This window comes from Kribbella steppae, assembly GCF_004342025.1.
Classification (GTDB): domain Bacteria; phylum Actinomycetota; class Actinomycetes; order Propionibacteriales; family Kribbellaceae; genus Kribbella; species Kribbella steppae.
Genome location: NZ_SLWN01000005.1, coordinates 510,335 through 567,292 on the forward strand (window position 1 = coordinate 510,335; position 56,958 = coordinate 567,292).

The 56,958-nt window shown below is 68.4% G+C and carries 54 protein-coding genes and 2 pseudogenes (2 of these 56 only partly in view); 20 read left to right on the forward strand and 36 right to left on the reverse strand.

Annotation, left to right across the window (positions count from 1 at the left end; translation table 11 throughout):
- A protein-coding gene (locus EV652_RS17315; RefSeq protein WP_132210153.1) for a VOC family protein crosses the window boundary here: on the forward strand, positions 1-133 show its 3' end. Its footprint begins 212 nt before the window's first position; 133 of the gene's 345 nt are visible here — the last part of the coding sequence; the start codon falls outside the window, past its left edge; the stop codon is at positions 131-133.
- Positions 134-260: 127 nt separating this feature from the next.
- Here the strand turns inward: EV652_RS17315 and EV652_RS17320 are convergent, their stop codons facing one another.
- The 17 genes from EV652_RS17320 to EV652_RS17400 form a co-directional block, all read right to left on the reverse strand.
- The gene (locus EV652_RS17320) at positions 261-1,457 is read right to left on the reverse strand and encodes a Gfo/Idh/MocA family protein (RefSeq protein WP_132210154.1); all 1,197 of its coding nucleotides are present in this window, start codon (positions 1,455-1,457) and stop codon (positions 261-263) included.
- 294 nt (positions 1,458-1,751) lie between these two features.
- Positions 1,752-2,648, reverse strand: a complete 897-nt coding sequence (locus EV652_RS17325) for an RNA polymerase sigma-70 factor (RefSeq protein WP_132210155.1) — start codon at positions 2,646-2,648, stop codon at positions 1,752-1,754.
- 14 nt (positions 2,649-2,662) lie between these two features.
- Positions 2,663-3,865, reverse strand: coding sequence for an NAD(P)/FAD-dependent oxidoreductase (locus tag EV652_RS17330; protein WP_132210156.1), 1,203 nt, complete (start codon positions 3,863-3,865; stop codon positions 2,663-2,665).
- Between the two features lie 161 nt (positions 3,866-4,026).
- Positions 4,027-4,704: a glycerophosphodiester phosphodiesterase gene (locus tag EV652_RS17335; RefSeq protein ID WP_132210157.1), complete on the reverse strand. Its 678-nt coding sequence runs from the start codon at positions 4,702-4,704 to the stop codon at positions 4,027-4,029.
- Positions 4,701-6,059, reverse strand: coding sequence for an ABC transporter substrate-binding protein (locus EV652_RS17340; RefSeq protein ID WP_132210158.1), 1,359 nt, complete (start codon positions 6,057-6,059; stop codon positions 4,701-4,703). Before EV652_RS17340 ends, EV652_RS17335 begins: the two co-directional genes overlap by 4 nt.
- Positions 6,056-6,829, reverse strand: coding sequence for a carbohydrate ABC transporter permease (locus tag EV652_RS17345; RefSeq protein ID WP_199238227.1), 774 nt, complete (start codon positions 6,827-6,829; stop codon positions 6,056-6,058). Before EV652_RS17345 ends, EV652_RS17340 begins: the two co-directional genes overlap by 4 nt.
- 35 nt (positions 6,830-6,864) lie before the next feature.
- Positions 6,865-7,818 (reverse strand): carbohydrate ABC transporter permease, encoded by a 954-nt coding sequence (locus tag EV652_RS17350; protein ID WP_242001824.1) that lies wholly within the window; start codon positions 7,816-7,818, stop codon positions 6,865-6,867.
- Complete coding sequence (locus tag EV652_RS17355) at positions 7,815-8,627, reverse strand: inositol monophosphatase family protein (protein WP_132210160.1); 813 nt, start codon at positions 8,625-8,627, stop codon at positions 7,815-7,817. The genes EV652_RS17350 and EV652_RS17355 overlap by 4 nt, the downstream gene beginning before the upstream one ends.
- Before the next feature lie 83 nt (positions 8,628-8,710).
- On the reverse strand, positions 8,711-9,406 hold the full coding sequence (locus EV652_RS17360) for an MgtC/SapB family protein (protein ID WP_132210161.1): 696 nt from the start codon (positions 9,404-9,406) through the stop codon (positions 8,711-8,713).
- A 2-nt stretch (positions 9,407-9,408) separates the two neighbouring features.
- Positions 9,409-10,428 carry a 2-hydroxyacid dehydrogenase gene (locus tag EV652_RS17365; RefSeq protein WP_132210162.1) on the reverse strand — a complete coding sequence of 340 codons (1,020 nt, stop codon included), beginning with the start codon at positions 10,426-10,428 and terminating at the stop codon, positions 9,409-9,411.
- Positions 10,425-11,888, reverse strand: coding sequence for an FGGY family carbohydrate kinase (locus tag EV652_RS17370; RefSeq protein ID WP_132210163.1), 1,464 nt, complete (start codon positions 11,886-11,888; stop codon positions 10,425-10,427). The genes EV652_RS17365 and EV652_RS17370 overlap by 4 nt, the downstream gene beginning before the upstream one ends.
- Positions 11,889-11,963: 75 nt before the next feature.
- The gene (locus EV652_RS17375; RefSeq protein ID WP_132210164.1) at positions 11,964-12,764 is read right to left on the reverse strand and encodes a DeoR/GlpR family DNA-binding transcription regulator; all 801 of its coding nucleotides are present in this window, start codon (positions 12,762-12,764) and stop codon (positions 11,964-11,966) included.
- Positions 12,761-13,378 (reverse strand): histidine phosphatase family protein, encoded by a 618-nt coding sequence (locus tag EV652_RS17380; RefSeq protein WP_132210165.1) that lies wholly within the window; start codon positions 13,376-13,378, stop codon positions 12,761-12,763. The genes EV652_RS17375 and EV652_RS17380 overlap by 4 nt, the downstream gene beginning before the upstream one ends.
- Complete coding sequence (locus EV652_RS17385; RefSeq protein WP_132210166.1) at positions 13,375-14,712, reverse strand: FGGY-family carbohydrate kinase; 1,338 nt, start codon at positions 14,710-14,712, stop codon at positions 13,375-13,377. Before EV652_RS17385 ends, EV652_RS17380 begins: the two co-directional genes overlap by 4 nt.
- Positions 14,713-14,892: 180 nt before the next feature.
- On the reverse strand, positions 14,893-15,126 hold the full coding sequence (locus EV652_RS44625; RefSeq protein ID WP_199238228.1) for a hypothetical protein: 234 nt from the start codon (positions 15,124-15,126) through the stop codon (positions 14,893-14,895).
- Positions 15,127-15,380: 254 nt separating this feature from the next.
- Positions 15,381-18,098, reverse strand: a complete 2,718-nt coding sequence (locus EV652_RS17395) for a patatin-like phospholipase domain-containing protein (protein ID WP_132210167.1) — start codon at positions 18,096-18,098, stop codon at positions 15,381-15,383.
- A 25-nt stretch (positions 18,099-18,123) separates the two neighbouring features.
- Positions 18,124-18,348, reverse strand: a complete 225-nt coding sequence (locus EV652_RS17400; RefSeq protein WP_132210168.1) for a hypothetical protein — start codon at positions 18,346-18,348, stop codon at positions 18,124-18,126.
- 131 nt (positions 18,349-18,479) lie between these two features.
- Between EV652_RS17400 and EV652_RS17405 the strand changes: the two genes are divergently transcribed.
- Positions 18,480-19,913: a family 43 glycosylhydrolase gene (locus tag EV652_RS17405; protein WP_132210169.1), complete on the forward strand. Its 1,434-nt coding sequence runs from the start codon at positions 18,480-18,482 to the stop codon at positions 19,911-19,913.
- 89 nt (positions 19,914-20,002) lie between these two features.
- On the opposite strand, the gene EV652_RS17410 is transcribed toward EV652_RS17405, so the two are convergent.
- From EV652_RS17410 to EV652_RS17425, 4 genes are read right to left on the reverse strand one after another with little or no spacing between them, the layout of a single operon-like run.
- The gene (locus EV652_RS17410; protein WP_132210170.1) at positions 20,003-23,740 is read right to left on the reverse strand and encodes a hypothetical protein; all 3,738 of its coding nucleotides are present in this window, start codon (positions 23,738-23,740) and stop codon (positions 20,003-20,005) included.
- 2 nt (positions 23,741-23,742) lie between these two features.
- Positions 23,743-24,570: a carbohydrate ABC transporter permease gene (locus EV652_RS17415; RefSeq protein WP_132210171.1), complete on the reverse strand. Its 828-nt coding sequence runs from the start codon at positions 24,568-24,570 to the stop codon at positions 23,743-23,745.
- Positions 24,567-25,499, reverse strand: coding sequence for a carbohydrate ABC transporter permease (locus EV652_RS17420; RefSeq protein ID WP_132210172.1), 933 nt, complete (start codon positions 25,497-25,499; stop codon positions 24,567-24,569). The genes EV652_RS17415 and EV652_RS17420 overlap by 4 nt, the downstream gene beginning before the upstream one ends.
- A complete protein-coding gene (locus EV652_RS17425) occupies positions 25,496-26,782 on the reverse strand; it encodes an ABC transporter substrate-binding protein (RefSeq protein WP_132210173.1) in 1,287 nt (428 codons plus the stop codon). The genes EV652_RS17420 and EV652_RS17425 overlap by 4 nt, the downstream gene beginning before the upstream one ends.
- Before the next feature lie 318 nt (positions 26,783-27,100).
- Between EV652_RS17425 and EV652_RS17430 the strand changes: the two genes are divergently transcribed.
- Together EV652_RS17430 and EV652_RS17435 are read left to right on the forward strand one after the other, a co-directional pair.
- Entirely contained in the window at positions 27,101-27,802 is a 702-nt protein-coding gene (locus tag EV652_RS17430; protein WP_132210174.1) for a hypothetical protein, read from the forward strand.
- Between the two features lie 156 nt (positions 27,803-27,958).
- The gene (locus EV652_RS17435) at positions 27,959-28,663 is read left to right on the forward strand and encodes a hypothetical protein (RefSeq protein ID WP_132210175.1); all 705 of its coding nucleotides are present in this window, start codon (positions 27,959-27,961) and stop codon (positions 28,661-28,663) included.
- A gap of 469 nt (positions 28,664-29,132) precedes the next feature.
- Here EV652_RS17435 and EV652_RS17440 read toward each other — a convergent pair whose 3' ends face one another.
- On the reverse strand, positions 29,133-30,644 hold the full coding sequence (locus EV652_RS17440) for a serine/threonine-protein kinase (RefSeq protein ID WP_242001825.1): 1,512 nt from the start codon (positions 30,642-30,644) through the stop codon (positions 29,133-29,135).
- A 76-nt stretch (positions 30,645-30,720) separates the two neighbouring features.
- Here EV652_RS17440 and EV652_RS17445 point away from each other — a divergent pair, with 76 nt between their 5' ends.
- The 5 genes and pseudogenes from EV652_RS17445 (at position 30,721) to EV652_RS17460 (ending at position 35,417) form a co-directional block, all read left to right on the forward strand.
- A complete protein-coding gene (locus EV652_RS17445; protein WP_242001826.1) occupies positions 30,721-31,299 on the forward strand; it encodes an RNA polymerase sigma factor in 579 nt (192 codons plus the stop codon).
- 160 nt (positions 31,300-31,459) lie between these two features.
- Complete coding sequence (gene dhaK, locus EV652_RS17450; RefSeq protein WP_132210176.1) at positions 31,460-32,464, forward strand: dihydroxyacetone kinase subunit DhaK; 1,005 nt, start codon at positions 31,460-31,462, stop codon at positions 32,462-32,464.
- A 2-nt stretch (positions 32,465-32,466) separates the two neighbouring features.
- Positions 32,467-33,090, forward strand: coding sequence for a dihydroxyacetone kinase subunit DhaL (gene dhaL / locus EV652_RS17455; protein ID WP_132210253.1), 624 nt, complete (start codon positions 32,467-32,469; stop codon positions 33,088-33,090).
- A pseudogene (dhaM, locus tag EV652_RS46160) lies at positions 33,087-33,497 on the forward strand (dihydroxyacetone kinase phosphoryl donor subunit DhaM); the annotation flags it as partial. The gene dhaL and the pseudogene dhaM, both read left to right, overlap by 4 nt.
- A 6-nt stretch (positions 33,498-33,503) precedes the next feature.
- On the forward strand, positions 33,504-35,417 hold the full coding sequence (locus tag EV652_RS17460; RefSeq protein WP_369410016.1) for an HPr family phosphocarrier protein: 1,914 nt from the start codon (positions 33,504-33,506) through the stop codon (positions 35,415-35,417).
- Here EV652_RS17460 and EV652_RS17465 read toward each other — a convergent pair.
- Both EV652_RS17465 and EV652_RS17470 read right to left on the reverse strand, forming a co-directional pair.
- Positions 35,399-36,052: a cupin domain-containing protein gene (locus EV652_RS17465; RefSeq protein ID WP_132210178.1), complete on the reverse strand. Its 654-nt coding sequence runs from the start codon at positions 36,050-36,052 to the stop codon at positions 35,399-35,401. The genes EV652_RS17460 and EV652_RS17465 overlap by 19 nt on opposite strands.
- On the reverse strand, positions 36,049-36,597 hold the full coding sequence (locus tag EV652_RS17470) for a GNAT family N-acetyltransferase (protein WP_242001827.1): 549 nt from the start codon (positions 36,595-36,597) through the stop codon (positions 36,049-36,051). Before EV652_RS17470 ends, EV652_RS17465 begins: the two co-directional genes overlap by 4 nt.
- A gap of 70 nt (positions 36,598-36,667) precedes the next feature.
- Between EV652_RS17470 and EV652_RS45310 the strand changes: the two are divergent.
- Positions 36,668-36,958: pseudogene (locus EV652_RS45310) on the forward strand (RNA polymerase sigma factor); the annotation flags it as partial.
- A gap of 222 nt (positions 36,959-37,180) precedes the next feature.
- Here the strand turns inward: EV652_RS45310 and EV652_RS17480 are convergent.
- Complete coding sequence (locus EV652_RS17480) at positions 37,181-37,672, reverse strand: DUF1707 SHOCT-like domain-containing protein (RefSeq protein WP_132210180.1); 492 nt, start codon at positions 37,670-37,672, stop codon at positions 37,181-37,183.
- 98 nt (positions 37,673-37,770) lie between these two features.
- Here EV652_RS17480 and EV652_RS17485 point away from each other — a divergent pair, with 98 nt between their 5' ends.
- Genes EV652_RS17485 through EV652_RS17500 form a run of 4 tightly spaced genes read left to right on the forward strand, consistent with a single transcriptional unit; the run spans position 37,771 to position 40,202 of the window.
- Positions 37,771-38,079 carry a hypothetical protein gene (locus EV652_RS17485; protein ID WP_132210181.1) on the forward strand — a complete coding sequence of 103 codons (309 nt, stop codon included), beginning with the start codon at positions 37,771-37,773 and terminating at the stop codon, positions 38,077-38,079.
- Between the two features lie 7 nt (positions 38,080-38,086).
- Positions 38,087-39,595, forward strand: coding sequence for a C2 family cysteine protease (locus EV652_RS17490; protein ID WP_132210182.1), 1,509 nt, complete (start codon positions 38,087-38,089; stop codon positions 39,593-39,595).
- A gap of 2 nt (positions 39,596-39,597) precedes the next feature.
- Positions 39,598-39,843, forward strand: coding sequence for a DUF6406 domain-containing protein (locus EV652_RS17495; protein ID WP_132210183.1), 246 nt, complete (start codon positions 39,598-39,600; stop codon positions 39,841-39,843).
- Positions 39,840-40,202: a hypothetical protein gene (locus tag EV652_RS17500; RefSeq protein WP_132210184.1), complete on the forward strand. Its 363-nt coding sequence runs from the start codon at positions 39,840-39,842 to the stop codon at positions 40,200-40,202. Before EV652_RS17495 ends, EV652_RS17500 begins: the two co-directional genes overlap by 4 nt.
- Here EV652_RS17500 and purL read toward each other — a convergent pair.
- Genes purL through purS form a run of 4 tightly spaced genes read right to left on the reverse strand, consistent with a single transcriptional unit; the run spans position 40,199 to position 45,471 of the window.
- Positions 40,199-42,460, reverse strand: a complete 2,262-nt coding sequence (gene purL / locus EV652_RS17505; RefSeq protein WP_132210185.1) for a phosphoribosylformylglycinamidine synthase subunit PurL — start codon at positions 42,458-42,460, stop codon at positions 40,199-40,201. The genes EV652_RS17500 and purL overlap by 4 nt on opposite strands.
- Position 42,461: 1 nt before the next feature.
- Positions 42,462-44,552, reverse strand: coding sequence for a DUF2339 domain-containing protein (locus EV652_RS17510; RefSeq protein WP_132210186.1), 2,091 nt, complete (start codon positions 44,550-44,552; stop codon positions 42,462-42,464).
- On the reverse strand, positions 44,552-45,223 hold the full coding sequence (purQ, locus tag EV652_RS17515; protein WP_132210187.1) for a phosphoribosylformylglycinamidine synthase subunit PurQ: 672 nt from the start codon (positions 45,221-45,223) through the stop codon (positions 44,552-44,554). Before purQ ends, EV652_RS17510 begins: the two co-directional genes overlap by 1 nt.
- On the reverse strand, positions 45,220-45,471 hold the full coding sequence (purS, locus tag EV652_RS17520; protein ID WP_132210188.1) for a phosphoribosylformylglycinamidine synthase subunit PurS: 252 nt from the start codon (positions 45,469-45,471) through the stop codon (positions 45,220-45,222). The genes purQ and purS overlap by 4 nt, the downstream gene beginning before the upstream one ends.
- A gap of 124 nt (positions 45,472-45,595) precedes the next feature.
- Between purS and EV652_RS17525 the strand changes: the two genes are divergently transcribed.
- From EV652_RS17525 to EV652_RS17545, 5 genes are all read left to right on the forward strand, one after another.
- The gene (locus EV652_RS17525; RefSeq protein ID WP_132210189.1) at positions 45,596-46,117 is read left to right on the forward strand and encodes a PadR family transcriptional regulator; all 522 of its coding nucleotides are present in this window, start codon (positions 45,596-45,598) and stop codon (positions 46,115-46,117) included.
- Entirely contained in the window at positions 46,114-46,797 is a 684-nt protein-coding gene (locus EV652_RS17530; protein WP_132210190.1) for an ABC transporter ATP-binding protein, read from the forward strand. The genes EV652_RS17525 and EV652_RS17530 overlap by 4 nt, the downstream gene beginning before the upstream one ends.
- Positions 46,797-48,122 carry a hypothetical protein gene (locus EV652_RS17535; protein WP_132210191.1) on the forward strand — a complete coding sequence of 442 codons (1,326 nt, stop codon included), beginning with the start codon at positions 46,797-46,799 and terminating at the stop codon, positions 48,120-48,122. The genes EV652_RS17530 and EV652_RS17535 overlap by 1 nt, the downstream gene beginning before the upstream one ends.
- The gene (locus EV652_RS17540) at positions 48,122-48,742 is read left to right on the forward strand and encodes a CDP-alcohol phosphatidyltransferase family protein (protein ID WP_132210192.1); all 621 of its coding nucleotides are present in this window, start codon (positions 48,122-48,124) and stop codon (positions 48,740-48,742) included. Before EV652_RS17535 ends, EV652_RS17540 begins: the two co-directional genes overlap by 1 nt.
- Before the next feature lie 73 nt (positions 48,743-48,815).
- Positions 48,816-49,340, forward strand: coding sequence for a hypothetical protein (locus EV652_RS17545; RefSeq protein WP_242001828.1), 525 nt, complete (start codon positions 48,816-48,818; stop codon positions 49,338-49,340).
- Between the two features lie 96 nt (positions 49,341-49,436).
- Here the strand turns inward: EV652_RS17545 and EV652_RS17550 are convergent, their stop codons facing one another.
- Positions 49,437-50,303 carry a phosphoribosylaminoimidazolesuccinocarboxamide synthase gene (locus EV652_RS17550; protein WP_132210193.1) on the reverse strand — a complete coding sequence of 289 codons (867 nt, stop codon included), beginning with the start codon at positions 50,301-50,303 and terminating at the stop codon, positions 49,437-49,439.
- A gap of 31 nt (positions 50,304-50,334) precedes the next feature.
- The gene (locus EV652_RS17555; RefSeq protein ID WP_132210194.1) at positions 50,335-51,414 is read right to left on the reverse strand and encodes an FAD-dependent monooxygenase; all 1,080 of its coding nucleotides are present in this window, start codon (positions 51,412-51,414) and stop codon (positions 50,335-50,337) included.
- A gap of 53 nt (positions 51,415-51,467) precedes the next feature.
- On the opposite strand from EV652_RS17555, the gene EV652_RS17560 reads away from it, so the two are divergent.
- Positions 51,468-52,043, forward strand: a complete 576-nt coding sequence (locus EV652_RS17560) for a TetR/AcrR family transcriptional regulator (protein ID WP_132210195.1) — start codon at positions 51,468-51,470, stop codon at positions 52,041-52,043.
- Here EV652_RS17560 and EV652_RS17565 read toward each other — a convergent pair.
- The 5 genes from EV652_RS17565 to EV652_RS17585 all read right to left on the reverse strand — a co-directional run.
- Complete coding sequence (locus EV652_RS17565; protein ID WP_132210196.1) at positions 52,040-52,462, reverse strand: hypothetical protein; 423 nt, start codon at positions 52,460-52,462, stop codon at positions 52,040-52,042. The genes EV652_RS17560 and EV652_RS17565 overlap by 4 nt on opposite strands.
- A gap of 218 nt (positions 52,463-52,680) precedes the next feature.
- A complete protein-coding gene (locus EV652_RS17570) occupies positions 52,681-53,340 on the reverse strand; it encodes a hypothetical protein (protein ID WP_132210197.1) in 660 nt (219 codons plus the stop codon).
- Positions 53,341-53,358: 18 nt separating this feature from the next.
- Positions 53,359-55,413, reverse strand: a complete 2,055-nt coding sequence (locus EV652_RS17575; protein ID WP_132210198.1) for an ArnT family glycosyltransferase — start codon at positions 55,411-55,413, stop codon at positions 53,359-53,361.
- 1 nt (position 55,414) lies between these two features.
- The gene (locus EV652_RS17580) at positions 55,415-56,647 is read right to left on the reverse strand and encodes a bifunctional glycosyltransferase family 2/GtrA family protein (protein WP_132210199.1); all 1,233 of its coding nucleotides are present in this window, start codon (positions 56,645-56,647) and stop codon (positions 55,415-55,417) included.
- 69 nt (positions 56,648-56,716) lie between these two features.
- A protein-coding gene (locus tag EV652_RS17585; protein ID WP_132210200.1) for a hypothetical protein crosses the window boundary here: on the reverse strand, positions 56,717-56,958 show its 3' portion. Its footprint extends 151 nt past the window's final position; only the last 242 of its 393 coding nucleotides appear in the window; the start codon falls outside the window, past its right edge — the gene reads right to left on this strand; its stop codon occupies positions 56,717-56,719.

A 56,958-nucleotide genomic window follows, 5' to 3' on the forward strand; every position in this document is an offset into this window, starting at 1 on the left:
AACCCTCGGCGCCATCGCCGACCGCGGCCTGGAGCCCGCCGTCCGCGAGACCTACGACAACGGCGTCCGCCACGCCACCTACTACGACCCCGACGGCAACGAAATCTCCTACGGCGGCCCCCCGGTCGAGTAACGGTTCAGCCCGTCGGGGTTGGTCGGGCCACCGTCCCACGTCGCGTCGGCCCACCACTGCCACAGTCCGTCCCACCCACCACGGCACGCACTCACCCGCGGGCGGCAGCCCGCAACTGCCGTCGGGCTCAGGCGGGAGCGTCTCCGTGGTCGGGGATCTCCAGCTGGACGCCGCCTTGCAGGGCGGACTGGTGGGCGTAGATACCCGGGAGCGTGTAGCGGGCGGCGACCCAGGCGTTGACGGGTGGGAGGGTCTTGTCGGCGACGGCGCGGACGAAGTCGTCGGCGAGGAAGTGGTGCGAGCCCTCGTGTCCGTTGTGCAGGCCGTCGAACTCGGCGGGAAGGCGGCTGCGGTCGTGGACCGGGGAGAGGCCGGAGCGGAACGCGTCGCGGAGTGCCGGGTCGACGTTTGCGAGGTCGGCGTCGTCCATCGAGCTGCTCGGCTTGGTCTCCATCAGCTGGCTGATGTCCTCCACGCCTTCCTTGGTCTGCCAGACCGTGGTCGTGGCGAGCTGCTCGAAGCTGCCCTCGGTCCCGAACACGCGCAGCCGGGACTCACGGATGTGCGACGGGTAGCCGACGCGGCGCATCTCATTCGTCCGCATCACCCCGCCGTCGGCCAGCTTGAACAGCGCGGTCGCGTTGCTGAAGTCGTTGTCGAACTGGCTGATCTCCTTGTCGAAGACGCCGTCGCCGCGGTCGTCCTGGACGCCGATGCAGGACACATGCGTGGCATGCTGACCGGTCACCGAGAGAACGTTGCCGACGGCATGCGTCGGGTAGAGCATGGGCGGGAACGAGGCGGTCTTCTTCCACTCCTCACCGCCGCTGTACTGATACGCCGCGTAGAACCCGAGGTCCATGTCGTGGACGTAGTCGCCCTCGGCGTAGAACACCCGGCCGAACTCTCCGTTGGCCAGCTTCTGCCGGCAGTACACCGACGACGGATAGTAGTGGCTGGTCTCACCCATCATGTAGGTCAGGCCGGTCTCCTTGACCAGCTCGATGATCCGGGCGATCTGGTCCGCCTCGATCGCCATCGGGACGGTCGAGTACACGTGCTTGCCGGCCTCCAGCGCGCGGATCGCCATCTCACCGTGCAGCCAGCGCTGCGTGAAGATCGCCACCGCGTCCACATCGGACGCAAGCATCTCCTCGAACGACTGGTACGTGAGGGTGATCCCCTGCTTGGCCGCCATCTCCGCGGTCCGCTCCGGTACGACGTCGGTCAGCCGCACGTCGGACACGTCCGGGTGCGCGGACCACAGCCGCAGGAACGAAGGGGCGAACTGGCCGGCTCCGACCACACCGATGCTGATTCCCATGGAGCAAGGCAATCACACATTTATGTTCCATGGAAGAACAAATTCAGACGTTGGAACGTGTGACTAGTGCCACTGCGGTCGAAGGGAGGGAGAAGGGCGGCGTGGTTGGCGGAGCGCCAGGCCATCACGGATGGGGTGGGCGGCGGGCGGCCCGCGGGGCGGCGGTGGGCAGGGCAGTTGTGATGGCCTGGAGGTCCGCTACCTCACCGGCTGGAGGAGTGCGGTTGTGTCGGTCCTGGTGCCGCGCGTTGGCCAGGTGGGCGATCGCGACGGGCCGAGAGCCTGGTGCTCGGCTCAGTGGAGGGTGAGCGGGGTTTCGGACTCGAGGCGGGAGAGCTTCTCCGGGTTGCGGACGTAGTAGATGCCGGTGACGCGGTTGTCCTCGATCCGCAGCGCGACTACGCCGTCGAGCTCTCCGTCGAAGCTGAACAGCAGCGCCGGGCTTCCGTTGATCACCGTCGGTTCGGTGGTGAGCGTGCCGCCGATCTTCTGCATGCTTCCGACGAACATGCGGATCACCTTCTCCACACCGATGATCGGCTGCAGCGCGGTCAGTTTGAGTCCGCCGCCGTCGCTGACCGCGACCACGTCGGGCGCGAGCACGTCCATCAGACCCTGCAGATCGCTGGCCTCGACCGCGCGCTGGAAAGCCTCCAGCACCGCCTGTCCTTCGCTCCGGGAGACCACCGTGCGGGGGCGGCGGGCATCGACGTGCTGCCGGGCGCGGTGTGCGATCTGGCGCACGGCCGCCGGACTCTTGTCGACGGCCGCCGCGATCTCGTCGTAGCCGAGCTCGAACGCCTCGCGCAGCACGAAGACGGCGCGCTCGGTCGGCGAGAGCGTCTCGAGGACGAGCATCATCGCCATCGACACACTCTCGGCCAGCTCGACGTCCTCGGCCGCGTCCGGTGTGGTGAGCAGCGGCTCGGGCAGCCAGGGACCGACATACGCCTCCTTGCGCCGCTGCAGGGTGCGCAGGCGGTTGAGTGACTGGCGGGTGGTGATCCGGATCAGGTAGGCGCGCTGATCGCGCACCTGATCCAGATCGACCTTGACCCACCGCAGCCAGGTCTCCTGCAGCACGTCCTCCGCGTCGGCCGCCGATCCGAGGATCTCGTAGGCGACGGTGAAGAGCAGGTTCCGGTGGGCGACGAAGGCCTCGGTCGCCGGGTCCCCGGCGTGGTCGCTCATCTCGGCATTTCTCCTCAGGCCATCCGGCCGGCGTCCGCCGACGTCGTGCCGGCCTTGGCGCCCAGCACCTGCCGGCGTCGTCGATCTTTGAACCATAGATCGAGCTGGCCGGGGTGGCGGGCCTCCTGCCGCAACTGCCAGACGGTGCTCCAGCAGACACCCTCCTTGAGCATCGCCATGGACCGGCCGCCCTCGTAGTACGCCCTGGACACGGTGTCGTCCTTCCGGGCGACCTGGACGATTCCGGCGTGGCGGCCCAAGCTGATGCACTCGCCGAAGAATCCGACGCTGAAGTTCTTCGGCTGCTTGCCGGCGATCCGGCTCAGCACGGTCTCGCCGGCCTGCGGGCCTAGCTGCATCGCGGACTGGCAACTCATCCGCACCGGCAAGTCCGATGGCGACACGGAGTCACCGGTCGCGATGATGCGTGCGTCGTCGACGCTCGTGAGCGTTTCGTCGGTGAGCAGCCGCCCCAAGGCATCAGTGCTCAGCCCGCTCCGGGCGGCCAGGTCCGGCACGCCGAATCCGGCGGTCCAGATGGTCACGTCGCTGGGGAACTCGCGGCCGTCGGCGAGCTGGACCGCATCACCTGTCACGCCCGTCACCGTCGCGCCGGGGCCTTCGAGTACGGTCACTCCGAGCTTGGCGAACCGCTTGGCCACCGCGCGCCGAGCCCGCGGATGCAGGTACGGCCCGAGGACCTCTCCGCACACCAGCGTCACCTTCCGGCCCTGCTCCGCCAGCTCGGAAGCCGTCTCGAGGCCGGTCGGCCCGGCTCCCACCACTGTCAGCGCGGCCGATGCGTGCGCGGCGTCGATGACCGGCTGCAGCCGTTGTGTTTGTTCCAGGGTGGAGATCCGGTAGGCGTGCTCCGCGGCGCCGGGCACGTTGGGTACGCCGCTGCCGCTGCCGACGGCGTAGATCAGGTAGTCGTAGTCGAGGCTGCCGCCGCTCGCCAAGGTCACGCGACGCTCGGCCGCGTCGATCCGGGTCACGGTGTCGACCACCAGCCCGACGCCGCCGGCCAGAATCGTCTGGTAGTCCACCACCGCGTCGTCCGACCCGGTGACGAGCTGGTGCAGGCGGATCCGCTCGACAAAGTGCGGACGAGGGTTGATCAGCGTCACGTTCACGCCGTCGCGCCGGGTCAGGCGGTTGGCCGCCATCACGCCGGCGTATCCGCCGCCGACCACGATGACGTCGGTGTTCTCAGTCATGGCAACTCCTTCGGTTCAAGGTGCAGCCTTAAAGACACCGGCGATTCGGCGGTTGTGACTGCTGTGATCCCCGGACCGCCAGGCCATCACGGATGGGGTGGGCGGCGGGCGGCCCGCGGGGCAGGCGGCGGGCGGGGCATTTGTGATGGCCTGGAGGTCCGCTACCTCACTGGCTGGAGGAGGTGCGGGTTGTCTGTGGTGATGCCGTCTACGTTCAGAGCCACAGCCCGATCCAGGGTGGCCGGGTCCGGGACTGGCCACGCTGTGACGTCCAGGCCGGCTGCGTGGAGTTCTCGGACGCCCTCGGCGGTCAGGCCGGCGATGCCGCAGAGGGCCGTGCCTGCTTCGGCGGCACGGGTGAGGGCGAGTACGTCGGCGATCGCGGGTGTCCGGCCGAAGATCAGGCCGGTGTTCGCCGACGGCATGGCACGCCGCACGGCGAGGAGGATGTCGGCGTGGGACGACGTGATCATCGTCCGGGCGGCCAGCTCCGGATCGGCCTGGAGGGACTCGACCAGCAGCGGTACGGCGCGCGGCGCCTTCACCTCGGCCTGGAAGCGCACGTCGATCGCGGCCACCGTCTCGGCCCAGGTCGGGACGAACTCGCCGAGCCCGGCGTCCAGCGACCGCAGCTCGTCGTACGACAGCGACGCGACCTCCCCCGAGCCGGACGTGGTCCGGTCGACGGTCGCGTCGTGCAGTACGACGAGCTGGTCGTCGGCGGTGACGCGGAGATCCAGCTCGATCTCGTCGCAGCCGTCGTCGACCGCGCGGCGGAACGACCGCAGCGTGTTCTCCGGTTCGGTCCCGAGTGCGCCTCGGTGGCCGGTGATGATCACAGGACTTTCTCCTCGTAGAGTCGCTGGACTTCGTCGCCGATCACCTCGAGCCGGCGCGCGACCGACCCGAACACATTCTTCGGTGCCGCGTTGTCGGCGTAGATCTGCTGCAGACCGGTGTAGATGTTGACATTCGCGTTCCGGCCGTAGAGCCGGATCGGGTCCTGCTGCCGCGCGTTGGCGAGCTGGGCGATCGCGACACCGTAGTTCGGCTTCTCCGCGATCAGCTTCTTCAGCGCGGGATCCTCCCGGGCCGCGTTCACCACCGGCAGGTAGCCGGTCTCGGTGGTCCACCAGGCCGAGTTCTCCGGCTGGGCGAGGAAGGCCAGGAACGCGGCCGCGGCCTGCTTCCGTTCGGTGGAGATGTTGCGCAGCATCCCGATCCCGCCGCCACCGGTGGCGATCCCGGCCGCGACCTCCGACGGGATGTACCCGGCACCGACGTCGAACTTCGCCTTCCCGGTGATGCTCTTCAGGCCGCCGGTGGACTCCTGCACGACCGCCACCAGCCCGTTGGCGAAGTCGGTGCTCGGGCTGCTGGCCATGTAGGCCAGCCCTTTGTCGTGGACCATCTCCCGCTGCCACTCACCCGCGGCGACCGCGCCGTCCTGGTCGATGGTGACGTCCAGGCCCTTGGAGTACGCGCCGCCGAACTGCCACACGTTCCCCTGGAACTGCCAGTCGCCGTCGATCTTCGCGAACGCGATCGTCCGCAGCGACCGTCCGCCCGACTGCACCTTGGCGAGCTCCGGCCCCCAGGACCGCAGTTCACTCCAGGTCCGCGGCGCCCGATCCGGCAGTCCGGCCTTCGCGAAGGCTTCACGGTTGTAGTAGAGGATCGGCGTACTCCGGGCGAACGGAACACACCAGCTCTGCCCCTTCACGACGTACTCGCCGAAGAGCTTCTCCTGGAAGACGGTCGGGCCGAATCCGTCGGTGAAGTAGCCGTTCAGTGGTTCGAGCGCGTCGTTGAGGAAGAACCGTTCCCAGGTGACGTCGGACAGGATGGCGAGGTCCGGCGCCTGCTTGGCGACGAGGGCGGCCGCGACCTTCTGGGCCACGTCGTCGTAGCTGCCCTGGAACTGCACCTCGACGTAGACGTCCTCCTGGGAATCGTTGAACTTGGCAACGAGCTTGTCGACGGCCTTGCCGTTCACGCCGCCGTACGACGACCAGAACACCACCCGGACGCGGTTCGCATACTCCTTGGGCACGGACCCGGCGGGCTGTGAGTACTCCGCGTCGACCGAGCGGTAGCCGCAGCCGGCCAGCGTCGCTCCGGCCGCCAGTCCGAGGAACAGCCTGCGCCTCAGCGACCGGGGCGGTGGGGTGGGGAAGGAACTGTGCATGGTCATCCCTTCAACGCTCCCTGGGTAATACCGCCGACGATGTAGCGCTGGGCGATCAGGAAGATCAGCAGCATCGGCGCGAGGACGAGCAGCGTGCCGGCCATGATCGTGCCCCAGTTCGCCAGCCCCTCCTCGTCCTTGAGGATCAGCAGACCGACCGGCAGTGTCCGCATCGACGCGGAGTTCGTCACGATCAGCGGCCAGACGAAGTTGTTCCACTCCTCCACCGCGGTGATCACCACGACCGTGATCAGCATCGGCCGCGACATCGGGAGTACGACGCGCCACAGCGTGCGCAGATGTCCGGCGCCGTCGACGGCCGCGGCATCCGTCACCTCGGTCGGCAGGGTGAGGAAGTGCTGCCGCATCAGGAAGGTTGCGAACGCCGAGCCGATGCCCGGGATGATCAAGCCCGCGTAGGTGTTGATCCAGCCGAGTGTTGCCACGGTCAAGTAGTTCGGCAACAGCGTCACGTGGCCGGGCACCATCATCGCGCCGAGCACCAGGAAGAACAGCACCTTCTTGAACGGGAACCGCAGATAGGCGAACGCGTACGCCGTCAGCACCGCGTTGATCACCTTCAACAGCGTCCCCGCCACGGTGATGACAGTGGAGTTCAGGAAGAACCGGTCGAACGGCGCGGCCTTCCAGGCCAGGCTGAAGTTCTCCCAGGTCAGGTCCGGCCACCACGCGGGCGGCCACTGGTAGATCTGGGTCGGCTGCTTGAACGCCGTCGACACCAGCCAGTACAGCGGCCCGAGGAAGACGGCCGCCACTCCGATCAGTACGACCTACTGGATCGCACGCACCTTCATCGGTAGTGCACCCGCCTCTCCATCACTCGGGCCTGCACCGTGGTGACGACCAGCAGGATGACGAACATGATGATCGACAAGGTCGCCGCCCGGCCCGCGTTGAACGCCTGGAAACCCTCGTTGTAGATCGACCAGCTCAGCGTCGTGGTGGCATCACCAGGGCCACCACCGGTCATCACCGCGATCACGTCGAAGGCTTGGAACGTGCCGATCACCGTGGTGATCAGCAGGAAGAAGGTGATCGGGGCCAGCAACGGCAGCTTGATCGCTCGGAACCTGGTCCACGTGCTCGCACCATCGATCGCTGCTGCCTCGTCGAGATCCTTCGGCAGCCCTTGCAGGCCGGCCAGGTAGATCAGTGCGGCAAAGCCGATGTTCTTCCACAGGTAGACGATGATCAGGCCGGGCAGCGCCCAGTCCGAGTTGTTCATCCAGTCCGGCGGTTCGGCGCCGAACGGATCGATCAGCGCCCGCATCAGGCCGTAGCCGGGGTCGAAGATGAACAGCCAGATGGTGGCGACCGCGGCACCGGACAGGATGTGCGGTGCGAACGCGATCGTCCGGACCGCACCACGCCCCTTCAGCGGCAGGTTGAACAGGAACGCGAGCGCCAGCCCGACGACCAGGCTGCCGGCCACGATGAAGCCGGTGAACACGACGGTGATCCACAGGGTCTTGTGGAACGCCGGGTCGGACAGCGTCCGGCCGTAGTTGGCCAGGCCGACGAAGGTCGGGCGAGCCGCGATCATGTTCCAGTCGGTCAGGCTGAGGAACGCGTTGTAGATGATCGGCCAGTACGCGAAGACGGCGATCACCAGCAGATTGGGTGCCACCAGCAACGCGAACAGCCCGTACTCACGGCGTCGCCTGCGGCGTTGCTGATTGCCGGAGTCTTCGGCTGTCCGACGTTCGTCCGGATGGGTCCGGACCGGCAGGTCCAGTGCGGTCACACCGGCCTCCTCGGGTTTGATGGGGCGAGTAGTTCGACAAGAGCGGCGGCCAGGGACGGCGCAGCCGCCAGGACGCCGTTCGGCAGTGCGGTGCCGGGTCCACTGATGGTCTGTGCCCCGGCCTCGCGGGCGATCAGGGCCCCGGCGGCGATGTCCCAGGGCTGGATCACATGCTCGTAATACGCGTCCGCCGTACCGTCGGCGACCGAGCACAGGTCGAGGGCGGCCGAGCCGCCGCGACGAAGATCCCGTACGGCGGGCAGCACGCGGCGGAGGTGGTCCGCCTGTTCGGTGCGACGCTCGGGTAGGTAGGAGAAACCGGTGCTCACCAAGGCCGCGGCGAGCTCCACTTCACGCGGCAGACCGAGCACGACATCGTCGCGCCAGGCGCCTTCACCGCGGATCGCCGACCAGGTGATCCCGGTGCGAGGCTGGTGCACCACGCCGACCAGTGCACCAGCTTCATCCTCGACCGCGATGGAGACACACCAGTCGAGCCGCCCGTAGAGGTAGTTCACGGTCCCGTCGAGCGGGTCGATCACCCAGGTGAACCCGGTGGTCGACGGCCGGGCCGCGCCCTCCTCGCCGAGCAGACCGTCACCGGGGCGAGCCTCGGTGAGACCATCGGCGATCAGCTTCTCCGATGCCCGGTCGGCCGCGCTGACCGGGTCACTGGACGAGGTCTTGGTCTCGACATCGGCGGCGTCGATGGATAGACCTGGTTGGCGTGCCAGCAACTCCTCGCCGGCCGCGACGGCCAGCCGGTGGGCCAGGTCGCGCAGTTCGGCGGAGGGCGGAGTGTTAAGCACGGCGTGAAATTATCACCGTTTCATGGTGACGTATAGAGAATCTATGTGATTTTCTCACTGACTTCACAACGATCCGGTCAACCTCAGTCGTCGTCATCGTTGCGCAGCCGGACACCGGTGACGCCGTCCAGTTCGTCGAGGGCGAGCACCAGGTTCTGCAGTGGCGGGCGGCCGCGGAACCGCATCGACGCCCGGACCTGGGGATGACCGCCGTCGCGAAGTACGTCGGTCCCGAGCACCGACGCCTCGAATCCCATCGACGTCGCGGTCGCCAGGATCGAGCGCAGCACACCGGAACCGTCGCGGTACCGCACGGTCAGGATCCGGCGCCGGTCCGGCGACGGCAGGAACCGTGCCAGCCGGCCGAAGGGGCCGACAGCAACCAGATGCAGGACGGTCGCGGCCGTGGCGAGCAGCGGCATTCCCGCGCCACAGGCCATTCCGATCGCTGCCGTCATCCAGATCGTCGCCGCGGTGGTCAGGCCGCGCACCACGTCGCGGCGCATGAAGATCACCCCGGCGCCGAGGAAGCCGACGCCGGAGACGATCTGGGCCGCGATCCTGGAGGGGTCGAGGTTGACGTCCGTACCCAGGACGGCGTTGAAGCCGAACCCGGACACGAGGGTGAAGAGGGCGGCGCCGGTGCCGACCAGGGTATGGGTCCGCATCCCCGCGCTCTTCTGCTGCAACTGGCGTTCGATGCCGATGATCATCGACAACACGAACGCGATCAGGAGCAGGAGGAGCTCGGTCCACGTGCTGGGGGTCAGAATTTGCATGGTCAGGCGGAGACCAGTCCCACCGGGTCCTTCCCGGCCAGGTAGGCGGCGACCGCCTCGGCGGCGATCGAGCCGGCCCGATGCGCGGTCTGCCGGGTCGCACCGGCCAGGTGCGGCGTCATCACGACATTAGGGGCCGTCAGCAACCGCGCTCCGGCGGGCACCGGCTCGGCCGGGAACACATCGAAGGCGGCCGCACCGAGCTGACCGGACTCGAGAGCGTCGACGGTCGCGTCGTAGTCGAGCAGACCGCCGCGGGCGGTGTTCACCAGTACGGCGCCTCGTGGCATCAGCGCAATCTGGTCGGCGCCGATCATCCCGCGGGTCTGGTCGGTCAGCCGAGCATGCAGGCTGACCACGTCGGACCGCCGCAACAGATCGTCCAGCTCGACCAGTTCAATGCCTTCAGGAGCTATGTCGATGAAGGGGTCGGCGACCAGGACGTGCGCACCGAACGCGAGCATCACTCGCGCGACGCGTTGCCCGATCGCGCCGTACCCGACCAGGCCGACCGTCGACCCGTCGAGCTCCAGGCCGCATTCGTCGTACGCGTAGAGGTCGCTCCGCCACTCGCCCTGCTCCAGCGTGCGTTGCAGGCGCGGAAGGTTGCGCAGCGCCCCCATCATCAGGGCGACCGCATGTTCGGCCGCGGCGACCGCGTTGCGGCCAGGAGTGGAGGCGACGACGATGCCGCGGTTGATTGCCGCGGGCACGTTCACGTTGACCGGCCCACCGCGGCAGACGACCAGGAGCCGCAGGTCCGGTGCGGCGGCGAGGACGCGTTCGGTGAACGGCCCCATCTGGGTGATCGCGATCTCGACCCCGGACAGCGCCTCGATCAACTGGTCCTCGGCGTCGCTCGCCTCGTCCACTTCGGCCACCCGCCCGTACGGCGTCAGCGGCCACGGCAGCGTGACTTCGCGGAAGTCGAAGCTGACATCGTCGAGGGAGGACAAGGCGCCGGCGAGCAGTTCGTTCCTGACGAAGTGGTCGCCGGCGAGCAATGTCTTGACGGTTCTCATCGAGCTCCTGATGTGAAGGTAGGTGCTGGGTCGGACCAGCGTGGGCGGGCCGACTCGATCCGGCGCAGATAATGGGCGTAGCCCTCGGCGTAGAAGGCGGCGCGGGCCGGATCGGGATCGACCTGCCTGGTCTCCGCGATCCACTCAGGCCCGGCGCTGTCCGGATCGACCGCGCGCCGCGCGCAGATCACGGCACCGCGCGCGGCGACCTGCTCCGCCTCGGCCGTGTGCAGCGGCGCGTTCAGCACGTCCGCGAGGATCTGCGTCCACTCCGTACTGCGCGCACCACCGCCGCAGACCGTCACGCGTCCGCTCCAACCGGCCGCGTCCAGGCAGTGGCGAGCGGCGTACGCGATGCCTTCACAGGTCGCGCGGACCAGGTCGGCGGTGGTGGTCGACAGCGAGATCCCGTCGATCGTTCCGCGAGCGCGGGTGTCGACGAACGGTGCGCGCTCGCCGGCTTCGGACAGATAAGGAAGAACGGTCACGCCTTGTGCGCCGACCGGGCTTTCGGCCAGCAACTCGGGCAACTTGTCCGTTCCGACGCCGACCAATGCGAGTACCCGGTCGAGCGCGGCCGTGCCGACCATCGCGGGCATGGCCCGAAGCCAGACGCCCGGTGTCCACGTGCCGAGGAACAACCCCGCCGGCTCGCCGTCCACGGGCAGCTCGCGGGTCACCACTTGGCAGGCGAGCGTCGTACCGACGGTGAGTAGGGCGTCGCCGCGCTCAACCACACCGGCTCCGGCGGCTGCGGCTGGCAGGTCGTACGGTCCGGCGGAAACCCTGGTGCCGCGGGCCATTCCGGTCGAGTCGTCGCGCAGCTCGCCGACGGGTCCGGCGGGCTCCACCGGCGCCAGCAGGTGCTGCAGCTCCGTGAGACCGGTTGCCTTCAACGCTTCGTCGTCGTACTGATTGGTCCGCGGATCGAGGAATGGCGCGGACGCATCCGACACGTCCGTCGCGCGGACGCCGGTGAGCTGCTGCATCACGACGTCCTTGCAGTACGCCGCCGTCCCCGCGCGAGCGATGACGTCAGGCTCCTCCGCGAGTACGGCGGCCAGCAGCGGACCGGAGGCACCGGGGAACATCCGGTTGCCGGATCGCCGGAAGACGCGTTCGGCGACCCCGTCGGCGGTCCAGCGGTCGAGGATCGCGCTGCTGCGCGCGTCCAGCCAGGAGATCGCCGGGCGGGACGCCGTACCGTCCGGGTCGACCAGCCAGAGGCCGTCGCCCTGGGCGGTGATCGCCAGGACGCCGGGGCGGTCCCCCACCGTGTCGGCCAGCTCGCCGACCACCTCGTTGACTGAGGCAACGATCTCGGCGGTCTCGTGCTCGAACCGCCCGATCGCGGGCCTGGCAAGTCTGGTCGGCCGGGATGCCTCGGCCACCGGCCGGCCGTCGTCGTCGAACGCGACGGCCTTGGTGACGGTGGTGCCGACATCGACTCCGACGTCCATAACCCCCTCCTCTACTGCTCCAGCTCAGCTGTCCCTTGGTTCATCGGACCAAGGGAAAGGTCTGGGCTGGAGCGTTCATAGTTTTGCGACCTCCACGGTGGCGCCGTGGTCGCGAAGCGGCTGGATGAGGTCCTTCGGGGTCTTCTCGTCCACGACGACGACGTCGAAGTCGGTCAGCGGGGCGAGCCGGTGCAGGGCGGTGCGCTGCAGCTTGGCGTGGTCTACCAGCAGCACCTTGGTCTTCGCGGACCGCAGCATCGCGCGTTTCACCAGCACGATCTCCTCCTCCTGGTGGAAGGCGTGCGTCGGTGACACCGCGGAGACGGAGCAGAACAGCAGGTCGGTGTGCAGCGCCTCGACCGCCTCAGCGCACGGCATCCCGCCGAACGAGTCGTGCGTCGCGGAGTAGATCCCGCCGAGGGCGAGCAGGGTGACGTCGCGCAGCGCGGCCAGCTTGGTGATCGCGGGCAGGAAGTTCGTTGCCACCGTCAAAGGTGTGATGTCCTCGAACAGGTCGACCAGGGCCAGCGCGCTGGTCGAGTCGTCGAGCATCACCGACATCCCGGGCTCGATCATCGCGCGGGCGTGCCGGGCCAGCGCGGCCTTCTCGGTCTGCGCGGTGTTCAGCCGGTACGCGACGTTGCTCTCGAACACGCTGGTCGGCTGCGCGCTGACCCCGCCGCGGTACTTGCGCACCACGCCCTGCCGCTCGAGCTCGTCGAGGTCGCGGTGCACCGTCATCACGCTCACCCCGAACGCCTCGACCAGATCGTTGGCCGAGACCGAGCCGTGCTCGACCACGTAGGCCGCGATCTCGGCCTGCCGGCGGGCGGGACGACTCAGTTCGGTGGTGTCACCGTCGACGTCGGATGTCATGCCAGGGTCTCCATTCGGACTGCGGGAACGTTGTACGCCTCGAGACCCACTGTGCCGTCCTGCCAGCGGAAACGCACCAACGCCGCGGGACCGAGAGCAGGTAGCAGTCTCCTGTAGTCGTTGAGCCGCAGTCCGAGCACCCGGCAGGTCAGCAGCCGGATGAGGGTGTTGTGAGCGACGACGAGCACCTTCTGACCCTGATGCGCACGCCCGATTTCCTGAAAGACCTCGTGAACACGATCGGCTGCCTCGGCCGGATCCTCACCGCCCGGGAAGTGGTCGCGGACCGGGTCCAGCTCGAAGGCCTTGGCCACCGCCGGCGGGAGTTCGCCGAGCATCTTCCCCTCGGCCGAGCCGAAGTCGACCTCGCGCAACCTGGCGTCGAGGGTCGGCGTCAGGCCGAGTGCTTCGGCGGTCGGTGTGATGGTCTGGCGGGCCCGCAGCATCGGTGACGCCCACAGCGCGTCCGGCGCGTAGTCGGTGGCCCACAGCTTGAGCTGCTGCGCCTGCTGTACGCCGACCTCGTCGATCGGGAGGTCGGTCGAACCGGTGTAGCGGTTGCCGTGGTGCCATTCGGTCCGGCCGTGCCGGGCCAACACGATCGTGGTCCTCATCCGCGGTACCCCCGGCGATCCAGTTCGGCGACGAACTCGCCGTACAGCTCCTCGAGCCGTTGTGGCCCTGGCTCGAGGATGCGGTCTGTCTTGACCATCCGGCGCGCGGTCTCGGTGAGTGACCCTCCCGACGACGCGGCCAGGATGGCCATTCCGTACGCCGGGTCCGGAGTGGCCGGGAGCTCGACGGGTACGCCGAGGACGTCGGCGCGGAGCTGGTTCCAGTAGCCGCTGCGGACGGCGCCGCCGGTGAGGGAGACGGATCGGAGCGGGTCGGCGCCGAGGCTGACCAGGTGCTCGAAGGCGAGTCGCTCGATGAAGGCCACACCTTGTAGTACCGCGACGTACGTCGCCAAGTCACCGGCCGGGTTGCCGAGGGTGAAACGCCCGGCTTGGGGAGCGACGAAGGGGAAGCGTTCGCCGGTCTTGGTGAGCGGGTAGACGACGGCGTCGATCGGGCCGGCTGCTTTGTCCAGGGCGTCGAGATCCGCATTGGGGAGCAGTTCGGTGAGTACGCCGGCACCGGTGCTGGATGCGCCACCCGGGAGCCAGCCGCCGTCGGGGTGGCGGTGGCTGTAGACGGCGCCGGTGGGGTCGTCGAGCAGGTCTTTGCTGACGCCTTTGAGGACGAGCGTCGTACCGAGGACGGAGTTCCAGGAGCCGGGGGCGAGGGCGCCGGCGGCGATCTGGGCGGCGCAGCCGTCGGTCATGCCGGCGTAGACGGGGACGCCGGCCGGGGTGCGGCCGAGCTCGGTGCCGGGGAGGACGACGTCGGGAAAGATGCTTGCCGGTAGGCCGAGTTTGTCGAAGGCGGCTTGCGGCCAGGCGTCGGCGACGAGGTCGTAGCCCGTCTTGAGGGCGTGGCTGGTGTCGCTGGCGACTGGATGGCCGACGAGGTGAGCCGCGACGAAGTCCGCGCTGTGGACGATCCGGTGACTTTCCGTCGCGTTCAACCAGAGGAGCTTCGGGAGGGCCCAGGTCGGCTGCATCGCGGTCGCCCAGCGATCCGGGTCGGCGTCCACGATGCGGTCACGTTGGTCGGCTGCACGGGCGTCGTCGTACATGAGCGCCGGGGTGACGGGGCGGCCCTGCTCGTCGGTCAGCAGGAAAGTGCCGGAGGTCGAGCAGATCGCGATCCCGTCGATTTCAGCGCCGGCAACGTCAGCCAGGACGGCATCGACGGCGTCGAGCCAGCTCTGCGGATCCTGCTCATGGCGCGGACCGTCGCGATGGCTGACCAGCGGCCGGGCCGCACGGGCAAGGACGGTGCCGTCGGCATCGGCGAGTACGGCGCGCACACTTTGCGTGCCGAGGTCAACGCCGATCCAGCCCACGTCACACCCTCCCGATCCAGTGTTATCTACGCTGATAACATAACATCAGAAGACGATAAGAACACGCCAGTCCGCGTCCGAACCCGGACATGACACGGCTCCCACAGCTGGGAAGCCTGCGGGAGCCGGGCGGTCCGGCCGGTTGCGCCTGTACCGGCGGGACGGTCAAGTGTTTGCTGGTCAGGAGTGCATCAGAACCAAGGACGGGTCGATGGCGGCGAACTCGACGCGGCCCGCGTCGACAGCTCCGTAGGCGCCAATGGGCCCCAGAGCCGGGCGACCGCTGCGGTTGACCCAGAACCCCCAGCCCGCCGGCGCATCCGGCCAGTCGGGGTCGGGCTCCCAGCCTGGCGGCGGACGCCAGGTGTCACTGGGCGGCTCGGGCCAGTCAGGTGGCGAATTGAATCGATGCACGGGCGGTCCTTCCCAGATTCCCCAGCAGAATCTGCCCCAGCAATCCGCGGTCCGCGAACTGTCTGACAGATCAACGACCTAGTGCGTCGAATGTCACGGCAAAGGTTTCGTAAAGTTTTTCCGGCGCACGGCCACCAATCACACCACCGGGCCAGGGAGTAGGCAACCATCCGCTCACCAGGCGGACTGCACGTGCATCCGCACCGTCATCTAGGGGCCTTGACGGTGCCTTTTGGTTGCCTGGGCACCTGCATCTAGTTGCCTCGGCACCCCACTCCGTCACCGGATTGCTTGCCTGCGGCCCCTGACGGAGGGTTACAGTCCTCCAGCCGGTCCCGGACCCGATGGTGCTCGGTGAGCGACTCGGCCAGCGCATACCCGAGGGAGCGGTACGCCTCGAAGTCCCACTCGTCGTAGAACTGGTCACCGGTGGTACGCGGCGGGAAGTCGGGGTGACCGGCGGCGTACTGCTCGATGTCCCAGCCGAGGTGACCGGCCAGCACCGCCTTCACGAAGAAGATCTCGGTCTTGTACGGCTTCTCCTGGCCGTCCTTCAACGGATGGGTCGCGATGCCGTAGGCCCACGCCCGATCGGCCCGCGGCTTGGACCCGCGGATCATCGGCGACGGGTCGATGTCGATCTGGATCCCGTGGTCCATCCGGGCGGTCGCGATCGCCTCGGCCAGCGCGGTGAACCGGTCCTCGGCGTCGTTCGACGCGTCGATCACGATCACCTGGGCCGGCTCCCGGCGGAGCGCCTCGACCAGGCCGAGGTTGTCGTAGTGTCCACCGTCGGTGACATAGATCCGCCGGTCGTACATCGACGGCTGACCGATCCCCTCCAGCAGCAGCCGGTACGGCCCGGGCTTGTCGATCACGCTGCCGACGTACCGCCGTACCTTCGGGACGACCCCACGGACGTCGGGGAACGCGGGCTCGGGCCGGTTGTTCCAGTACGGGTTCGGCAGCCACACCCCGAGCCGCGCGTTCAGTACGGCGAGCAGCAGCCGGACCGGCCGGGTCCGCGCGTTCACCCGGCCGGTGAGCGGGCTGACAGCGGCACCGCTGATCGCCATCGCGGCCGGCACGGTCACCTCGCGCTTGAGCATGTCGGCCTCACGCTCGTAGTCGTCGGTCGTCCGCCGGCCGCCGTCCGGCAGCGAGCGGTCGCCCACGATCCCGATCTGCTCGGCGTCGAAGACGAACGGCACGCAGTCGCGCTGGCTCGGCACGAAGTCCGCGTCGGACACGTTCGCGACACCCGCGATGACGAGTTGCGGTCCGCCGTCGACCGGCTTCGCCCATTCGGAGTACCGCAGCCGCAGGTGGTAGTCGAGGGCGACCGCGGCACCGTTGTCCTTGCGCGTCACCAGGAACGCGCGCGACAGCCGCTCGCGGTAGAACGAGTGCAGCGACGTCCGGTTCGCGTCGGTGAGCACCTTGATCGCGACCGCGATCGCGGCCAGCACCAGCGCGACGTTCCAGTCGTCCTGGTACGCAGGGTCGATCGCGTACCCGCCGGTCCAGCGCAGCAGCGCGATGACCGCCGCGACCACGATGATCGTGGTGCCGGCCCACGGCGCGAGCTTGGTCCGGGCGAACGCGAGCAACCGGGCCCGCATCCCGGCCGCCTCCTTGCCCTCGACCGCGAGCCCGTTCCACACCGACTTACCGAGACCGATCAGGACGACGACCAGCGCGGTGAACGATGCGAGCCCCTGTTTCGTGGGGTCGACCAACGCCAGCAACGCCGACGGGAGACTCGGCTGATCGGCGGACCCACCCGGCAGTTGTCCCAGCAGATAAAGGCCTCCCGGTACGCCGAGCAACAATACGGCGACCGGTACGCCGTACCGGAGCGAGACGTTGCCGATCGTCGTCAGCAGCATCCGGACCACATCGGGCATCCGGGCCCAACGGTCCCACACCTTCTCCAGGACGAACATCGCCGCACTGAGGGCGAGCGGGAACAACGACAGCGCGAGGAAGTGCCACGAGTCGTTCGGCCGCCAGTCCACGTGGATGGTGGTGCCCTCCGACGTGATCACCTTCTGGTCGGCCAGGAACCAGCCGAGCACCCACGCGATCGCGCGCAGCGTGATCCCGATCAGCAACAGGTTGACGACCAGCCCGAACAACACCGACAACGCGGCCCGGAACATCGCCCGGCCGCCCTGCAACAGGTAGCGGGTCTGCCGCCGCAACCGCGCGAGCTCCGGCGATCCCGGCGAGAACGGATCGGCGCAGGTCCGCCGGAGTACATGGAAAGCGGCGGCCATATAGCCACCGCCGCTGACGCCGATCACGGTCGACGCCTTGTCGTAGAAGCCCTTCTCCCGCAGGAGTTGCAGCGCACCGAGGCAGAACGAGGCCGATCGGATGCCGCCACCGGAACAGGCGATCACCAGCCGGCCGTCGTCCTTGCCGTCGTCCCTGATCCGCCGGAACGTCGCCGGCGGATCGAGCAGGACGCCGTACAACTTCCGCTGCCCGAAGCGGCTGGACGCGAAGTAGGCGACGGCGAGGATGAGTACGCCGACGAGGCCGATGCCGCGCATCAGCCAGCTGAACCAGCCCGTCGACAGATCGGCGCAGGGACCGGTCGACGCGCCGAACTCGGTCCACAGCCAGACGTCCTCGATCACGTCGAGCACCGCGGCGGTGAAGACCAGCCACGACCCGACCGCGGCGATCTGCTTCCACGACTGGCGATTCAGGAACTTGATGTACTTGTAGGCACGGAACGCCGCATAGACGTAGGCCATGATGAACGTCGCGTCGAGCAGCAACGACAGCCGGCCGGGCACCTCACAGTCGAACGCCGAACCGGATGCATCGTGGACCGCGTCGCGCATCGGCCACTGGACGACGGCGAGGACGACAGCGAGTTGAAGGGTCTTGGTGAGCGTCCGACGCCGGCCGATCTGCTCGATCGTGGCGTCGCCTTTGGTGCCGTCCGATTCCCCGAGCATCGCCCTATGATGCCGGTCGCGCGGTTCAGGCAGCCAACTGAGACTCGCTGATGCGCAGGAGCGGGCGGTCGGTCTGCTCGAGGGCGGCCAACTGGGTGCAGGCGAGCGCGATCGCTTCGGCCTGCGAGTGGCAGCCGTCGGCGTACCAGTACGGATCGTCGGGCTGGCGATCCTCGGCGTCGTCGATGTCGGCGTACCAGCAGTCACGCCCGTGACAGCGGTAGTGCACGACCCGAACCTTGAGCTTCATGCGCGATAGGACGCCGGTCCTGGATCCCCGGTTCCAGCCCTTCGATCCTGGTGTGAAGGGTTTACAACGATGGCAAAGTCGCAGTACAAACGACGGGACCGGTCCGCCCCTCCGGCTCGAGAGGTTCTGCCATGAGGTTCTTCCGCCCCGTCCTCGGCGTCACCATCGCGATTCTGCTCACCGGCGTACTGGCAGGTCCCGCTCCAGCTGCTGAAAGACCTGGACAGGAGAACGCGGTGCAGTCGCAGACCTTCCGCAACCCGGTGAACCCGTCGGCCGACCCGTCGCTGATGTTCGACAACGGCCGGTACTACGTCGCGACCACCCGCGGCGACCGGATCGGGATCTGGTCGTCGCCGAGTCTGGCGACGCTGCTGGTCGAGCCCGAGCAGGTGGTGTGGCGGGACTCGGATCCGAGCCGCAACACGCAGATGTGGGCGCCGGCGTTCCGCAAGGTGGACGGCCGTTGGTACATCTACTACACCGCCTCGGACGGCGTGGACGCGAACCACCGGATGTACGTGATCGAGTCCGAGGGCGACAACCCGCTCGGGCCGTACCACTTCAAGGCGAAGATCGCGGACTTCGGCGAGTACGCGATCGACGGCGAGCCGATCACGGTGAACGGGCAGCAGTACTTCGTCTGGACCGGACCCGGCCGTGGTCAGGGCGGGCCCGCGCAGCTGTACATCGCGCGGATGAGCAACCCGTGGACCGTCACCGGCGGCCGGGTCGCGATCCCGGCGGACGGCGGATGCACCGAGGTACGGGAGGGACCGACGCCGATCTACGGCAACGGGCGGGTGTTCCTGACCTACTCCTCGTGCGACACCGGGAAGCCGGACTACCAGCTGTGGATGAAGAGCATCGGGAACGGCGCCGACCCGATGGTCGCATCGAACTGGGTGCAGCACCCCGGGCCGATCTTCTCCCGCAACGACGCGACCGGCGTCTGGGGACCGGGGCACCACTCGTTCTTCAAGTCCCCTGACGGCACCGAGGACTGGATCGCGTACCACGGCAAGAACACCAGCACGTACACGTACTCCTTCCGCACCAGCCGCGTGCAGAAGATCAGCTGGAACACCGACGGCACTCCCAACTTGGGCAGGCCGTTGGCCGCCGGTGCCACCCAGAGCTTGCCTTCCGGTGACCCCGGCACGGCGAACTACTGGATCAACGACTTCGACACCGGCACCGGCCTCAACCAGGTCGAGTACGCCGGCAACTGGAACTCCGGCTCCGGCTGCGGCACACAGTGTTTCTGGGGCAACGACCACTGGAGCGGCGAGACCAACGCGTCGGCCACCATCCGCTTCACCGGCACCAAGGTCGCCTTGCTGAGCGTTGTCGACGTTGGCAACGGCATCGCCGGCATCTCCATCGACGGCGGCGCTGAACAACGCATCGACTACTACAGCTCGATCCGAGTCGGCGAACAACTCATCTACGTCAGCCCAAACCTCCCAGCAGGCCCCCACACCCTGAAGGTCCGCGTCACCGGCGACAAGAACCCCGCCTCCGGCAGCACCGTCATCAGCCTCGACCGCATCGAGGTCTACTGAGGTCAGCGCGGGACCTAAGGACAGGAGGTAGTGCGCCGCGGCCGGCGGTCCCCCGCGTGCGGGCACGCCACCGGCAGCGCTCGGCGGGACTACCTCCTGTCCTTCGGTCCCGATCCCGCGACGCGGACTGGGCCGAAGAGGCCTGAGGTGTTTTGGCCGGGGAAGATGAAGTGGGTCGGGCTGATGGCGTCGAGGTGGGGGGCTGCGGTGTTGAAGACTTCGACCGTGAGGGTGTGTTCTCCTGGCGCGACGCCGGTGAGGTCGAAGGTGTACGGCGAGCAGAAGCGGGAGCCGATGCTGACGCCGTCGATCAGTACTTCGGCCGTTCCTCGGACTCGGCCGAGGTCCAGGGTCGCGGCTTCCGGGAGGACGAGGCGGCGGGTGTAGCGGACGCCGCCGCTGTACTCGGACAGACCGTGAGTCTCCCAGTTGCCCAACGGCATTCGGCCGGGGCCAACGGTCGCCCTGATCGGTGCGGTGAGAGCGGCGCCGGCTTCGTGGCCGGGGGTGGTCATCAGGGTGAGCCAGCCGGTCTTCCCACCTGCAGGTATGTCGGCGACAACCCTGCCTGTGCCAGTGGCGAGTTGCTCGCCGTCGACGCTGAGGACGGCCTCACCGACCAGGTCGACCTCGAGGCGGGTTGTGCCTGGCGGGAGGTCGAAGCGCAGGTGTTCGATCCGGTCGGGTGATGGCCGGGGGACGGCGAACGTGACGGGCTCGACCACGGTGGTATCCGTACCGTCGAGCCAGGCGGCGGCCGGGAGCGGATGAGGTCGGCGGGTGAGGTGCAGGTCGGCCAGCGCACGGTGCCACGGGCGCCGTCGTCCCGTCGGCACAGTCGATCCGTCGACGGTTGCCTTCCAGTCGTGGTCGGGGATCACCAGACCGTCGACCAGGATTGGGGTCGGCCGGGTCACCTCCACCACGATCGTGTTCTCGACCCCCGGTCGCAGTACGGCGGCCGCGTCGTACCGCCGTACCCGAGGGGTCGGCCGCTCGTACGGCATGAAGCCACCCTGACGACCCACTTCGAGATCGTTCACGTACAGCCGCGCCGATCCCCACGCGGTCAACGTGAGCTCGGTGCAATCACCGGGTACGACGGTCGTGCTGTAGCGGATCGCCGTACCAGACCCCGGCGAGTCGACCGCGATCCACTCGGGCCGACGGTACGACGCCACGTCGCGAACGAAAGCCACATTCGCCCGGAGGTCCAGCCGCTCGGACGGCGTCAACCGCAGCTCGAGCTGATGCGTGCCGGCCTGGAGAGCCACCTCGACCGAGCCGAAGTAGCCGCCGTCGTCGGAGATCGGCAGCGGCTGACCGTCGATCAGCAACTCCTTGGCCGCCGGCGCCCCAACGACCACCGTCGAACTCAAGGTCGACGCTAGCTCGAAGGCCGCGGCGAACGTCACTGTCTGGCCGGCGTCGACAGTGCCGAAGTCGAGGAAGTCCTCCGGGACGTGACCCTTCGGGCCGAGCGCGTGGTGATGGATGTGGTCCTTGCGGATCCCCAATGACTCTGAGTACTCGACGGGCTCGCCGTTGATGAGACCGTGCGGCCCGAAGGTCGCGTGCGCCGGTCGCCAGTCGTCCGAACCCTCGACGCGATGCTCCAGCGCCCAGCGCTCGACCACGACATCACCTGAGGGAGCCTTGGCCGGCCAAGCGAAGTCGCCCCACGTGTTGTCCAGGGTCGGAATCAGCTCGACGTCCCAGTCACCCTCGAGCGTCGACTCCACCCGCACGCCCGGCTCCTCAGCCACCGCAGACGGGTTGCCCTCGGCAAACACCACCAGCGCGGCAGGGCCGTGATCGAACGGAACGACGACCTCACCGTCCTTGCAGGCAAGAGGTTTCGAGGAACCGTCGAACGGATTCACCAGCAGCGGCGGGCCTGGCATGTCGCGGACCCGCAACCTCACCTCGTCCAGATACCGCGAAGGATCGAAGGAGTACCCAACACTCGCCCACTCGTGACTGATCCCCCGCCCCACAGGCTGGCCGTCGATCTGCGTCGCGCTCCACTCGGTCGGCGTGACGAACACGACCAGCGCGTCGTCGACCTCCCGAGTCAGCACCGGCACGTCCGCCTCCACCCGCCGCGGCAACCGCGCCAGCGACGAAGGCACATCAGCGGCCTCGGCCACCACCACAACCTCACCGGACAGCCCGTCAGGAACGGCGCCTACGGCAACTACCAACCCGCCCGCGGCGGTGAACTCGGAGAGCCGCTCGATCACGGCATCCTCGAGCACGGTTGCCGCAGGCAACACAATGGCCGAGTACCGCTCGTCCGCGATCGACAGCTGCGGCCCGTCCGCCACCTGGGCGCCGGCCAGCGACTCGTCGTCGATCACATCCGCGTCGATCCGCGCCCGATCCAGCACCCCGAGCACTGGTGCGAACCAGGTCGCATCCCCGACCAGCTCCCGGTACACCTCCTGAGCAAGCAGCGCCGCAGGACCAGGCCCGTCCATGGTCAGATCGGCCTGAGCCGTCGCATTCGGGAACAGTACGGCGACCTCACACACGTGCCGCCCCAACGACAACGCCGCGCACAGCCGTGTCACCGCATCCGCGAACGCCTTGTGATGCCGCCAGTACGGCTGACGCCAGTCAGTTGACGGCGGTGCCCATTCCCACCACCCGGCCCGCGTCGTGTAGTAGACGGCATGCGGGTTGTACAGCGTCGCCCCGGTCCGCAACCACGGCAGCAACCAGTCGAACGTCTCCTCCAACGTCCCACCCCATCCGGTGGAGTGAAACGCCTCGATCCACGTCCGCGGCCGCTCGTACAGATGGGCCAATGACGAGTGGATCCGCGCATCACCATGGTGGTCCGACCCCGGCGCACTGAACCACCGATGCGTCCGCGCATAGTCGGCGTACAACTCGACACCCTCGACCGGCAGCCCGGCTCGCGCCGGATCCTGCTGGTCGCACCCGACCACGAGCCCATGCTTCTCGTGCCACTCGTGCAACGGCCGGAAGAACGCCTCCTCCGCCAACGACGCCCTCAGCGCGTGGTAGTCCCGCCGTACCCGATCCCCATCCGGTACGGCGGAATCCCACAGCGCACTGAGTCGGTCGCGGAGGTCGTACCCATAACGCGCCAGGAATCGCTCTGCGAAGTCAGCGGACCACGTGGGCACCGACGGCAACTCGTCCTGGAACGACCCGACCACGACCCGACCAAGTCGGTCCCCCAGCCGCCGCTCGAACTCACCGTGCACCTGATCGAGCAACGCCGTACAGGCGGAAGGACTCAGGTAGTCGAACCCATGGTCCGTCTCGTAGAACAACGACAGCTGGGACTCGACGAGCACCTCACACGACGCCCCGGCCGCATCAGCAACCACCTCAGCCGCAGGCTCCACCGCCGCAGAGATCACCCGACCACCCGCCGGACACCGCACCGTCAGCCGCCCAGTCCCACTCACCGTCAGCCGCTGCAGACGACGACCGGCGTACACGGGCTGCCGAGCCACCAACCGCGCCTGGATGTCCGCCCCGGAGAACCCGAGTTGGTCGTAGAACCACAACGAGACACCCAACTCGGCAGCGTCGTCGCAGACCCCGAGGAAGATCTCCCACCACCGCTCCGAGAAGAACGGCGGATCGTCCGCATCGCACCCGTGGTCGGACCCAGCCGGGGCCAGATTCAGTACGACGAGTTGGTACACCCCACCCTCGACGAACCGCTCGAGCTGCCAGCGCAGCCGAGCCGGGTCGAGCGGTTCGCCGCTCCACCACCAGATGGGCGCAGGTGAGTAGGCCCTGGGCGGATCGGTCAGAACCGACGCCAGGCGAGGGGGAAGTGCCACGGTTATCCCTTCAGGCCGCTGGAGAAGCCGCGAATCACGTACCGCTGGAGGACCAGGAAGACCAGCAGAATGGGCAGCGCGGCCAGCACCAGGCCGGCTGCGACGAGTCCGTAGTCCGAGGTGTATTCGTTGACGAAGGCAAACACCCGGACCGGGACGGTCTCCCGGCCGGAGCCGCCGAGGTAGAGCAACGGCGTGAAGAAGTCGTTCCAGATGTGGACCGCGTTGAGGATCAGCACGGTGCCGGTGATCGGCCGCAGCAGCGGGAAGATCACGTACCCGAACGCCTGCAGGTGCGAGGCGCCGTCGATCAGCGCCGCGTTGGTGTAGTCGGCCGGCAACGACCTGATGAACCCGGTGTAGAGGAACACCGTGAACGGCAACTGGATCCCGGTGTAGAACAGGATCATCCCCTGGTAGGTGCCGAGCAGGCCCATGTTGTTGACCATTTGATACAGCGGGATCATCCCGAGCTGGAACGGCAGGATGATGCCGACCAGGAACAGGATGTAGAGGCTGTAGCTGAGCCTGGATGCCGTACGGGCCAGGAAGTACGCCGCCAGCGACCCGAGCACGATCAACACGACGACGCTGCTCACCGTGATGAGCGTGCTGTTGAGCAGCGCCGAGCCGAGTGAGGCCGACTGCCAGGCCTCGCCGAAGCTGCCGACCGACGGCGGATCGGGGAGCGACAGCGGCTTGTTCGCGATCTGCTCCGGATCCTTGAAGGCCAACGTCACCAGGGCGTAGACCGGGAACAGGAACATGATCGCGACCGCGATCATGACGACCTCGCGCACCAGGGTGCGTGGGCGGTAGCCGGTCCTCATGCCGTCGTCTCCCTCGAACGCAGATAGCCGATCTGGATGAAGGAGACCGCCGCGACGAAGATCGCCAGCACCAGTGCGACCGCGGTGCTGTAGCCGAACTTCCCGAACACGAAGGCCTGCTTGTAGAGCACCGTCGACAGCGTGTCCGTCGCGTAGCCCGGACCGCCGTTCGTCATCGCGATGATCTGGGTGAACAGCGTCAGGCCGCCGACCGTCGACAGCATCACGTTGATCGTCGTCGCCGGCGCGAGCAGCGGCCAGGTGATGTGCCGGAACCGCGCGAACAGGCCGGCGCCGTCCACCATCGCGGACTCCTGCAACTCCTGCGGCACGCCTTCCAGCCCGGCCAGGAAGATCACCATCGAGTAGCCGGCGCACTGCCAGATCACCGTGAACGCGACCGACCAGATCGCCAGCGAGGGATCACCGAGCCAGTCCTGCCGCAACGCCCCGAGACCGATCGCGTTCAGCGCGGCGTTGAGCCCGGCGTCCGGCGCCGGGTTGTAGACGTACTTCCACAGGAACGACACCATCACCGGGCTGACCACGACCGGCGCGAAGAAGATCACCCGCAACGCCATCCGGCTCTTGATCCCCGTGTGTACGCCGAGTGCCAGCAGCAGCCCGATCCCGTTCTGTACGACGACGATCGCAATCGTCAGCAGCAACGTGTTGCGCATGGCCCCCAGGGCCTGGTCGTCATGAACCAACTGCTTGAAGTTCTCCAGCCCCACGAACGACCGCTGCTCCCCAACCCCGGACCAGTCGGTGAACGCCGACCCCGCCCCGACAATGCTCGGATAGAGCATCACCAGCGCGTACACGACCAGCGCCGGCACCGCGAAGAACCACGGCGGCGCAATCCCGCCCCCGCGACGCCGCGGTGCCTTCGCGGCATCCCGCCGTACCGCTGTAGTGATAGCCGTCATGCGGTCTTCCGGTAGGCCTCGTCCATCTTCTTCAGGGCACCCGGGACCGTGCTTTTGCCGCCGAGGAGTTCTTGGACCACGGCGAAGTGGGTGGGCTGGACCTCGGCGTTCGGCCAGCGTTGGTCCATGAAGGGGACGGCCTTGTTGTCCTTCAGGTAGGGCAGGAAGGGCTTCAGGACCGGGTCGACCTTCGCGTCACCGTCGGAGTACAGCGGGACACAGGCGACCGCCTCGGCCCAGGCGTTCACAACCTCCGGCTGGCCGCAGTACTCGATGAACTTCTTCGCCTGGTCGGCCTTCTTGCTCTTCGCGCTGACCGCGATACCGACCACGACCCCGCCGGGGATCCAGTTGTCCGCTTCGACGTCGGTGGCCGGGAACGGGAACATGCCGAGGTCGTCCGGTGACGGCGCCGCCTCGCGGAAGGCCTGCAGGACGGCGGACACCTGCACGGCCATCGCGGCCTTGCCGGTGCCGACCATCGAGGTGGCCTGCTCGTACGTCGTCCCATTCGGGTTGTCGTTGAAGTAGCCCTTCTTCTGCAGCTCCAGGTACTTGTCCATCGCGTCGGCCCAGCCGGAGTCGGCGAACGACGCGTTGCCGGCGGTCATCTTGTCGTCGAAGTCGGGCGTCTTGGCGTAGACCGTGCCGGGTACCAGCGCGTAGTCGATCAGCTGGGTCACCCACGGGGTCTGCGCGCCGAGGGCGATCGGGACGATGCCCTTCTTCTTCAGCTTGTCGCAGACGGCGAGCAGCTCCGACCAGGTCTTCGGCACCTCGACACCGGCGCTGGCGAACGCCTTCTTGTTGTAGATCGCGCCGAGCACGCTGGTGCCGGGCGAGAAGATGAAGGTCTTGCCGTCGTTCTGGAACGCGCCCTTGAACCCGGTCGGGATCTTCTGCGTCCAGGACTGGTCGCTGAGGTCGGCGAGCAGGTTCGCCTTGCTCAGCTGGACCATCGACATCGCGCTGCCGTTACCCGGGTACACCGCGTGCAGGTCGGGTGCGTTACCGGCCGCGAGCTGCGCGCGGAGCGCGGTCTGCAGCTGGTCGGCGGGTGAGAACGACAGGTTGAAGTCGAAGTCGGAGTGCGCCTTCTTGTAGTCGTCCAGCGCCTTGCGCAGACCGGCCTCCTGGCTGCCGGCGCCGATCACCTTCACCTGGCCGCCGGACGACGACGAGCCGCCGCCGTTGCCGCCACAGGCCGCCAGCGTGCCGACGGCGGCGGCGCCACCCATCAGCTGCAGGAGACGCCTCCGACTGACGGACTGATCGAGTGCCATGGTTCCTCCTGAGCCGCGGGGCGAGAGCCCGCCCCTGAATTACCGCCGAGTGATGTGAAGTAACCGCGATGGCGTGTTACTTTCTTCACGCGGGACGCTACGGACGGCCCGAGGGGGTGTCAAGACCTCGTTGAAAGGATTCAGTCCGGTCCGGCGCTCCGAAACCGTTTGGGTCGCTGCCCGGGTCGCCTGAGAAGATGTCGCCGTGCCCGCGACCGCCTGCGCCCTGCCGGCCAGCACGCCGTACGACGTGCTGCGCTCCGTCATGCCGTACGACGGGATCGGCCGGCACCACGTGACGCCCGGACCGGTGCACGCGTGAAACGTCCGATTCTGGTCACGGCCATCCTCCTGATCACCCTCCTCGGCGCCGCCGCCGGCTACTACGCCGGCGACCGCACCGCGCTCCCGGTCCCCACCGCGGCCGGCGCGGCCGTCCCTCTCGGCGAGGTCTCCCCGACACAGTCGGAGCTGACCCGGAAGACCCCGGAACCGAACAACCTGGCGGCCCTACAGCCGGGCGAGTTGGACTTCCGCACGCAGAAGTTCACGGTCCAGCAGGATTCGCAGCCCTCGGTGCGACTGTCGGTGCGGGTGCCGGACGGTTGGGAGAAGACGATCAACAAGGAGACGCCCGGCGAGGTGAAGTTCCTCGACTCGCTGCGCGAGCGCGGCGCGCGGGTGGAAGCCGGATTCCGGCCCGGCCTGACCACGACGCAGATGCGGGACAAGCTGATCCAGGGCCTCGAGTCGAGCCAGCCGTACGAGAACAACCTCCAGATCGTCGCCAAGACCGACGACACGATCACCGGCACCGACGGCCGGCCGCGGATGACGTCCACCGTCGCCTACACCTTCATCCCCGGTAAGACGCTGCGGTACGTCCTGGTCCGCTGGGTGGCCACCGCCGGCGACTCCCTGGCGACGGTGGAGATGTCGATCACTGGACTACCGCAGGACATGAAGGCGCTGAACCTCATCGCGGACCAGGCGGCCAAGTCGGCAACGCCCGAGGACTGAGGCATTGAGCGGTGCCCGAAAGGGTTTTCACGGAATTGTTACCCGGCCGCCGCAACCTCGCGGCGGGCTACGGTGTCTTTGGAGTAGGGGAACTGGGGAGGTGAGGCAGGCGTGGCTCGTCGGGGGACTGTAGGCGCTCTGCTGGGTTCTGGACTGGTGGCGATCACCGCACTCGGCGGAGCGGGTGGATATGGAGTCGGCCTGCTGACCGCGGTCGATCGCTCGGCCGCGGCTGCCGGTACGGCGGCTCCGCTGGGGGCCATCCGGACGTCGACGTCGACGCCCTCGACCACTCCGTCGCCGACGTCCACACCGCGCGTGATCCAGCCCGACAACTCACCCCCGCTCGACGCGTCCGAGCTGCGCTACAAGACCCGCTCGTTCGACGTGGAGTACGTCTACAAGTCACAGGTCTCGGCCCGCGTGCCCGCCAACTGGAACATGACCCGGCCGGACCCGCCGCGCACCGCCCGGTTCACTGACCCGACCGGGAAACGCTGGATCCGGGTCGAGGCCGGCTTCACCATCCAGCGCCCGCCGGCCGCGTCGATGGAGGCGCGGATCCTGGAACTCAACCGGCTGCCGAAGGACCAGATGCTGAAGTACATCTCCAGCACGGTCGAGGGCAACTACGCGACCTTGGTCTACACCTACGTGCCGCCCGCGTCGCTGGCACCGGTGGCAACGGTCCGCTACGTGATCGTCCGCTGGGTCGCGGACGAGAGCGGCCTCTGCGCCGTCGAGATGAGCTCCACCGGCCTGCCGCAGGACAAGAAGGCCCTGATGACGGTGATCGACAAGGCCGCCTCTAGCGTCGTACGACGCGACAGCCCGCTCGACTCGTCAGAGAAGCCCAGCTAGGGCTCGGCGACCGGAGTCAGTGAGGTACACGGCCCGTTGACGCGGGCGACGGCGTACCCAGTCACGCTCCAGCAAGGAATCCGCCAGGGATGCACCCATGCGGCCGGCCAGGTGGTGGCGTTGTTCGCTCCAGTCCACGCAGAAGCGGAGTAGGCGCCGGCTGGACTTGCCGGGCGACAGGTCGACGCCTAGCTCGGGGAAGACGTCAGCCGCGGCAGGACCCAGTTCATAGGGCCCGTCCGATAGCTGCTGGGCCGCCCGTGAATCGTTGCCCCGGAAACCGGTACGTCGAACTCCGCACAACCGTCGATCACGCAGTCCGACGTACCCACCGCACAGGATCTTCAGTCGATCGGCCAGATGGTGCGGAAGATGGTGGAGCGGAGGCGGTAGAAGCGGCGCCGGGCCGAGTGGATGAAGGCAGGCGACGGCCGGAGCCGTTCGCTCGGAAAATGCATGAGGGACTTCCTCAACCGGAGTACTTCACCGAATCGGCCATCTCGACTGCGCGAACAAGGTCCGACTGCGGCACCATGACCTGGACGAGCAGCGAGCGGGCGTCCCCCCGCTCCACGACTCGCTGGAGGAGCACCATACCGGCATCCCCGCAGCCGCTGGAGACCCGGCCCGTCGTGTTCTGGCCGTCCAGGTTCCCGTTCGGCTGATCCTCGTCCTGGCTGCATCCGAACTGGGCACTGTCCGGCAGCGTCAGCTTCGCATCCGCCAGTCCGACGAAGATGCCGGGAGTGCCGGTCGACGACCAGTCGGCATCCCGGCTCACCCGGAGCGCCGGATAGGACCCGCTGCCACCGGGCGGCTGCCAGTCCGATTGCGCCACGGACTTCGCCCAGCCGCGCGGAAGGTCCACGGAGAACCCACCCTGCGAGACCGTGATCGACTCGCGGTCGGCCAGATACCGCTGGCCCACGAACCCGGCTCCCCCGCCCACGATCAGAGCGAGGACCGCGGCGACGACCCATCGACCTCGCCGGCGCTTCGGTGGCGCGACCGACTCCGCGGCGGCCGGCGGCTCGGTAGGTGCGTCCACAGTCTCTGCCGGCGCAGGCGTCTTCACGATCGTCGGCTTGTTGGCGTCACTAAGGGCCGTGTTCTCGCCGACGTCGGACGTGGAGGTGGACGTGGAGGCGGAGACGACGACGGTCTCGCGGGCGGAGACGGTCGACGGGACGAAGTTGTGGGTGGTCTCGTCGAGGGCGCCGACGAGTTCCCGGGTGAACGACTGGACGTCCGGCCAGCGCTTCTCCCGGTCCGGGTCGAGGGCGCGGACGATCGCGCTGTCGATCTTGTCCGGCAGGTCGAACCCGAGGGTGCTCGGCGGTGGCGCCGCGGTCACCCGAGAGGCCGCGCCCAGCCCGTCGACCTGATGCGGTGAGCGCCCGGTCAGAGCGGCGTACGCGACGGCTCCGAGAGAGTACTGGTCTGCGCGCTGGTCCAGCCGCTCACCCATCGCCTGTTCGGGGGCGACGTACGACGGGGTGCCGCCGGGCATTGTGATCCGCGACACTTCGTCGAGCGACTTGCCCAGGCCGAGGTCGGACAGAACTGCCCGCTCACCCTCGTCCGTACTACGGAACAGAACGTTCGCCGGTTTCACGTCACGGTGCAGCAGACCGCGCCGGTGCAGCGCCTGCAGGCCGCGGCCGACCTGGACGACGACGTCGACCGCATCCGGGAGCGCCAGCGGTTCCTTCTTCAGCCGATCGGCCAGCGTGCCGCGATCGGCGTACGTGAGCACGAGAAACGGCCGCCCGTCCTCGAGTTCGCCGACATCGTGGACCTGGACCACGTGCTCGGACTCGACCCGGCGCAGGAACCGGCCCTCCTCGAGGAACCGGCGACGGACCGTGTCGTCATGCCCCCAGTTGTCCGCGAGGACCTTGATCGCGACCTCGGCATCCAGTTGCTCATCGTGAGCAAGCCATACCGTAGCGAACCCGCCCGAGCCCAGGCGTCGTCGCACGACGTAACGGCCTAGCCTGCTTGGGACCCCCATACAGGGCATTATGGATCACTGGGAGTCCCATGCCGGGGGCCTGATGACAGCAAAGGCGCAGATGAGCGAGAGCAGCAGCCCGACCGACGACCTCGGGGCCCTGGCGGAGCGTGCCCAGGGCGGGGACAAACACGCGATGGACGACCTGCTGCGGCAGGTTCATCCGCGGGTGCTGCGAATCTGCCGCAGCGTGCTGCCGTACTCCGCCGACGCCGAGGACGCGGCCCAGGAAGCCCTGCTGAACATCGCCACCAAGATCAACTCGTACTCCGGTCGCAGCAGCTTCTCCACCTGGGTCCACTCGGTCGCGGCCAACTCGGCTCGCTCGACGTACCGCAAGCTCAAGCGCACCGCCCAGGCCGCGCACAACCCGGAGACGATGGAGCGGCCCGACCCGCGCACCACCAGCGTCATCGCCGGCACCCGCCTGGACCTGCTCGAGGCCCTCGAGATCCTCGAGCGCGACCGCCCCCAGATGGTCACGCCGCTCGTCCTGCGCGACGTGTACGGCCTGTCGTACGAGGAGATCGCCGCCCTGGTCGGCGCCCCGCTCGGCACCGTGAAGTCCCGGATCCACGACGCCCGCGAGGTCGTCCGCCCCCTCCTCCGTCCCAAGGACTAACCCTCCCTCCCCTCCCGATTTCGCTGGTTGGCCAGCGAAATTGTGGGTTCTCCACCCTTGATACGGGTGCCGAACCCACCACCTCGGTGGCCAACCAGCGAAATGAGGCGGGGTGGTTGGGGGCTCCCGGAGACGCCCGGGGTGTGCTCAGATGGGGGGCATGAAGAAGCTCATCAACGAACCTGGTGATGTTGTGAGTGAGGCGCTGCGGGGGATGGCGGCAGCGCATCCGGATCGGTTGCGGGTGGATCACGAGAACCGGATCGTGTACCGCAAGGACGCACCGACGCCGGGGAAGGTGGGGCTGATCTCCGGAGGCGGGTCGGGGCACGAGCCGATGCACGGCGGGTTCGTCGGGCTCGGGATGCTCGACGCCGCGTGTGCGGGTGAGGTGTTCACCTCGCCGGTGCCGGACCAGATGATGGCGGCGACCAAGGAGGTCGACGCCGGGGCCGGCGTACTGCACATCGTGAAGAACTACACCGGCGATGTGATGAACTTCGAGATGGCCGCCGAACTGGCCGCGGCCGACGCCGGGACCGAGGTGCTGTCGGTGGTGACGAACGACGATGTCGCCGTCCAGGACAGCCTGTACACGGCCGGTCGCCGCGGTGTCGGCGTCACCGTGCTGCTGGAGAAGATCGTCGGCGCCGCGGCCGAGGAGGGCCGCTCGCTGCAGGAGGTCGCCGACCTGGCGAAGAAGGTCAACGACAACGGCCGCAGTATGGGGATGGCGCTCACCTCGTGCACCGTGCCGGCGGCAGGCAAGCCGACCTTCGAGCTGGCCGAGAACGAGATGGAGGTCGGGATCGGCATCCACGGCGAGCCCGGCCGGCAACGGTTGCCGCTGGCACCGGCCAAGGACGTCGCCGCGATGCTGGTCGACCCGGTCGTCAGCGATCTGCCCTACCAGCAGGGCGACTCGGTGATCGCGTTCGTGAACGGTATGGGCGGTACGCCGCTGATCGAGCTGTACCTGATGTACAACGAGGTCGCCCAACTGCTCGACCGGGCCGGCATCACCATCGCCCGCAACCTGGTCGGCAACTACATCACCTCGCTGGAGATGGCCGGCTGCTCGGTCACCCTGCTCAAGGTGGACGACGAACTGGTACGCCTCTGGGACGCACCGGTCAACACCCCCGGCCTACGCTGGGGCGCGTGAGCATGGGAGTCGACAATTTCGTCAACTGGCTTCGCGACGCCGCGAGTACCTTGCACGACAATGCGGCGTACCTGACCGAGCTGGACTCGGCGATCGGGGACGCGGATCACGGCGCCAACATGGACCGAGGATTCCAGGCGATCGTCGCGGTGCTGGACGAGTCCACCTTCGCATCGGCCGACGAGCTGATGAAGAAGGCCGGGATGACGCTGGTCAGCAAGGTCGGCGGGGCGAGCGGGCCGCTGTACGGAACGTTCTTCCTGCGCTTCGGAACCGTCCTCGCCGGCACCTCGTCGATCACCCCCGAGGTGATCGGCGAGGCTTTCAAGGCCGGCGTCGGCGGCATCCTCCAGCGCGGCAAGGCGGAGCTCGGCGACAAGACCATGTACGACGCCTGGGCGCCGGCGCTGGACGCGTACGACGCTGCCGTCGCGGGCGGATCGGATCTCGCCGGTGCCCTGAACGCGGCAGCGGAGGCGGCCGCGAAGGGCCGGGACGCGACAGTTCCGCTGGTCGCCCGGAAGGGGCGCGCAAGCTACCTGGGCGAGCGCAGCGCCGGGCACCAGGATCCCGGGGCGACGAGCACCACCCTGCTGCTGGAGTCGGCCGCGCGCACACTCGCATGATCGGGATCGTGGTGGTGTCGCACAGCCATGCGCTGGCGACCGCCGCGGTCGGGCTCGCCGCCGAGATGGTTGCCGAGGACAAGCGCCCGGCGATCGCAGTGGCGGCCGGGCTGGACGATAAGACCTTCGGCACCGACGCGATGGCGGTCTCCGAGGCGATCACGGCGGTCGACAGCCCGGACGGCGTACTCGTGCTGCTCGACCTGGGCAGTGCGGTGCTGAGCGCCGAGCTGGCCTTGGAGTTCGTGGATCCCGACATCGCCGAGCGGGTGAAGTTGTCCAGCGCGCCGTTGGTCGAAGGGCTGGTCGCGGCCGTGGTCACCGCGTCGACCGGCGCTTCCCTCGACGCGGTCATCGCCGAGGCCAACCGTGGATTGGTTGCCAAGCAGGACCATCTCGGCGAGACAAGCCCTGTGCAGCAAGCAGAGCTGGCGGCGGCTGATCAGGTCATTGAACTTGCGCTGAGCAACGAGCACGGACTGCACGCCCGCCCGGCCGCGCGGCTCGTTGCCTTGGTCAACTCCTTCGACGCCGCCGTCACGCTGACCGATCTGGACACCGGTCGCGGCCCGGTCGACGCGGGCAGCCTCAGCATGGTAGCCACGCTCAACGCCCAGCAGGGTCACCGCCTCCAGGTCGGCGCAAGCGGTCCGCAGGCGGCCGAGGCGCTTGCCGCGATCAACGATCTGGCCACGCAGAACTTCGGCGACGACGCACCGGCAGCCGAGACGTCCCAGCCTGCCAGCGGTTCAGGACTGGACGTGGCGATCGGACCCGCGGTCGTCGTTGAGGCCGGGGTAGACCTGAGCGGCTATACACCAGGGGACGACGAACGAGGCCGACTCGACGCCGCCTTGTCGTCAGCATCCGTCGAGCTCGAACACCTCCGAGACACCAGCACGGATCACGGCGGATTCTTCGACGCACACCTCGCGCTGCTGACTGACCGCACCCCGCTCGACGCCATCCACCGTGCGATCTCTGCGGGTTCGTCCGCCCCGGACGCGTGGAAGCAGACGTACGACGAACTGGCGGCGCGGTTCGAAGGGTTGGACGACGCCTACCAGCGAGAGCGCGCGCAGGACGTCCGCAGCGTGCGTGATCGCGTACTGCGTGCCCTCACTGGCAGCACGTCCAACGACGAAACGCCGGCCGGCAGCATCCTCGTCGTACCCGAGCTGGATGCGGCCACCGCCGCGACCCTCGACGCCGCGCAGATCGGCGGTATCGCGGTCCGCGCGGCCGGGACCACCGGCCACGGCGTGATCGTCGCCCGCTCCCGCGGGATCCCGCTGATCACCGGCATCGGCGACGTCGCCGTACCAACCGGTGCGACCGTCGCCTTCGACGCCCGGACCGGCTCCTTCGAGGTCTCGCCCGATGAAGCGGCATTCCGTACGACGATCGCGGATCGGCTGGCGCAACGAGAGCAGGCCGTGGCCGAGGCGGACCAGCCCGCCATGACACTCGATGGGCGCACGGTCGAGGTGCTCGTCAACGTCGGCTCCGTGCAGGACGCGGTCGATGCGCACGGAGCGGACGGCTCGGGCCTCGTCCGGACCGAGGTGCTCTTCGGCGATCGGCGTACGGCCCCGACTGTGGCCGAGCAGGTCGAGCGGTTCCGGGCGATCGCGGCAGCACTCGACGGGAAGCCGATCACCATCCGCACCTGGGACATCGGCGGCGACAAGCCACTGCCGTTCCTGCCGCAGGACCGCGAGGCGAACCCGTTCCTGGGCGAGCGCGGTATCCGCGTCTTCCGCCGGCGCCCGCAACTACTCCGCGACCAGCTCGAAGCGATCCGCCAGATCGCGGTGGAAACCCCGGTCCACGTGATGTTCCCGATGGTGACGACGGCCGACGAGGTGGCGTGGGCGCTCGACGAGCTCGGGCCACGGCCGGACGGGCTGGAGGTCGGCATCATGGTCGAGGTCCCGGCCGCCGCGCTCCGTATCGAAACTCTTGCCGCCGGCCTCGACTTCGTCAGCATTGGTACGAACGACCTCACGCAGTACACGACCGCCGCCGACCGCACCAACTCCGCTGTGGCCCCACTGGCCGACGGTCTGGACCCCGCCGTACTGCAGCTGATCGACCACGTCGTCCGCAACGCCGGTGTCCGTGTCGCCGTCTGTGGTGACCTGGCCAGCGACCCGCAGAGCGCCGTACTGCTGGCAGCCCTTGGTGTGCACGAGCTCAGCGCCGTCGGTCCGCAGGTGCCACTGGTCAAGGCACTACTCCGGCAGACGGACCTCACGCAGGTGCCAACAGCTGAAGTGCTTAGCGCCCGCGACGCAGCCGAGGTGCGTCAGCTGGTACGGCGGTAGTACAGCAGCTCGACCAGGTTGAAGCCGGACGTGCGTGTGAGCTTGGCCGGGAGCGTGTAGCTCTCACCAGGCTCCAAGTACGTCACGTCCGGGCTGTCCAGGTCGAGGTCGACCACCAGCGCCGGGTACGCACCGGTGTGCCACGTGTAGGACTCCCCCGCGTCCGGTGTGACGTGCTGGATGCGTACGTCGTCTTCGTCGACGACCACCTTGGCTGGGACCTCACCGACCTGCTCGAACCCGGCGTCGGTCGGCACACCCTCGATCACGAAGTACGGGTCGCCGGACGCCTCCTCGCCGAGGTCGAGCACCTCGATCAGCCGGTTGAGGTACAGCGACTCCCCGTCGTTGGTGAGCATGTGCACCGGCGACACCGGCCGATAGACCGAACCGCCCACCGTCTCGTTGAGCTGCCGCGCCGGACTGCCGTCCAGCCAGTCCATGTGACACGGGGACGTCGACAGGCACAGCACGACGTACGGGTTGTGGTGCAAGTGCCAGCCCTGCGCCTCACCGGGAGCGAGAGAGACCTCCCATACGCGAACCCGTGAGTTCTTCAGCAGAACGCGCGTACCGATCTCGCCGAGGACGACCTCGGTCCCGTCCGGCGCGGCGACGGTGGTGCCTGCGGTCATAAAACCTTCTCCTCGTCGATGGGGCGTTCCATAGCTACACCACCGAGCAGCACGCCGTCCGGCATGGTCAGCTCGACGGTCTCGACCTCAGTGAACCCGAAGGCCTTGTACAGCGGTACGCCGGGCAGTGTCGCCATCAGCGCGAGTTGGGTGAAGCCCTCAGCCCTGGCCGCGTCGACACAGGCGGTGAGGATCGCCCGGCCGAGTCCACGCCTGGTCCAGTCGCTGCGTACGAACATCGCCCGGATCCGGGCCGGCTCGGTCGCCGGGTCCAGCAGTCGCCCGTCGGCGCCCGCCGTACTGGCGTTGAAAAGCTTGTTGCGCCGGCTCCAGCCACCGCAGGCGACGACCTCTCCACCCGCCTCGTGGACGTAGTACGTGCCGTCGTCGATCAGGGCGTGGTCCAGCGTGGTGATGTGCTCCGCCGCACTCGCTGTCTGAGCGGCGTCGTAGTACGCCGGGAACAGCTCCCGCACCGACCTCCGAGCCAATTCGGCAATCGCCGGCCCGTCCGCCCGCACCGCGACCCGCAACACAGCCTCCACGCCCCACAGGCTAGTTCCGCAACATCCGCGCGGTGAAATGGGGAGGCCCGGTGCCGGACATCTATCGGGTATGACGCAGACACCGATCGAGGCCCGGCCGGGGCCGGTGAGTGAGGGAGTCGTGCACGACCACCCACCACCAGACGGACGCCGTGAGCGGTTCGAAGACGTGTTCGGCGCGCACCGGGAGGCCGTCCTCGGCTACCTGCGCCGCCGGACCGACAGCGGTCACGACGCCGCCGACCTGCTGGCGGACACGTTCCTGGTGGCTTGGCGGCGGCTGGACGACGTACCACCCGGCAACCAGACCAGACCATGGCTGTACGGCGTGGCACGCAGAGTGCTGGCCAATCACCGCAGGGGTGAGGGCCGCCGGCACGCACTGGCCACGAAGCTCCGCCAGGAACTCACCGATCTGGACACGACCGACACTGCGTTACCGGACGACACCCCAGCGGCCCGGGCAGTCAGACGGCTCCCGGCAACTGGTACGTGCACGACGCCATGTCGCACGCCCCTGGCGAGGTCATCCTCTTCGTCGGCGCCAAGCCGGAGAAGTAGGTCCGCCCAGCTCCCGTCGGCCTCAGGGCCGGCGGGAGCGTCTGGTTTTGCCGGCCGCCCAGCGATACGCGACGAACGTCCAGACCAGGGCAGGCAGACCGAAGATCACCGCAGCGACCTCACGGCCGAAGACCAGGAGGACCAGACCGGTCAGGAAGAACGGCGCGGCCAGCCAGACCGCACCGGCGAACGCGGCCCACCGCCATCGACCCGGCTTGCGCGGCTCCGGCTTGTACAGCGAAGGCGCCGGCAGCCCGGCGAAGATCGGCTGCAGGTCCGCATGCGTGACAGCTTCGTTCAGCCGGTCGACCCGGGTATGCAACTCGTCCTCGTCCAGCCGCCCGACGGCGAACTGCTCGGCCAGGTCGTCGGTGCAGATCCGGCGCTCCTCATCGGTCAGCCGAATACTCGCCGCCCGCCGCCGAGCCGCCGCGACTCGAGCCTCCTGCCCGGCAGCAGCAGCCAGCCCCATCAACTCCCCCACCGCAGGCTTACCCGATCCCCGCTCCGCCATGGCCTCACCTCACTCGTCCCCTTCGAGTGTGCCAGACCGCCCCCGGGTAGGCCCTTTGGCGGGATAGCGTTCTGCGCGAGCGAGAGGAGTCACGGACTGTGGCACGACCCGACGAGCCCGGTGTGGAGAGCCCGGAGGCGATGAAGAAGCGCGCTGCCGCGCTGCGGGAGGCAGCAGGCCGGGCGAGGACCCTGGCCGGTCCACTCGGCACCCATATGGACCTGCCGGTGAAGTCCGCCACCGCCGACGACGTGTGGCATGGTCCGTACGCGCAGGAGTCGACGGCGCGACTGCAGAAGGACCAGAAGACCGTCCGCGGCCTCGCCGCGGACCTGAACGCGACTGCTGACGCTTGGATCCGTGAGGCCGAGCGCCTCGAATCCGAAGCCGCCTCGGCCCCGAAGTAAGGACGAGATGACGACATACGTTGGGTTCGACCTGACCCGGGTGCGCGGGCTGGCCAAAGACCTGCGCAAGGTCGCCGGCGCCTCCTCCACGCTGCACAGCGACGTGAAGAAGGTGCTCGACGACGCCGCGAGCCACCTGAACGGCAAGCCGGTGACGAACAGCGACCAGCTGGCCGCGGTCCAGCTGGGCAGCATCGGTCTGTTCGGCGGGATCACCTTCGCGCCGCCGGGGAACCTGGCCGGGCCGCTCGACGACATGGCCGGCAGCATCGACCGCCGGGCGAACCACCTGGAGAAGTGCAAGGAGCTCCAGGACAACTGCAAGGGCACCGTCGACCCGTCGCTGGTGTTCGTCGACGAGCCGCCGCCGGACCCGGAGAAGGTCAACGAGGCGCTCGAGGCGCTGCGTGACATGCAGGACAAGGACACCGGCATGAACGGCAACCGCGATGACCTGCAGTCGGTCGCGGACAAGCTGAAGGGGCTGACGTCGGCCGAGCTCGACATGTTCCTGAACGCGGCGAAGCCCGAGGAACTGGAGAGCCTGCGCAAGCAGATGGAGACCACCGGCTCCGCCGGCTTCCTGTGGATGGGCGACAACGGACTGCCGGTCGGCGAGCGCATCGAGTTCGCCAGCGCGCTGCTGGCGAAGGCCTCCCCCGAGAACCAGGAGAAGCTGCTGGCGGCCTTCCCCTGGTTGCAGCCCGGTTTCGAGTCGACCGACGTGTACCTGGACAAGTTCAACGACCAGACCGGCAAGGCCACCAACGGCATGCACTACGGTCTGCCGTCCGACCCGCTGTTCACGAACAAGCCGCTGGGTGAGGACGTCTACCAGGGCCAGCTGGGCGACTGCTGGTACATCGCTTCGCTGACGGCGACCGCGCAGCGCGACCCGGACTTCATCCGCGAGGGCATCAAGGAGAACCCGAACGGGACGATCTCGGTGCGCGTCTGGGACGCCGACGGCAACCAGCGGTGGGTGACGATGAACCGCGAGCTGCCGCTGGACGAGAACGGCGACCCGGTCGGCGCGCACGGCGACGGCTCGACGTGGGCGGCGTACTACGAGAAGGCCTTCGCGATCGCCTACGAGGGCGACGAGGGCGGTGCGCCGGACGGCAAGGAAGGCAACGACGCCTACGACCGCTCGGAGCAGGGCACCTATGGCGCGACCGAGTGGGACTACACCGACCAGGCGCCGCCGTATGTGACCGGCCAGGACTCCGAAGGCATCGGCACGAACTACGACGACGTCAAGGAGGCCTACGACTCGGGCCACCCGGTGATCGTCGCCTCCAACAGCGACAAGGACGGCGTACCGGACAACTGGTCCCAGGAGCAGAAGGACGCCTACGTCACCCGGCACGTGTACTTCGTCAAGGAGTTCACCCCGGATGGCAAGATCGTGCTGGGCAACCCGTGGGGTCCTGACTCACCCACGGTCACGGTCACCCAGGACGAGTTCGAGGACATGTTCGACGACGCCCAGTCGCTGCAGATCAAGGGGAAGTGACGATGGAGACCTGGCGGATCCGGCAAGGCGTGCCCTATCGGATCACCGACGACGGCCACGAGCTCCTGATCGGCCTCGCGGACATCGACGCCGACCAGGCGCGGCTGACCGTGCACAGCGACGGCGAGTGGGTGGCAGGTTACGACCTCACGACCGGCGCCGAGTGCGAGATCGGCGGCAAGCGGTGGAGGGTCAACTTGATCGCCGGAGCACCCCGGCGGTATGTCGAACTGCAGGAGCAGCCGTGAGAGTCACAAGTGTCCTCGTCACCGCCGGCCTGGTTGTCGCGACCGTCACCGCCTGCTCGGGCGGTGACGACAAGGCCGAGACCACGCCGGCACCGCCCAGCTGCGTAGGCAAGGACACCCCGGACAGCACTCACGTGCTGTCGTCCGGCCCGGTCAACCTGCCGTCCGGCGGTCGCGCCGTCCTCCAGGAGACGCATCTGGACGCCAACCCGCCGACCGCCCGCCTGTCGCTGCTCGGCACCGACGCGGGGGAGACCACCGCGGCCGACGTCAGCGTGGGCGGAACGGTCACGGTGAAGGCGACCAAGTACTCCGTGGTCGAGATCTGCTCGGACCGGGTCCAGCTCGCCAAGAGTTAGCTCAGGGCGGCCGGGAGAGTCGCGGTCCAGGCGGTGCGGAGCTCGGGCAGCGGCAGCTCGAACTGGTCCTGGACGTCCAGGGTCTCGCCGGTGATGACGCCGATCTTGGCGTGCGGGAAGCGGCGCGCGGTGCACATGTCGGTGAACCGGACCTCTTCGGTGCGCGGTACGGCGACCACTGCCCGGCCTGCCGACTCCGCGAACAGGAACAGGAACGGGTCCAGCCCGTCCGGCGCCCAGACGCGGGCACCGACCCCGCCACGAAGCGCCGACTCGACCAGGGTCTGAGCGACCCCGCCGTCGCTGACGTCGTGCGCGGCGTCGATCAGGCCGTCCCGGGACGCGTTGATCAGGATGTCGGCCAACTGCTGCTCCGCGGCCAGGTCGACCGCCGGCGGGCGGCCACCCAGGTGACCGTGGACGACGTGCGCCCACTCCGAGCCGGACAGCTCCTCCTCGGTCTCACCGAGCAGGTACAGCTGGTGGCCTTCCATCTCAGCCGTGAAGCCGATCGGCGTACGACGGGTGACGTCGTCGATGACACCGAGTACGCCGACCACTGGCGTCGGCAGGATCGGGGTGTCGCCGGTCTGGTTGTAGAACGACACGTTGCCACCGGTGACCGGGATGCCCAGTTCGATGCAGCCGTCGACCAGCCCGCGGATCGCCTCCGCGAACTGCCACATCACCGACGGGTCCTCAGGCGAGCCGAAGTTGAGGCAGTCCGTCACCGCGGCCGGCCGGGCACCCGTGGTCGCCACGTTCCGGTACGACTCGGCCAGCGCCAGCTTGGCACCGGTGTACGGGTCCAGCTTGGCGAATCGGCCGTTGCAGTCGGTCGACACCGCGACACCGAGACCGCTGGTCTCGTCGACCCGGATCATCCCGCAGTCCTCGGGCTGCGCGAGCACCGAGTTCCCCAGCACGTACCGGTCGTACTGATCCGTCACCCAGGACTTGTCACAGAGGTTGGGCGAAGCGACCAACCGAAGCAAGGTGTCCCGCAGCTCCGCGCCGGTGGTGGCCCGCGGCAACTTCTCCGCGCCGTCGGCCTGCAGCTCGTCCTGCCAGTCCGGCCTGGCAAAGGGCCGCTCGTAGACAGGCCCCTCGTGCGCGACGGTCCGCGGCGGTACATCGACCACCCGCTCACCGTGCCAGTCGATCTCCAGCCGGCCGGTGCCGGTGACCTCGCCGATCACGTCGGCCTGGACGTCCCACTTGGCGCAGATCTTCAGGAACGCCTCGACGTTGTCCGGCGTGACGACCGCCATCATGCGTTCCTGCGACTCGCTCATCAGGATCTCTTCCGGCGCGAGCGACGCGTCCCGCAGCGGCACCTTGTCGAGCGAGACGTACATCCCGCCCTCACCCGCGCTGGCCAGCTCGGACGTCGCACAGGACAGCCCGGCACCGCCGAGGTCCTGGATGCCCTCGACCACGTTCGCGGCGAACAGCTCGAGCGTGCACTCGATCAGCAGCTTCTCCATGAACGGGTCGCCGACCTGGACCGCCGGCCGCTTGGTCGGACCGCCTTCCGCGAACGTCTCGCTGGCCAGCACCGACACCCCGCCGATCCCGTCGCCACCGGTCTTGGCGCCGTACAGGATGATCTGGTTGCCGATACCGGTCGCGTTCGCCAGGTGTAGGTCCTCGTGCCGCATAACGCCGACACACAGCGCGTTGACCAGCGGGTTGCCCAGGTACGTCGAGTCGAAGACGACCTCACCGCCGACGTTGGGCAGACCGAGGCTGTTCCCGTAACCACCGACACCGGACACGATCCCGGGCAGCACGCGCTTGGTGTCCGGCGCGTCCAGCGGGCCGAACCGCAGCGGGTCCATCACCGCGACCGGGCGCGCGCCCATCGCCAGGATGTCGCGGACGATGCCGCCGACCCCGGTCGCCGCGCCCTGGTACGGCTCGACGTACGACGGGTGGTTGTGCGACTCCACCTTGAAGGTGACCGCGTAGCCCTCGCCGATGTCGATCACACCGGCGTTCTCACCGATCCCCGCCAGCATCTTCCCGGCCGGTGTCTCCTGGGGGATCTCGCCGAACTTGCGCAGGTGCACCTTGGACGACTTGTACGAGCAGTGCTCGCTCCACATCACGGAGTACATCGCCAGCTCGCAGCTGGTCGGCCGCCGGTCCAGGATATCGCGGATCCGCTGGTACTCGTCCGGCTTCAGGCCGAGCTCGGCCCACGGCTGCTCGACGTCAGGGGTGCTGCTTGCGTTGCTGACGGTGTCGGTAGACACGTTAGGACTCCTGCACTAGGTGGGACTCAGGTGAAACGGTAGCGGGCTGCTCGGAGGCCACGAGGCGGGCCACCAGCAGTGGAACGGCGAAGCCGGCCATGATCGCGGGCAGTGCGACCCCGGCGTCGTTCAGCAACATGCCGACCAGGCCGCAGGTCGACAGTGCGAGCAGAGTCGGCCGGACCATCGGCAGACTGGTGTAGAAGGCCTGGTACGCCGGGGACGGCACCCGATCCGGCAGCACAGTGGCAAGCATCGCCAGCACCACACCGACCAGCATCGCCCAGCCGGACGGGCCGTCGAAGAACTGCACGGCCATCTCGAGCTTGCGGATCAGTACGTCGCTCACGTCGCCGTCCAGCAGCCTGGCCACGAACGTACCGAAGTGACTCCGCTCGTCCTCCGGCCGCAGGTAGTCGAGGAAGGCGACCGCAGACACCGCCAGCACACCTGCCACGCCCACACCGAGCAGTGCGCGCCAGGAGATGCTGCCACGCCAGGTCAACCAGGCCATGAGCAGTACAGCGGGGGTCAGCGCGATGATGCCGCCGAAGTCAGTCCCCCAGCCGGGTCTGCCGTCGACCACGATGGCCGCACCACCGATCGCGAGCACTGCGAGTGCTGCCTGCTTCCGGCTCTTGTCGATCAGCCTCTGCGCTGCCCAGCCCGCCGTGACGAGCGCGGCGACCGCCAGCGTGGCGAACGTGGAGTTGCCGAAGCCGTAGAACCGCCCACCGATCACGGGCCCGTCGGTGAACATGCTGCCGAACTGCAGAGGTGTCCCCAGTACGCCGTCCACCAGCAGGATCACGTACGCCGCCACGGCGATCCCCAGGAACGCATAGCGCTTCAAGGCGAGCTGCGCCACGGCAGCGAACACCGCGCTGATTCCGAGGACCACGCAGTACAAGGAGATTCCCGGCGCCGGCCAGCGCCACCACACGGTCGCCGTGGACAGGAAGACGGCGATGAAGAACCCGCCCTGCGTCAGCAACGTGAAGACGAAGGTACGACGGGACCGCGGGCTGCGCGTGATCACGAACCAGGCGAGCGCGATCAGTTCCGCGGCCAGGATCGTCATCGAGACCGCGACCAGCATCGGCCGTGGTTGCTCGAACCGCTCGTTGGTGTCGAGCCGATTCTCGATCACCGCATCGGCGTCGGTGTGGACGTCACCGGTGTAGTGGATCTCGTTACCGTCCAGCGGACCGGCCTTCGCGGCACCAGCCGGGTCGACCTCCGCGACGTCTCGTTCCTTCAGGATGGTCGCGGTGACGTCGGTCAGCTGGATCAGGCCAGGGCGGCGGGTGCTGTCGCTCGTCAGCCAGCGCGGTCCGGTGTCCGGCGGCAGCTGCATAGCGACCAGCGGCTCCTGGTGCGCGTTGGCCGTCTCCTGGCTGACGCCGACGAGCAGCACCCAGCCGTCGGCCGCTCTGGCCTGTGCGACGAGGTCAGCGACCCTCTTGCGGGCCTCTTCGCGGCCTTCTCTCAGCGGAAGTGCGCCTGCGTCGACAACCGCGTCGCCACAGTCCGGGCTCGCCAGCCTGGCTGCGTCGAACTCCGGCTGCCAGTTGGTCACTGAACCATCCGTGCGGGCCAGTGCGACCGCTGCACCCGGGCCGAAGCCGCAGATGGGGTAGCCGGTCTGGCCGAGGCGTCCGATGGGTGCGCCGGTGTGGTGCTCTGCCTGGCGGTCGACGTACGTCTGCCAGCCTGCGATCTTGCCGTCGGTCACAGCGGGCAGGTCACCGCAGGGCTGGTCGGCGACGCTGCCCCACGCCCGGGTGCCGGCGCTGACGGTGAGCCAACCGTCGACCGGGCAGGTGTGCGGGCCGGCTGTCTTCACGGTGATCGAGCCGACGTGGGACTGGTTCACCAGTGCGGTGAGCTCCGGCGACGCCTTCACGTCGTTCCAGGTCAGGCCCGGTACGCCGATCACCACGACCTTGGCCAGCAGGCTCTGATCCGTCACCGGCTGCGCACTCGCCGTACCCGCCGAGCCCAAAACTGCTGCCGCAGCCGCGATGGCGATCGCCACCGTCCGAAGAAGCACGGAGAAGTGTCCCCAGTTCTTCGGACCCCACAGCTTCATCAGGAGGCGACGACGGCCTTCAGCACCGAGGTGAAGAAGCCCAGGCCGTCGGTGCTCGGGCCGGTCAGGGTCTCGACGCAGTGCTCCGGGTGCGGCATCAGGCCGACCACGTTCCCGCGCTCGTTGGTGATCCCCGCGATGTCGCGGTAGGAACCGTTCGGGTTCTCATCCAGGTAGCGGGCGACGACCCGGCCCTCGCCCTCCAGCCGGTCCAGGGTGGCCTCGTCGGCGACGAACGAGCCGTCCTGGTTCTTCACCACGATGGTGATCTCGTGGTTGGCGTCGTAGTCGGACGTCCACGCGGTGCGGTTGTTCTCGATCCGCAGCGGCTGGTCCTTGCAGAGGAACTTGCGGTGGTGGTTCTTGATCAGCGCGCCGGGCAGCAGGTGCGACTCGCACAGCACCTGGAAGCCGTTGCAGATACCCAACACCGGTAACCCCTGACCGGCCTTTGTGATGATGGTCTCCATCACCGGCGCGAACCGGGAGATGGCACCGGCGCGGAGGTAGTCGCCGTACGAGAACCCGCCCGGCAGGATGACCGCGTCCACACCGTGCAGGTCGGCGTCGGCGTGCCAGAGGGCGACCGGCTCGGCGCCGGCGACCGCGGCCGCGCGACGGGCGTCGGCGTCGTCCAGCGAGCCCGGGAAGGTGACGACCCCGATCTTCACTGGTCGGTCTCCACGTGGAGCGCGTAGTCCTCGATCACGGGGTTGGCCAGCAGCGTGTCGGCAGCCTTGCGGATCTCGGCGACCCGCTCCTCGGTCGCCTCGCCGTCCAGGGTGATCTCGAACCGCTTGCCCTGGCGGACATCGGCCACGCCGTCGAAGCCGAGCCGGCCGAATGCGCCGTGCACCGCCTTGCCCTGCGGGTCGAGGATCTCGGGCTTGAGCATGACATCGACGACAACGCGAGCCACTGACTACTCCAGGTCTCGTTCCGGGGTGACGCCCTGAATCCTACCGACCGATCCCAGGTTCCCCCGCATCGGCCGGAATACCGGACTATTCACTCAGTACATACACTCGGTGTATAGTCGGGTCATGGCCACTGCGGAGCTGGTGCTGGGACTGCTGTCACGCGGCCCTGCCCACGGGTACGACGTGAAGCGTGGCCACGACGCCTGGTTCCCGGACAGTCGCCCGCTGGCGTTCGGGCAGGTCTACACAACGCTCGGGCGGCTGGAGCGGGACGGACTCGTCGAGGTGGTCGACAAGACCTCCGGCGGTGGTCCGGACCGGACGGTCTACGCACTGACCGACAAGGGCCGGGAACATCTCGCGGGCTGGCTGAACGATCCAGTGCCGCCTGCCTGGGGCAGTGCAGACGAGGTACTGCGGAAGTTGGTCGCGGCGATCCGGACGGGTGGTGACCCGGCCGCGTTCCTGGCCCGGCAGCGTGCGAGCCACCTACGCCGGATCCGGGAGTTGCGGGAGACACCGGCCGAGGACGACCCGACGTCACCACTGGTCCGCGAGTACATCGTGGCCCACCTGGACGCCGACCTGCGCTGGCTGGACACCGCTCTCGAACACATCTCCGAACAGAAGGAGGCGCGCCCATGAGTGTGCTGCAGCCCGCGCTGGAGCTGAGCGGCGTCGAGTACTCGTACCGCCAGAACGCGGCGCTCAGGGGTGTGACGCTCCAAGTCAGCCCCGGCGAGGTGGTCGCGGTCACCGGTGCCAGCGGCTGCGGCAAGTCCACCCTGCTGCACTGCGCCGCAGGCATCCTCAGTCCGGACGCCGGCACGGTCCGAGTGGCCGGACAGGATCTGGCTGCATTGCCGGAGGACCAGCGCGCTCGTCTGCGTCGTACGAAGGTCGGCATCGTGTTGCAGTTCGGTCAGCTCGTGCCGGACCTCCCACTGATCGACAACGTCGCGCTGCCACTACTTCTGGACGGTCATGAGCGGGGAGAGGCGCACGAGTCCGCACTGGACTGGCTCAAGCAGGTAGGCGTCGCCGACGAGGCCGACGCGGTGCCGGCCGAGCTGTCCGGCGGCCAGACCCAGCGGGCAGCCGTAGCTCGTGCTCTCATCACCGGACCGTCCGTCGTACTGGCAGACGAGCCGACAGGCAGCCTGGACAGCAAGGCCGGGCAGGAGCTGCTCGAGGTGTTACTCAGGGCATCCCGGTACCGCGGTTCGGCTCTGGTGATGGTGACGCACGACAACCTCATCGCAGCCTCGGCAGACCGGGAGATCAGGCTGCGCGACGGCGTGATCCAGCACGAGGTCGCACTCTGATGACGCTCGAGACGCTGGTCCAGCTGGCTCGGTCCCGCACGCCCGCCGACCGCAGCCGCATCCAGCTGGCCACAGCAGCGCTGGGGCTCAGCGGAGCGCTGCTGCTCGGCGCCCTGCGGATCGCCCGGCTGGGCAAAGGCGAGCTGAATGTCAACATCTACAGCAACTACGTCGCCGAAAGCGGACTCCGCTCCGGTCTGGTCGCGATCCTCATCATCCTTGCCCTGCTCACCGCAGGCCTTGCCGTGCAGGCCTTGAGACTCGGTACGGCGGCTCGCGAACGGCGACTGGCTGCGCTACGACTGGCCGGAGCCTCGCGGAAGCAAGTGCGGCAGTTGTCCGTGACAGACGCTGCCATGGCGGGGCTGGCCGGCGGACTGCTCGCGGGACCGATCTATCTGGTGCTCAGCCTGCTGCTGGGCGTACTGCCGCGGATGGCCCAGGTCCTCCCGGGTGCTGAGCTGGTGGATCTGCTCATCTGGGTTCCGGTCGTCGTGATGACGACCGCGGGCGGCGCACTGATCGGTGGGCTGCTGCACCGCGATCAGCTCGTGCCGGGCGTGGAAGGGCCGGCGCAGGTCCGCACCGGCATCATCGCGGGACCGGTCATGATCGTCCTCGGGGTGGCCACGGTCCGCTGGTTCGGATACATCGCCTCGACCGTGTTCGTGATCGGACTGGCACTGCTCTTCCTGAGCCTCGCACCACTGTGGATCCGGGTCATCGCCCGCCGGTTCAAGCGGTCCGGCGACCCGGCCAATCTGCTGACCGGCGTCCGCCTCGTCGCCGACGCACGTCCCGCCAGCCGGATGGCGACTCTGCTCGCGTGCTGCGGTTTCCTGGTCGGCACGCTGGCCGACGGCACGATCAGCGCCGTGACGGAGACCGACGACCTGATCGATCGGACCGGCTTCTACGTGACGGGTTACGTGCTCGGGTCGGTCGGCGTACTGCTGATCGTCCTGACCGGTATCGCCGCACTGGTCGTCGGCGTGGCCGACCAGCTGGTGGATCAGCGCCGCCAGCTCGCCTGCCTCACCGCACTGGGGGTCGACGCACGCTTCCTGCGCCGCATCATCCGGCGGCAGTTGACCGCGGTCGCCGCACCGGCACTGGCTAGCGGTCTGTTCCTCGGCGCGCTCCTCGGCCTCGGCCGGATCACCGGCGGGGACGCCGACGGCTTGGAGCCGAGCACGGTGCCCATCGTCGCCGGACTGACGGTCGCGGGCTGGCTGCTCGGCCTGCTCGGCGGTGTCACCGCCGGCTTCCTGCTTCGCAACCAACTCCGGGACGCCCTAGATCCCGAGAACCTGAGGGCAGCTTGATGAGCGCGATCCCCCTGGGTGTGCGGCCGGCACTGCTGCTGGGCGTCCCGAACCGCATCACCTTGGTGCGTACCGTCGTCGCGATGGTGATTGCCGCGATCGCGTTCCGCACCGGCGCCTTGAGCTGGCTGGTGATCGGGTACGCCGCCTACTGGATCGGTGACATGGCCGACGGAGCGGTCGCCCGCTACCGGAACGAGGAGTCGGTGGCCGGTGCGGTGTTCGACATCGTCTGCGACCGGGCCTGCTCGTTCCTGCTGGCGGCCGCGTTCATGGCCACGTTCCCGGCGACGATCGGGCCGTTGGCGATCTTCCTGGTCCAGTTCGGCGTACTGGACAAGATGCTCTCGCTGGCCTTCCTGCTCTGGCCCGGCACGCTCAGCCCCAACTACTTCTACAAGGTCGACCGGCCAATCTGGCTCTGGAACTGGTCGAAGCCCGCCAAGGCCGTCAACACGGCCGCCGTGGTGATCTCGCTGATCGTCGCCCACCACACCGGCGCCCACTGGTTTCCGTACGGCATTGCGATCGGCGCGCTGGTCGTGAAGGTCGCGTCCACCTATCGCCTGCTGACCATCCTCCGCGGCCGTCGGCCCGCCGTACCTGCTCTCGCGGCTTGAGGGGTGCTGTCAAGGGTGGGAAGCAGTGCATGGGGTGGGGCCCTGGTTCTGCCCTGGAGTGGAGGTGACCTGCGTGGCAACCGTGCTGGTAGCGCATAGCCTCGACGTCATGTGGGTGTGGCAACTGCTGCTGGCAGTGGGATTCGGGATCGGGTCCGCCGTCATACCGGTGATGAATGCCGAGGCGTACGTCCTCGGCGTCGGCGTCTCCGGCGCGCTGGACCCGGTGGTGGCGGCGATCGGGGTGTCGGTCGGGCAGACGATCGGCAAGGTCGCCATGTTCCTCGCCGTCCGGTACCGGCCCGGATACGCCGCCCGTAAGTCCAAGGAGCCCAAGCCGGTCGACCTCGAGACCCGGTGGGGCCGGTTCGTCCAGTGGAACCGCGATCTCAGCAAGCGGCTCCTCGACGCGATGAGCGACCGCCGCTGGGGCATCCCGGTCACCCTGCTGAGCGCGTCAGTCGGCATCCCACCGTTGTACGGCGTCGCCATCATCGGCGGCGCCTCCCGGATGGGCGTCGTCACCTTCACCCTCTCGGTTCTTGCCGGCCGCACCGCCCGCTTCGTCCTCCTGGCCCTCGGAGTCAGCCTGTTCTGAGTCGCGGACCGCCAGGCCATCACAATCGCGCGTCGGACGACGCTTCCCGCGAGGGACCGGCCTCACGGTCCCGTTGCGATGGCCTGGCGGTCCGCCTCACGCAGTAAAGGTGCGCCCGGTCAACTGCTCGTACGCGTTGATGTAGGCGGCGCGGGTGCGCTCGACCACCTCGTCAGAGAGCGGCGGCGGCGCCTCACCCGACTTGCGGTCCCAGCCGGACTCGAACTGCAGCCAGTCACGGATGATCTGCTTGTCCAACGACGGCTGCGGCTTCCCCGGCTCCCACTGCTCGGCCGGCCAGAAGCGGCTCGAATCCGGCGTCAGCACCTCGTCCGCCAGCACGATCGTCCCGTCCGCCCGCGCCCCGAACTCGAACTTCGTGTCGGCCAGGATGATCCCGCGGTCCGCCGCCATCCCGTGCGCCCGCGCGTAGATGTCCAGCGTCGTGTCCCGCAGCGCCGCTGCCGTCTCCGCGCCGACCGTTGCGACCACAGCGTCGTACGAGACGTTCTCGTCGTGCTCGCCGAACTCGGCCTTGGTCGCCGGGGTGAAGATCGGCTCTTCCAGGCGGGAACCCTCCACCAGTCCGGGCTTCAGCGGGATGCCGCAGACGCTGCCGGTGGCGTTGTAGTCGAGCAGGCCGGAGCCGCTCAGGTAGCCGCGGGCGACGCACTCGACCGGGAACATCGCGAGCTTCTCGCAGATCACCGCGCGGCCGGCCACCTCGGCAGGCACGTCGGTGGACAGAATGTGGTTCGGCACGTCCAGCACCTCGAACCACCACAGGCTCATCGCCGTGAGCACCTTGCCCTTGTCCGGGATCGGCGTCTCCAGGACCCAGTCGAACGCGCTCTGCCGATCACTGGCGACCATCAGCAGTTCGCCGGACGCCAGCTCGTACAGGTCCCGGACCTTGCCGGAGTGGATGTGCTTGGCACCAGGAATCTCAGGAGGTGTGGTCACACCGCGATTCTTCCATCCGCCGCCGGGACGGCTACTTCCGCCTCCGCAGCGACACCAGCTTGCCACCGAACGCGAACAGTCCGTCCCGGATCGCACACACCACCCGGTTCTCCACCTGACCGACCCGGCCGATCCCACGCGACCGCCGTACCAGCTGGGTCGTCGCCTTCCGCCGCTCCCGGTCGTACGCCGCCAACGCCGTACCCAAGTCGGTGGCGCCGGCCAGGTGCCTGGCGAGAGCGCCGGCGTCCTCGATCGCCGAGCAGGCTCCGCGGCCGAGGTTCGGTGTCATCGCGTGGGCGGCGTCACCGAGCAGCAGCACGCGACCTTGGACGAACGGGACCAGCGGCACCGACAGGTCGTGGATGTCGTTCTGCAGAACGGCTTCCGGCGGCGTCCCCGCGAGGATCGTCGGGATCGGCTCGTGCCACTCGCCGAGCTCCTTGGTCACCGTCGCGTGATCGCCACCCTGACCTGCGGACTGGTTGGCTGTCGCGTACCAGTAGATCCGCCCGTCGATCAGCCGCGCGAACCCGAACCGTTGCCCACGGCCCCAAGTCTCGCCGCCACCGTCGTCAATCTGCACGTCGGCAATCCCTCGGTACGCCGTGTAGCCGGAGTACCGCGGGCCCTTGTACTCCGGGTAGAGCGTCTGGCGGATCACACTGCGGATGCCGTCGGCCGCAACCACCAGATCGGCACGCAGGTCGTCGTTGATCGTCACGCCGGTGTCGTCCTGAGTGATCTTCGTGACGGCGTAGCCGGTCCGGACCGTGATCCCCGGACCGAACTCGTCAGTGATGAGGTCGTGCAACTGCGCCCGGTGGATCATCACCGGGAGCTCGACCCCGAGGTCCGCCGCCTTCACCACCCAACGGCCGTTGGGCTTGCGCATCCCGGCCGGCTTGGAGATCGCGGCCGCCTTCTCGACGCCCTTCACCCCGAGCTCTTCCAGTACGGCGACCGCCGACGGCCAGACGGAGATCCCGGCCCCCACCTCGCCCAGCTCAGCTGCCCGTTCCAGCACCGTGACCTGCCATCCGCACCGTTGCAGCGCGACGGCCGCCGTGACCCCGCCGATTCCCGCTCCCACCACGATCGCCGTACTCATGCCCTAGACTCTACATCTGTAGAGTCCAGTTGAACAGTGGGAGACTGACCGCCGTGACGAAGCAGGTTCCGCTGGGTGCGGATCGCCGGGACGCCATCGCCGATGCCGCGATCCATCTGGTCGCGACCCGCGGACTGCGCGGGCTGACCCACCGCGCGGTCGACGCGGAAGCCGGTCTGCCGCCGGGCTCGACGTCGTACTACCTCCGGACCCGGAGCGCGCTGCTCACCGCCTGCGTGAACCGCATGCTCGCCCGCGACCTGAGCGCCTCGCCGCCGATGAGCGTGGGGCCGCCGTTGGACCTGCTGATCGAGATGGCGGTCAACCTGGCGCGGGACCGGCCGGACGATCTGATCGCGCGGTACGAGTTGTCGCTGGAGGCGAGCCGGCAGCCTGAACTGCGGGCCGCGATCGACGAGGGTGGGCGGCAACTGCGGGCCATGCTGGCTCACGTCCTGGGCGGCCTCGGGGTCCCGAATCCATCGGAGGCGGCCTGGCCGGTGGCGGCGATGCTGGACGGGCTGATGTACGACCGGGTCGCCGGAGTCGGGGTCACGCTCTCCCAGGAGGAGTTCGAGGCCGGCGTACGGCGTTCTGTTACCGCGCTGCTGGACGGTCTGGCCGGCTAGAGCCTGTCGGTCCAAGTGATGAAGGTGAAGTAGCAGACGCCGATGACCATGCCGACGTGGCCGAGGAGGGACAGGCCGGCGCCGGAGCCCCACGCATCGCCCTTCCTGTCCTCCGAGTGTTTGGCGTGACTGGGCAGCCAACGGGCCAACAGCAACAGTCCGACGATTGCCAGCAGCCACCAACCGGCGAGCACCAACAGTGCGATCTCGCGGTGACCGGTGACGAGGGCAACGATCCAGGCGAGCAGCGTCAGTACGCCGACAGTGGTGTGAATCCGCAGCAGGACAACGGAATATCCGAACACACCACTGCTCTTACCGGTGCCGTCCACCACGGTGCTGCCGAGCCGGACGCGCGTCAGTAGTACGACGACCGCACCGAGGGCGGTCAGGAACCAGGTGACGTTCGACCATTCCACCCCCCGATCCTTACCCCACCAAGGACCACCCCGAACCGTCCCCGCGTGTCGCGACCCACAGTCACCGCTCCAACGAAAGCCCACCCCAACCGGAAGTCCACCCCACTTGGGCCGCCCTACCACCCCTAGAGATGACCCACCCGACGCCTGCCAAAGGCAGGTGGCCAGGCCCGGCGAGCCACCCACCTTCAAGGCCGACCGGGGTGCGGTTTGCTGGGTTAGCTGGTTTGGGTTTGGCCGGTGCCGGTGCTGGGCTGGTTGCCTTGGCCTGGGACTGTGCCCTGACCCTGGCCGGGGAGCGTGCCCTGGCCTGGGACCTGGCCCTGCTGCTGACCTTGCTGGCCCTGTTGGCCTTGCTGGCCGGGGAACTGGCGGCCGCCGCCGGGGCCGCCGAACTGGTTCTGCTGGGTGCTCGAGCCGTCCCACGCATGACCGACTGCGGTTCCACCCAGGAACGCCAGCACTGCCAGCAGAGACCCAGCACCGGCCAGCACCAGGTTGCTCGGCCGCCCGTCGCCCTTCCCCTTCCCGACCTCCGCCTGCTGCCCAGCACCCGCCGCCGCAGCGCTTGGAGCGGCGCCTGCTTCCGCGGACGAAGCGGCGGCACCCGGGATGGGGGCAGCCTCAGCGGATGCCGTGGGGGTAGTTGGCGTGACGGCGGTGTCGTCGGGCGTGCTTGCGTTGCCGGCGCGGGCGGCCTGCCATTGGGCCTCGTTGCCTCCTGCCTGCGCTCCGGACGCTGCAGCGCCTGGGAGTGCAGGGCCTGCCAACTGCGGGCCGGGAGTGGCCGGGTGGGAGCTGGGGGAAGCGGCGCCCGGGTGGTTGGCGAAGCGGTGGGCGGGCCCTTCCGGGATCGGGGGGTTGGTGTTCTGAGTCATGCTATGTACTCCGGTTTCTCAGCTGGTGGTGCTGGTAGTGAGGTCGTAGACGGTGGTGCTGCCGACGGTCTGGGCCTGGAAGTTCTCCGCGACCCAGGTGGCGATCTCGCTCGACGTGCCGCTCCGGCCGCCGCCCATACCACCGCCACCGCCACCGATGAAGTAGTGGATCTTGCCCTGGGCAACCAGCTCCTTGAACTCGGCAAGGGAAGGCGCCGGGTCGGTGCCGTTGAAGCCGCCGATCGCCATGACCGGTTCGCCGGATGCGATCTGCAGTGGCGCGGCCCCGTTCGCGGTGACCGAAGCAGCCGCCCAGGTGTAGCCCTTGGCGCCGTTCTGCAGCAGCGTGATCAGCTCACTCGACACTCCGCTGATCCCGCCCCCACCGAGGAACCCGCCGACCCCACCGTTGCCACCGCCACGACCAGTCCCGGTAGTCCCCGGCACACCGTTCGTACCGTTGCCCGTCGTACCGTCCCCAGTCGCCGGACCACCCGTCGTACCGTTGCCGAGCCCAGGCGGTGTGCCCATCCGGCCCATCCCGCCGCCACCGCCAGGCCCGCCCATTCCACCGGCGCCCGAAGGCCCGGCCGACGGCAGCGCCCCGGCGTGTGCCGAGTTGATCGTCGAGACGGAGTACGCCGCCGGTCCGGTCAGCGCACTCACCGCGAGCAGCACCCCGGCGAACACGCCGGCCCGACGAGCCGCCGTACGGTTCAGCTTCAGCTCCGGCAGGATCATCACGGCCCCGGCCCCTAGTACGCCGGTCAGCAGCACGACCCACCGCAGCCACGGGTGCCAGGTCGGCGTCGCGTTCAGCAGTGCGAAGCCCCAGCCGCCGGTCAGTAGCGCCCCACCGGCCAGGGTCGCCCGCGGCAACCACTCGGACCGGCGTCGCCACAACACCGACATCGCGGCACCGACCAGCGCACCGATCGCAGGCGCCAGCGCGACCATGTAGTAGCTGTGGATGATGCCCTGCATGTAGCTGAAGGTCAGCCCGGTGCCGAGCAGCCAGCCGCCCCACAGCACCGCGAACGCACGCGTCTTGTCCGTCCGCGCGGCTTTGCCTGCGGCAACGATCAGGACGATCGTCGCCAGCAACGCGGCCGGTAGCAACCACGCGATCTGGCTGCCGAACTCACCGCCGAACAGGCGCTGCAGACCGGCCGCACCGCCCCAGCCCATGCCACCACCGCCGCCGACGGACCCGGTCTCGTTGCCGTTCAACCGGCCGAGACCGTTGTAGCCGAGCGTCAGCTCGAGAATGCTGTTGTTCTGCGAACCGCCGATGTAGGGCCGCGCCGACGCCGGCATCAGCTCCACGATCGCGATCCACCAGCCCGCGCTGACGATCAGCGAGACCAGCGCCAGCACACTGTGCACGATCCGCTTCCCGAGCGCCGGCTTCCCGGCGATCAGGTACGCCAGCCCGAAGGCCGGCAGGATCAGGAACGCCTGCAGCATCTTGGTGAGGAACCCGAAACCGACGAAGGCCCCGGCCAGCATCATCCACCGGGCCGCGTGCTTCTCCGAGTCGATCGCCCGGGTCACCGCCCACGCACCGGCGCAGAGCAGCATGACCAGCAGCGCGTCCGGGTTGTTGAACCGGAACATCAGTACGGCGACCGGCGTCAGCGCGAGGATCGCACCGGCCAGCATACCGGCGTTCGCGGAGAACCACCGGCGGACCGACACGTAGACGAAGCCGACGCTCGCGACGCCCATCAGCGCCTCGGGGACCAGCATGCTCCAAACGTTGAAGCCGAAGATCCTCCCGGACAGGCCCATCACCCACAGCGCGGCCGGCGTCTTGTCCACGGTGATGAAGCTGGACGCGTCGAGGGAGCCGAAGAACCAGGCCTTCCAGCTCGTCGACCCGGCCTGTACGGCGGCCGCGTAGTACTCGTTGGCGTACCCGTTCTTGGACAGGCCCCACAGGTACGCGATCGCGGTCAGTGCCAGCAAGCCGCCGTACAGGACCTTGTCGCGGCCGATCGTGTACGAGGTGGCGATTGCCCGTGGTCCGGCCCGGCGCGGCGTCGCCTCGACGGGATCAGAAATGGTGGCCATATCAGTTGCTCCGGGTCTGGTCGAGAACCGCCGGGGGTTCGAAGGTGGGCAAGGTGGGTGCGTCGTCGTCGAAGACCCACGCCTGGAAGAGGCTGAACCGGACCACGGTCGCGGCCAGGTTCGCGAGGGTGAGAACAGTGATCTCCACGACCTGGTGCGGCACCGCCACCGCGGTGTGCAGGAGCCACAGGGACGAGGCGGTCAGACTCCAGCCGATGCCGAAGGCGACGAGTCCGCGCAGCTGGTGCTTCCAGCGGTTGTCCACGCCACGCACACCGAAGGTGATCCGCCGGTTGAGAGCCGTGTTGCCGACCGCTGTGATGAGCAGGGCGAGCACGTTCGCGATCTGGGCCGGCATGCCCTGCCGAAGGACGAGATAGAGCAGTGCGTACGCCGCTGTGCTCAGCACCCCGATCGCGCAGAACCGCAGTACCCGCGCGGCCAGTGCAGTCCGGGGATCGAGGATCCGGGGCCGACCGAAGGCCTGGCGTACCGGCTCGAGGTCGATCCGGCCGCGGCCGAGGTTGCGGGTCAGCCGGGCGATCCCACTCAGGTCCTCGCCGACCGTCTTGGCGATCGCGACCCGCGAGTCGAGATCGTCGACCCAGTCCACCGGCACCTCGTGGATCCGCAACCCGGCCTTCTCGGCCAGTACCAGCAGCTCGGTGTCGAAGAACCAGCTGTTGTCCTCGACCAGCGGCAACAGCTGGTGCGCGACGTCGGCACGGATCGCCTTGAACCCGCACTGCGCGTCGGAGAAGTGCGCACTCAAGGTTGCCCGCAGCAACAGGTTGTACGAGCGCGAGATGAACTCCCGGATCGGCCGCCGGACCACCCGCGACCCGTTCGACAACCGGGTGCCGATGGCAACGTCACTGTGGCCGGCGAACAGCGGTGCCACCAATGGCAGCAACGCGTTCAGGTTGGTGGACAGGTCGACGTCCATGTAGGCGAGCACGTCGGCGGCGCTCTCGGACCAGACCTTCTTCAGCGCACGGCCGCGGCCGGACTGCTCGAGCCGGACGATCCGGACCCCGGGCAGCTCGATGGCCAGCAGGGCGCCGATCTCATAGGTCGCGTCCGTGCTTCCGTTGTCCGCGATGCAGACCTCGGCCGGAAACGGGAAGGCGGTGTCCAGGAACTCACGCAGCCGCCTGATGTTCGGACCGAGGTCGTTTTCCTCGTTCTTGACGGGTACGACGATCTCGACCCGAGGATGACCTGAAATCTGCATGCCACCGATGCTGGCCGGTGAACCTGAGCCATCCCCTGCGCTCGGCTGGCAGTTTCCTGGGAGTCTGGATCAGCTGGTACGGCGCAGCCAGAGCAGGCCGAGCACCGGCAACACCAGCGGCACGAACCCGTACCCCTGGCCGAAATGCGACCACACTGTGGCGTCCGGAAAGTCATCCGGTACGGCGTAACTGAACGCCCCGATGGCGATGACGCCGACCAACTCGACCGCGATCGCGACGGTAGCCACCCGACGCGAGAGTTTAGTTGCCCTGGCCAACGCAAAGGTCGCCGCAATGTAGATGACCGCGG

What these genes read in the sequence shown, in the direction of transcription:
- EV652_RS17320 (WP_132210154.1), bottom strand. Translation starts at nt 1,457, where the DNA reads ATGGGAATCAGCATCGGTGTGGTCGGAGCCGGCCAGTTCGCCCCTTCG.
- EV652_RS17325 (WP_132210155.1), bottom strand. Translation starts at nt 2,648, where the DNA reads ATGAGCGACCACGCCGGGGACCCGGCGACCGAGGCCTTCGTCGCCCAC.
- EV652_RS17330 (WP_132210156.1), bottom strand. Translation starts at nt 3,865, where the DNA reads ATGACTGAGAACACCGACGTCATCGTGGTCGGCGGCGGATACGCCGGC.
- EV652_RS17340 (WP_132210158.1), bottom strand. Translation starts at nt 6,059, where the DNA reads ATGACCATGCACAGTTCCTTCCCCACCCCACCGCCCCGGTCGCTGAGG.
- EV652_RS17360 (WP_132210161.1), bottom strand. Translation starts at nt 9,406, where the DNA reads ATGCAAATTCTGACCCCCAGCACGTGGACCGAGCTCCTCCTGCTCCTG.
- EV652_RS17365 (WP_132210162.1), bottom strand. Translation starts at nt 10,428, where the DNA reads ATGAGAACCGTCAAGACATTGCTCGCCGGCGACCACTTCGTCAGGAAC.
- EV652_RS17370 (WP_132210163.1), bottom strand. Translation starts at nt 11,888, where the DNA reads ATGGACGTCGGAGTCGATGTCGGCACCACCGTCACCAAGGCCGTCGCG.
- EV652_RS17375 (WP_132210164.1), bottom strand. Translation starts at nt 12,764, where the DNA reads ATGACATCCGACGTCGACGGTGACACCACCGAACTGAGTCGTCCCGCC.
- EV652_RS17380 (WP_132210165.1), bottom strand. Translation starts at nt 13,378, where the DNA reads ATGAGGACCACGATCGTGTTGGCCCGGCACGGCCGGACCGAATGGCAC.
- EV652_RS17395 (WP_132210167.1), bottom strand. Translation starts at nt 18,098, where the DNA reads ATGCTCGGGGAATCGGACGGCACCAAAGGCGACGCCACGATCGAGCAG.
- EV652_RS17400 (WP_132210168.1), bottom strand. Translation starts at nt 18,348, where the DNA reads ATGAAGCTCAAGGTTCGGGTCGTGCACTACCGCTGTCACGGGCGTGAC.
- EV652_RS17405 (WP_132210169.1), top strand. Translation starts at nt 18,480, where the DNA reads ATGAGGTTCTTCCGCCCCGTCCTCGGCGTCACCATCGCGATTCTGCTC.
- EV652_RS17415 (WP_132210171.1), bottom strand. Translation starts at nt 24,570, where the DNA reads ATGAGGACCGGCTACCGCCCACGCACCCTGGTGCGCGAGGTCGTCATG.
- EV652_RS17420 (WP_132210172.1), bottom strand. Translation starts at nt 25,499, where the DNA reads ATGACGGCTATCACTACAGCGGTACGGCGGGATGCCGCGAAGGCACCG.
- EV652_RS17425 (WP_132210173.1), bottom strand. Translation starts at nt 26,782, where the DNA reads ATGGCACTCGATCAGTCCGTCAGTCGGAGGCGTCTCCTGCAGCTGATG.
- EV652_RS17445 (WP_242001826.1), top strand. Translation starts at nt 30,721, where the DNA reads ATGACAGCAAAGGCGCAGATGAGCGAGAGCAGCAGCCCGACCGACGAC.
- dhaK (WP_132210176.1), top strand. Translation starts at nt 31,460, where the DNA reads ATGAAGAAGCTCATCAACGAACCTGGTGATGTTGTGAGTGAGGCGCTG.
- dhaL (WP_132210253.1), top strand. Translation starts at nt 32,467, where the DNA reads ATGGGAGTCGACAATTTCGTCAACTGGCTTCGCGACGCCGCGAGTACC.
- EV652_RS17465 (WP_132210178.1), bottom strand. Translation starts at nt 36,052, where the DNA reads ATGACCGCAGGCACCACCGTCGCCGCGCCGGACGGGACCGAGGTCGTC.
- EV652_RS17480 (WP_132210180.1), bottom strand. Translation starts at nt 37,672, where the DNA reads ATGGCGGAGCGGGGATCGGGTAAGCCTGCGGTGGGGGAGTTGATGGGG.
- EV652_RS17490 (WP_132210182.1), top strand. Translation starts at nt 38,087, where the DNA reads ATGACGACATACGTTGGGTTCGACCTGACCCGGGTGCGCGGGCTGGCC.
- EV652_RS17495 (WP_132210183.1), top strand. Translation starts at nt 39,598, where the DNA reads ATGGAGACCTGGCGGATCCGGCAAGGCGTGCCCTATCGGATCACCGAC.
- EV652_RS17510 (WP_132210186.1), bottom strand. Translation starts at nt 44,552, where the DNA reads ATGAAGCTGTGGGGTCCGAAGAACTGGGGACACTTCTCCGTGCTTCTT.
- EV652_RS17525 (WP_132210189.1), top strand. Translation starts at nt 45,596, where the DNA reads ATGGCCACTGCGGAGCTGGTGCTGGGACTGCTGTCACGCGGCCCTGCC.
- EV652_RS17530 (WP_132210190.1), top strand. Translation starts at nt 46,114, where the DNA reads ATGAGTGTGCTGCAGCCCGCGCTGGAGCTGAGCGGCGTCGAGTACTCG.
- EV652_RS17535 (WP_132210191.1), top strand. Translation starts at nt 46,797, where the DNA reads ATGACGCTCGAGACGCTGGTCCAGCTGGCTCGGTCCCGCACGCCCGCC.
- EV652_RS17540 (WP_132210192.1), top strand. Translation starts at nt 48,122, where the DNA reads ATGAGCGCGATCCCCCTGGGTGTGCGGCCGGCACTGCTGCTGGGCGTC.
- EV652_RS17555 (WP_132210194.1), bottom strand. Translation starts at nt 51,414, where the DNA reads ATGAGTACGGCGATCGTGGTGGGAGCGGGAATCGGCGGGGTCACGGCG.
- EV652_RS17570 (WP_132210197.1), bottom strand. Translation starts at nt 53,340, where the DNA reads ATGACTCAGAACACCAACCCCCCGATCCCGGAAGGGCCCGCCCACCGC.
- EV652_RS17575 (WP_132210198.1), bottom strand. Translation starts at nt 55,413, where the DNA reads ATGGCCACCATTTCTGATCCCGTCGAGGCGACGCCGCGCCGGGCCGGA.
- EV652_RS17580 (WP_132210199.1), bottom strand. Translation starts at nt 56,647, where the DNA reads ATGCAGATTTCAGGTCATCCTCGGGTCGAGATCGTCGTACCCGTCAAG.